59 protein-coding genes, 1 tRNA gene, 1 pseudogene and 1 riboswitch (2 of these 62 cut by a window edge) are annotated in these 57,671 nt (G+C 31.9%); of the genes and pseudogenes, 22 read left to right on the top strand and 39 right to left on the bottom strand.

What is annotated here, in order from left to right:
* The 5 genes in view from OLM52_RS12660 to OLM52_RS12640 are tightly spaced (at most 13 nt apart) and all read left to right on the top strand, a layout consistent with a single transcriptional unit that may run on beyond the window.
* On the top strand, positions 1 to 2,979 hold the 3' portion of the coding sequence (locus OLM52_RS12660) for a TraB/GumN family protein (protein ID WP_264548864.1). Its footprint begins 732 nt before the window's first position; only the last 2,979 of its 3,711 coding nucleotides appear in the window; its start codon lies off the left edge, out of view; it ends in the stop codon at positions 2,977 to 2,979.
* On the top strand, positions 2,979 to 3,638 hold the full coding sequence (locus OLM52_RS12655) for a queuosine precursor transporter (protein ID WP_264548863.1): 660 nt from the start codon (positions 2,979 to 2,981) through the stop codon (positions 3,636 to 3,638). The genes OLM52_RS12660 and OLM52_RS12655 overlap by 1 nt, the downstream gene beginning before the upstream one ends.
* Positions 3,628 to 4,188, top strand: coding sequence for a DNA-3-methyladenine glycosylase I (locus OLM52_RS12650; protein ID WP_264548862.1), 561 nt, complete (start codon positions 3,628 to 3,630; stop codon positions 4,186 to 4,188). The genes OLM52_RS12655 and OLM52_RS12650 overlap by 11 nt, the downstream gene beginning before the upstream one ends.
* 3 nt (positions 4,189 to 4,191) lie before the next feature.
* The gene (locus OLM52_RS12645; protein WP_264548861.1) at positions 4,192 to 4,404 is read left to right on the top strand and encodes a VF530 family protein; all 213 of its coding nucleotides are present in this window, start codon (positions 4,192 to 4,194) and stop codon (positions 4,402 to 4,404) included.
* A gap of 13 nt (positions 4,405 to 4,417) precedes the next feature.
* Positions 4,418 to 4,888 carry a hypothetical protein gene (locus OLM52_RS12640; RefSeq protein ID WP_264548860.1) on the top strand — a complete coding sequence of 157 codons (471 nt, stop codon included), beginning with the start codon at positions 4,418 to 4,420 and terminating at the stop codon, positions 4,886 to 4,888.
* Here OLM52_RS12640 and aat read toward each other — a convergent pair.
* The 3 genes from aat to OLM52_RS12625 all read right to left on the bottom strand — a co-directional run bounded on the left by aat (position 4,885) and on the right by OLM52_RS12625 (position 6,871).
* Positions 4,885 to 5,520 (bottom strand): leucyl/phenylalanyl-tRNA--protein transferase, encoded by a 636-nt coding sequence (gene aat, locus OLM52_RS12635; protein WP_264548859.1) that lies wholly within the window; start codon positions 5,518 to 5,520, stop codon positions 4,885 to 4,887. The genes OLM52_RS12640 and aat overlap by 4 nt on opposite strands.
* 86 nt (positions 5,521 to 5,606) lie before the next feature.
* Positions 5,607 to 5,984 (bottom strand): DUF3127 domain-containing protein, encoded by a 378-nt coding sequence (locus OLM52_RS12630; protein ID WP_264548858.1) that lies wholly within the window; start codon positions 5,982 to 5,984, stop codon positions 5,607 to 5,609.
* 11 nt (positions 5,985 to 5,995) lie between these two features.
* A complete protein-coding gene (locus tag OLM52_RS12625; RefSeq protein WP_264548857.1) occupies positions 5,996 to 6,871 on the bottom strand; it encodes a flavin reductase family protein in 876 nt (291 codons plus the stop codon).
* Between the two features lie 106 nt (positions 6,872 to 6,977).
* On the opposite strand from OLM52_RS12625, the gene OLM52_RS12620 reads away from it, so the two are divergent.
* A complete protein-coding gene (locus tag OLM52_RS12620; protein ID WP_264548856.1) occupies positions 6,978 to 8,135 on the top strand; it encodes a sensor histidine kinase in 1,158 nt (385 codons plus the stop codon).
* Here the strand turns inward: OLM52_RS12620 and OLM52_RS12615 are convergent.
* The 3 genes from OLM52_RS12615 to greA are packed head-to-tail and all read right to left on the bottom strand — an operon-like array spanning position 8,128 to position 10,253.
* Positions 8,128 to 9,297, bottom strand: a complete 1,170-nt coding sequence (locus OLM52_RS12615) for a transglutaminase domain-containing protein (protein WP_264548855.1) — start codon at positions 9,295 to 9,297, stop codon at positions 8,128 to 8,130. The two genes, OLM52_RS12620 and OLM52_RS12615, sit on opposite strands and share 8 nt — an antisense overlap.
* A 43-nt stretch (positions 9,298 to 9,340) precedes the next feature.
* Complete coding sequence (locus OLM52_RS12610) at positions 9,341 to 9,730, bottom strand: HIT family protein (RefSeq protein ID WP_264548854.1); 390 nt, start codon at positions 9,728 to 9,730, stop codon at positions 9,341 to 9,343.
* A 46-nt stretch (positions 9,731 to 9,776) separates the two neighbouring features.
* Positions 9,777 to 10,253, bottom strand: a complete 477-nt coding sequence (gene greA / locus OLM52_RS12605) for a transcription elongation factor GreA (RefSeq protein ID WP_262317016.1) — start codon at positions 10,251 to 10,253, stop codon at positions 9,777 to 9,779.
* Positions 10,254 to 10,408: 155 nt separating this feature from the next.
* Here greA and OLM52_RS12600 point away from each other — a divergent pair, with 155 nt between their 5' ends.
* Complete coding sequence (locus OLM52_RS12600; protein WP_264548853.1) at positions 10,409 to 10,831, top strand: Rieske (2Fe-2S) protein; 423 nt, start codon at positions 10,409 to 10,411, stop codon at positions 10,829 to 10,831.
* A gap of 55 nt (positions 10,832 to 10,886) precedes the next feature.
* Here the strand turns inward: OLM52_RS12600 and OLM52_RS12595 are convergent, their stop codons facing one another.
* The 6 genes from OLM52_RS12595 to OLM52_RS12570 form a co-directional block, all read right to left on the bottom strand.
* Entirely contained in the window at positions 10,887 to 13,076 is a 2,190-nt protein-coding gene (locus OLM52_RS12595; protein ID WP_264548852.1) for a TonB-dependent receptor, read from the bottom strand.
* Positions 13,077 to 13,176: 100 nt separating this feature from the next.
* Positions 13,177 to 13,272, bottom strand: a riboswitch (TPP riboswitch).
* A 43-nt stretch (positions 13,273 to 13,315) separates the two neighbouring features.
* The gene (gene arfB / locus OLM52_RS12590) at positions 13,316 to 13,717 is read right to left on the bottom strand and encodes an alternative ribosome rescue aminoacyl-tRNA hydrolase ArfB (protein WP_264548851.1); all 402 of its coding nucleotides are present in this window, start codon (positions 13,715 to 13,717) and stop codon (positions 13,316 to 13,318) included.
* Positions 13,710 to 15,806 carry a DUF4301 family protein gene (locus OLM52_RS12585; RefSeq protein ID WP_264548850.1) on the bottom strand — a complete coding sequence of 699 codons (2,097 nt, stop codon included), beginning with the start codon at positions 15,804 to 15,806 and terminating at the stop codon, positions 13,710 to 13,712. Before OLM52_RS12585 ends, arfB begins: the two co-directional genes overlap by 8 nt.
* A complete protein-coding gene (gene pnuC / locus OLM52_RS12580) occupies positions 15,782 to 16,390 on the bottom strand; it encodes a nicotinamide riboside transporter PnuC (RefSeq protein WP_264548849.1) in 609 nt (202 codons plus the stop codon). Before pnuC ends, OLM52_RS12585 begins: the two co-directional genes overlap by 25 nt.
* Positions 16,391 to 16,397: 7 nt before the next feature.
* Positions 16,398 to 17,111, bottom strand: a complete 714-nt coding sequence (locus OLM52_RS12575) for a geranylgeranylglyceryl/heptaprenylglyceryl phosphate synthase (RefSeq protein WP_264548848.1) — start codon at positions 17,109 to 17,111, stop codon at positions 16,398 to 16,400.
* Between the two features lie 3 nt (positions 17,112 to 17,114).
* On the bottom strand, positions 17,115 to 17,777 hold the full coding sequence (locus tag OLM52_RS12570; protein WP_264548847.1) for a 4'-phosphopantetheinyl transferase family protein: 663 nt from the start codon (positions 17,775 to 17,777) through the stop codon (positions 17,115 to 17,117).
* 130 nt (positions 17,778 to 17,907) lie between these two features.
* Between OLM52_RS12570 and ahcY the strand changes: the two genes are divergently transcribed.
* Together ahcY and OLM52_RS12560 are read left to right on the top strand one after the other, a co-directional pair.
* Positions 17,908 to 19,224, top strand: coding sequence for an adenosylhomocysteinase (ahcY, locus tag OLM52_RS12565; RefSeq protein WP_264548846.1), 1,317 nt, complete (start codon positions 17,908 to 17,910; stop codon positions 19,222 to 19,224).
* 148 nt (positions 19,225 to 19,372) lie between these two features.
* A complete protein-coding gene (locus tag OLM52_RS12560) occupies positions 19,373 to 20,473 on the top strand; it encodes a DUF4407 domain-containing protein (protein WP_264548845.1) in 1,101 nt (366 codons plus the stop codon).
* 136 nt (positions 20,474 to 20,609) lie between these two features.
* On the opposite strand, the gene OLM52_RS12555 is transcribed toward OLM52_RS12560, so the two are convergent.
* The 7 genes from OLM52_RS12555 to ruvC all read right to left on the bottom strand — a co-directional run bounded on the left by OLM52_RS12555 (position 20,610) and on the right by ruvC (position 25,748).
* On the bottom strand, positions 20,610 to 21,317 hold the full coding sequence (locus tag OLM52_RS12555; RefSeq protein WP_264548844.1) for a PH domain-containing protein: 708 nt from the start codon (positions 21,315 to 21,317) through the stop codon (positions 20,610 to 20,612).
* Positions 21,318 to 21,360: 43 nt separating this feature from the next.
* Positions 21,361 to 21,732, bottom strand: coding sequence for an MmcQ/YjbR family DNA-binding protein (locus OLM52_RS12550; protein WP_264548843.1), 372 nt, complete (start codon positions 21,730 to 21,732; stop codon positions 21,361 to 21,363).
* Positions 21,733 to 21,743: 11 nt separating this feature from the next.
* Entirely contained in the window at positions 21,744 to 22,094 is a 351-nt protein-coding gene (locus OLM52_RS12545; RefSeq protein ID WP_264548842.1) for a bleomycin resistance protein, read from the bottom strand.
* 3 nt (positions 22,095 to 22,097) lie between these two features.
* Positions 22,098 to 22,862, bottom strand: coding sequence for a cyclase family protein (locus tag OLM52_RS12540; protein WP_264548841.1), 765 nt, complete (start codon positions 22,860 to 22,862; stop codon positions 22,098 to 22,100).
* 90 nt (positions 22,863 to 22,952) lie between these two features.
* Positions 22,953 to 24,086, bottom strand: coding sequence for a radical SAM family heme chaperone HemW (hemW, locus tag OLM52_RS12535; protein ID WP_264548840.1), 1,134 nt, complete (start codon positions 24,084 to 24,086; stop codon positions 22,953 to 22,955).
* 3 nt (positions 24,087 to 24,089) lie between these two features.
* Positions 24,090 to 24,989: a hypothetical protein gene (locus OLM52_RS12530; RefSeq protein WP_264548839.1), complete on the bottom strand. Its 900-nt coding sequence runs from the start codon at positions 24,987 to 24,989 to the stop codon at positions 24,090 to 24,092.
* Positions 24,990 to 25,193: 204 nt separating this feature from the next.
* Positions 25,194 to 25,748 carry a crossover junction endodeoxyribonuclease RuvC gene (gene ruvC, locus OLM52_RS12525; protein ID WP_264548838.1) on the bottom strand — a complete coding sequence of 185 codons (555 nt, stop codon included), beginning with the start codon at positions 25,746 to 25,748 and terminating at the stop codon, positions 25,194 to 25,196.
* Between the two features lie 54 nt (positions 25,749 to 25,802).
* On the opposite strand from ruvC, the pseudogene OLM52_RS12520 reads away from it, so the two are divergent.
* Together OLM52_RS12520 and OLM52_RS12515 are read left to right on the top strand one after the other, a co-directional pair.
* Positions 25,803 to 26,731, top strand: a pseudogene (locus OLM52_RS12520) (hypothetical protein).
* Positions 26,732 to 26,901: 170 nt separating this feature from the next.
* Positions 26,902 to 28,005: a glycosyltransferase family 2 protein gene (locus OLM52_RS12515; RefSeq protein WP_264548837.1), complete on the top strand. Its 1,104-nt coding sequence runs from the start codon at positions 26,902 to 26,904 to the stop codon at positions 28,003 to 28,005.
* A 2-nt stretch (positions 28,006 to 28,007) separates the two neighbouring features.
* Here the strand turns inward: OLM52_RS12515 and OLM52_RS12510 are convergent, their stop codons facing one another.
* Entirely contained in the window at positions 28,008 to 28,490 is a 483-nt protein-coding gene (locus OLM52_RS12510; RefSeq protein WP_264548836.1) for a hypothetical protein, read from the bottom strand.
* Position 28,491: 1 nt separating this feature from the next.
* Positions 28,492 to 29,109, bottom strand: a complete 618-nt coding sequence (locus tag OLM52_RS12505; protein ID WP_264548835.1) for an energy transducer TonB — start codon at positions 29,107 to 29,109, stop codon at positions 28,492 to 28,494.
* A 65-nt stretch (positions 29,110 to 29,174) separates the two neighbouring features.
* On the opposite strand from OLM52_RS12505, the gene OLM52_RS12500 reads away from it, so the two are divergent.
* A complete protein-coding gene (locus OLM52_RS12500) occupies positions 29,175 to 29,675 on the top strand; it encodes a DUF456 domain-containing protein (RefSeq protein WP_264548834.1) in 501 nt (166 codons plus the stop codon).
* A 68-nt stretch (positions 29,676 to 29,743) separates the two neighbouring features.
* On the opposite strand, the gene OLM52_RS12495 is transcribed toward OLM52_RS12500, so the two are convergent.
* From OLM52_RS12495 to OLM52_RS12470, 6 genes are all read right to left on the bottom strand, one after another.
* Positions 29,744 to 30,370: a hypothetical protein gene (locus OLM52_RS12495; protein WP_264548833.1), complete on the bottom strand. Its 627-nt coding sequence runs from the start codon at positions 30,368 to 30,370 to the stop codon at positions 29,744 to 29,746.
* A 233-nt stretch (positions 30,371 to 30,603) separates the two neighbouring features.
* A tRNA-Asp gene (locus OLM52_RS12490) sits at positions 30,604 to 30,680 on the bottom strand.
* An 86-nt stretch (positions 30,681 to 30,766) separates the two neighbouring features.
* A complete protein-coding gene (locus OLM52_RS12485) occupies positions 30,767 to 31,693 on the bottom strand; it encodes a DUF58 domain-containing protein (protein ID WP_264548832.1) in 927 nt (308 codons plus the stop codon).
* A gap of 202 nt (positions 31,694 to 31,895) precedes the next feature.
* Positions 31,896 to 32,246: a thioredoxin gene (trxA, locus tag OLM52_RS12480; RefSeq protein ID WP_367224069.1), complete on the bottom strand. Its 351-nt coding sequence runs from the start codon at positions 32,244 to 32,246 to the stop codon at positions 31,896 to 31,898.
* Positions 32,247 to 32,325: 79 nt separating this feature from the next.
* Entirely contained in the window at positions 32,326 to 36,849 is a 4,524-nt protein-coding gene (gene dnaE, locus OLM52_RS12475; protein ID WP_264548831.1) for a DNA polymerase III subunit alpha, read from the bottom strand.
* A 146-nt stretch (positions 36,850 to 36,995) separates the two neighbouring features.
* Positions 36,996 to 37,688: a DUF6252 family protein gene (locus tag OLM52_RS12470; protein ID WP_264548830.1), complete on the bottom strand. Its 693-nt coding sequence runs from the start codon at positions 37,686 to 37,688 to the stop codon at positions 36,996 to 36,998.
* Between the two features lie 170 nt (positions 37,689 to 37,858).
* Here OLM52_RS12470 and OLM52_RS12465 point away from each other — a divergent pair, with 170 nt between their 5' ends.
* The 5 genes from OLM52_RS12465 to OLM52_RS12445 all read left to right on the top strand — a co-directional run bounded on the left by OLM52_RS12465 (position 37,859) and on the right by OLM52_RS12445 (position 41,843).
* Entirely contained in the window at positions 37,859 to 38,425 is a 567-nt protein-coding gene (locus tag OLM52_RS12465; protein ID WP_264548829.1) for a 30S ribosomal protein S16, read from the top strand.
* A 15-nt stretch (positions 38,426 to 38,440) separates the two neighbouring features.
* Positions 38,441 to 38,968, top strand: a complete 528-nt coding sequence (gene rimM, locus OLM52_RS12460; protein ID WP_264548828.1) for a ribosome maturation factor RimM — start codon at positions 38,441 to 38,443, stop codon at positions 38,966 to 38,968.
* A 5-nt stretch (positions 38,969 to 38,973) separates the two neighbouring features.
* Positions 38,974 to 39,681 carry a tRNA1(Val) (adenine(37)-N6)-methyltransferase gene (locus OLM52_RS12455; RefSeq protein WP_264548827.1) on the top strand — a complete coding sequence of 236 codons (708 nt, stop codon included), beginning with the start codon at positions 38,974 to 38,976 and terminating at the stop codon, positions 39,679 to 39,681.
* 75 nt (positions 39,682 to 39,756) lie between these two features.
* On the top strand, positions 39,757 to 40,935 hold the full coding sequence (locus OLM52_RS12450; RefSeq protein ID WP_264548826.1) for an acyl-CoA dehydrogenase family protein: 1,179 nt from the start codon (positions 39,757 to 39,759) through the stop codon (positions 40,933 to 40,935).
* 125 nt (positions 40,936 to 41,060) lie between these two features.
* Positions 41,061 to 41,843, top strand: coding sequence for a DUF3050 domain-containing protein (locus OLM52_RS12445; RefSeq protein WP_264548825.1), 783 nt, complete (start codon positions 41,061 to 41,063; stop codon positions 41,841 to 41,843).
* Positions 41,844 to 41,876: 33 nt separating this feature from the next.
* Here OLM52_RS12445 and OLM52_RS12440 read toward each other — a convergent pair whose 3' ends face one another.
* The 10 genes from OLM52_RS12440 to trmB all read right to left on the bottom strand — a co-directional run bounded on the left by OLM52_RS12440 (position 41,877) and on the right by trmB (position 49,534).
* Entirely contained in the window at positions 41,877 to 42,209 is a 333-nt protein-coding gene (locus OLM52_RS12440) for a 2Fe-2S iron-sulfur cluster-binding protein (RefSeq protein WP_264548824.1), read from the bottom strand.
* A gap of 1 nt (position 42,210) precedes the next feature.
* Positions 42,211 to 43,269 carry an NAD(P)/FAD-dependent oxidoreductase gene (locus tag OLM52_RS12435; RefSeq protein ID WP_264548823.1) on the bottom strand — a complete coding sequence of 353 codons (1,059 nt, stop codon included), beginning with the start codon at positions 43,267 to 43,269 and terminating at the stop codon, positions 42,211 to 42,213.
* A gap of 73 nt (positions 43,270 to 43,342) precedes the next feature.
* On the bottom strand, positions 43,343 to 43,582 hold the full coding sequence (locus OLM52_RS12430; protein ID WP_133608571.1) for a NifU family protein: 240 nt from the start codon (positions 43,580 to 43,582) through the stop codon (positions 43,343 to 43,345).
* Positions 43,583 to 43,661: 79 nt separating this feature from the next.
* On the bottom strand, positions 43,662 to 44,804 hold the full coding sequence (locus tag OLM52_RS12425) for an Mrp/NBP35 family ATP-binding protein (RefSeq protein ID WP_264548822.1): 1,143 nt from the start codon (positions 44,802 to 44,804) through the stop codon (positions 43,662 to 43,664).
* Positions 44,805 to 45,013: 209 nt separating this feature from the next.
* Entirely contained in the window at positions 45,014 to 45,571 is a 558-nt protein-coding gene (locus OLM52_RS12420; RefSeq protein ID WP_264548821.1) for a YceI family protein, read from the bottom strand.
* Between the two features lie 58 nt (positions 45,572 to 45,629).
* Complete coding sequence (locus tag OLM52_RS12415; RefSeq protein ID WP_264548820.1) at positions 45,630 to 47,018, bottom strand: hypothetical protein; 1,389 nt, start codon at positions 47,016 to 47,018, stop codon at positions 45,630 to 45,632.
* 47 nt (positions 47,019 to 47,065) lie between these two features.
* A complete protein-coding gene (locus tag OLM52_RS12410; protein ID WP_264548819.1) occupies positions 47,066 to 47,653 on the bottom strand; it encodes a YceI family protein in 588 nt (195 codons plus the stop codon).
* Positions 47,654 to 47,830: 177 nt separating this feature from the next.
* Positions 47,831 to 48,175: an MGMT family protein gene (locus OLM52_RS12405; RefSeq protein WP_264548818.1), complete on the bottom strand. Its 345-nt coding sequence runs from the start codon at positions 48,173 to 48,175 to the stop codon at positions 47,831 to 47,833.
* Positions 48,176 to 48,179: 4 nt separating this feature from the next.
* Positions 48,180 to 48,806 carry a hypothetical protein gene (locus OLM52_RS12400; RefSeq protein WP_264548817.1) on the bottom strand — a complete coding sequence of 209 codons (627 nt, stop codon included), beginning with the start codon at positions 48,804 to 48,806 and terminating at the stop codon, positions 48,180 to 48,182.
* Between the two features lie 53 nt (positions 48,807 to 48,859).
* Positions 48,860 to 49,534: a tRNA (guanosine(46)-N7)-methyltransferase TrmB gene (gene trmB, locus OLM52_RS12395; protein ID WP_264550550.1), complete on the bottom strand. Its 675-nt coding sequence runs from the start codon at positions 49,532 to 49,534 to the stop codon at positions 48,860 to 48,862.
* Positions 49,535 to 49,652: 118 nt separating this feature from the next.
* Here trmB and OLM52_RS12390 point away from each other — a divergent pair, with 118 nt between their 5' ends.
* Both OLM52_RS12390 and OLM52_RS12385 read left to right on the top strand, forming a co-directional pair.
* On the top strand, positions 49,653 to 50,474 hold the full coding sequence (locus tag OLM52_RS12390) for a UDP-2,3-diacylglucosamine diphosphatase (protein ID WP_264548816.1): 822 nt from the start codon (positions 49,653 to 49,655) through the stop codon (positions 50,472 to 50,474).
* A gap of 38 nt (positions 50,475 to 50,512) precedes the next feature.
* Positions 50,513 to 51,568 carry a glycosyltransferase gene (locus OLM52_RS12385; protein ID WP_264548815.1) on the top strand — a complete coding sequence of 352 codons (1,056 nt, stop codon included), beginning with the start codon at positions 50,513 to 50,515 and terminating at the stop codon, positions 51,566 to 51,568.
* Here OLM52_RS12385 and OLM52_RS12380 read toward each other — a convergent pair.
* Positions 51,542 to 52,585, bottom strand: coding sequence for a sensor histidine kinase (locus OLM52_RS12380; RefSeq protein WP_264548814.1), 1,044 nt, complete (start codon positions 52,583 to 52,585; stop codon positions 51,542 to 51,544). The two genes, OLM52_RS12385 and OLM52_RS12380, sit on opposite strands and share 27 nt — an antisense overlap.
* A complete protein-coding gene (locus OLM52_RS12375; protein ID WP_264548813.1) occupies positions 52,585 to 53,274 on the bottom strand; it encodes a response regulator transcription factor in 690 nt (229 codons plus the stop codon). Before OLM52_RS12375 ends, OLM52_RS12380 begins: the two co-directional genes overlap by 1 nt.
* A 179-nt stretch (positions 53,275 to 53,453) precedes the next feature.
* Between OLM52_RS12375 and OLM52_RS12370 the strand changes: the two genes are divergently transcribed.
* The 3 genes from OLM52_RS12370 to OLM52_RS12360 all read left to right on the top strand — a co-directional run.
* Entirely contained in the window at positions 53,454 to 56,234 is a 2,781-nt protein-coding gene (locus tag OLM52_RS12370; RefSeq protein ID WP_264548812.1) for a TonB-dependent receptor, read from the top strand.
* A gap of 165 nt (positions 56,235 to 56,399) precedes the next feature.
* Positions 56,400 to 57,560: a hypothetical protein gene (locus OLM52_RS12365; protein ID WP_264548811.1), complete on the top strand. Its 1,161-nt coding sequence runs from the start codon at positions 56,400 to 56,402 to the stop codon at positions 57,558 to 57,560.
* A 109-nt stretch (positions 57,561 to 57,669) separates the two neighbouring features.
* A protein-coding gene (locus OLM52_RS12360) for a T9SS type A sorting domain-containing protein (protein ID WP_264548810.1) crosses the window boundary here: on the top strand, positions 57,670 to 57,671 show a 2-nt sliver of it. 340 nt of this gene lie beyond the right edge of the window; only 2 of the gene's 342 nt are visible here; the start codon is cut by the window's right edge — 2 of its three bases fall inside, at positions 57,670 to 57,671; its stop codon lies off the right edge, out of view.

Below are 57,671 nucleotides of genomic sequence, written 5' to 3'. Positions count from 1 at the left end.
ATCATGAAAACCGGGAGTTTGTTTAGTGCAATTGGAGCGGCACATCTGCCAGGTGATAAAGGAGTAATTGAATTGCTTCGCAAAAAAGGATATACCGTAAAACCTATTTTTGATGCGTATACAGACAAAGGAAAATCAGCAAAAAAACAAATTGAAGAATATTTTATCAAACCCGAATTAACAACAAAAACAACAGCTGACGGAGTAATCTCATTACCATTATTTGAAATTGTTTTAGAAAATGGTGAAGATTTAGAATCACCAGATTTAGCAAATGGAGGCTTCATCAATGTAAAACGAAATCTGCTAAAAGATTTTTTAAACAAAAACAATAAACCTTTCAATCCTAAAACGCTTGACAGTTTATTTTATGAAAATATACCGGGTGAAATTTTAGAGAAAAAAGCCTATCAAGAAAAAAATTATTGGGTATACGATATCAAAAATAAAACCAAAACTGGAAATGCTCAACGCTACAGATATTATATCACTCCGCTAGAAATTATTACCGTGATTATGGGTGGTGAAGGCGATTATGTAAGAAAATTTGAGGATGAAATTTTTTCGAAAATAACCTTAAAAGAAAGCACAGAAAATTGGGAAACTATAAAACCTAGAAAAGGGAATTTTGAAATACAATTCCCTAGTTATTTTGCTTATAAGGGTAATAAAGCAAATGAGAAAGACAATACAGATATGGCAATTTTTGGAGTAGCTAATAATCAAAAAACACATTATTTTTTGATTGAAAAAACACTCCAAGAAATTGATGATTTAGAAAATTCAGAATATGAATTAAAACGTATTCATAAAGAATTCTATAACCAACATGATATTGACTCTACACATACAAAATTTGACAAACAGCGCTTTGAATTTACATCACAATCTAAATTTGAAGACAAAGAAATTGCACTTAAATCTGTTTTAAAAGGAAATAAATACTATTTGCTAGGTGCTATTAATGCAACAAAAGATGATACAAAAAAATTCTTTCAATCTTTTCAAATTCAACCTTCAATAAGTAACGAAAAATATAAAACATTTTCAGATTCAATTACAAATTTTAGCATTGAAATTCCTGAAAAACAAAACGAGCATTTAGATTTTGCCGTCGATAAAGATTACACTATTGGTCAAAAAAAGAAAAACCATTTTGTTTCAAAATCAAAAAATTATCAATTTTTAGGCAGTAATGGCTCATTTGTCGAATTGTCATATTACAAATATCATAAATATGAATCGGAGAAAAGTATGGATTCTATTTGGAAAAACTACAAAGCAAGAATCACAAAAAAAGGAAAACAAACCGACTCCGTTGATGAAGAAATTATAGAAATTTCGGACGAAGTATCTGAAGAAATCGAAACTGAATTTGACAACTATCATATATCAAATTGGAATGAACTTTTGTTTGGAATAAAAAAAGACAGTGAACTAACTATTATTTCAGAAAAAACAACCGTTGACAACGGTACAAATTCGCATGTGTATGAAGCTATGGTTTCTAAAGAAAACTCAAATCAAGCCACAAAACACAAATTGGTCTTTAATAATGGGCGAATTTATGAGCTTAAAACATTAGTAGATAAAAATTATAAAAATGATGATGCATTTGTGGAAAAAACGTTCAATTCCTTTCAAGTAACTTCTGAAGCAGGAGAAAATGTTTTCGAAAATAAAGTAGACCTATTTTTAAATGATGTAAGAAGCAAACATGACAGTATTCGCTATTCTGCCTTAAAATCAATTCATTATTTGAAATTAGAAGAAAAAGATTTGCCTAAAATAAAAACCTTTATCAATACCTTCAAATTTAATGATGATGAAACTGAAATTTTAGGGGATTTATATGAAAAAATTGGCCGAATAAAATCTGACAATACGATTGATTATTTAGAGAAAGTTTATAAAAAAGAAAATGTAAATACGGTAATTCAATTTGCAGTTTTAAGAGCTTTGTCTTCTCAAAAAACAAAAAACGGCTACCTTAAAATAAAAGAATTACTTGAATATGATTTGCCAATTTCTGATAATGAATATGAGATTTCGGGCTTGTTTGAATATTTTGAAGACGATTTAGAAAACAGTCAAGTGCTTTTTCCTGAAATTTTTCAATATTACAGCATCAAAGAATATCATGAACCAATTGTGAGTTTTACATACAAATTGGTACAAGCTAATTTAGGCAATTCGAAAAAATTAAAGTCCTACAAAAAAATGATTTTAACGAATGCAAAATTAGAATTTAAACGTTTATCGAGCTGGAAAAACAAACAAAACATCAAAGATAAAGACGAAGAAAATTATTATGAAGAAGACGATTATGCGCCAATTAGTGATTTTATGAGCTATGCTCATATTTTGTATCCGTTTAAAAATGAAAAAGAAATACAACAACTTTTTGAAAAAAGCAGCAACTTAAATATTGATGAATTAGACATCGCTTTAGCCGAACTTGAATTAGAGAAAAGTAAGTCGATTGAAGAAAAAACAATCAATAAAGTGATTACAAATCCAAAATCACAATTTATTGGTTATTTAATGTTAAATCATGCCAAACAAAAAGAACATTTTGAAAAAATAGATGCAAAAGATATTGCTGCATCTGCAATTGTTTATGCAGAGGAAATTGATTCCAAAAAAGATTCACTAGCCTTTTATGAAACTAAAGAAATCAAATTCAATTCAAAAAAAATCATCTATTATTTTTTCAAACGAATAAATATTGAAGAAGATTCTTATCAAACAAATAAATCACAACTCACAGGAATTGCCTTTATAACTGAAGGCTCAACGCCAAACATTAAAGGATATTATAAACTAACTTCTAAAACTTATTTAGAAGAAAAAGATATAAATTCGTTACAAAATGCAATGATTGATGAATCGCTAAACGATAATCATCCAAGAGTTTCCTACGGAAAACTCAAAGATCAAATAAATAGTTATGGAAACGATTATGATGATGAATATTAATGTTTCATAGGAAAAAAGATATAATTTATGTTGTATTAGCTGGAATTTTTATTACCAACGCTTTAGTTGCGGAATTAATTGGCGGAAAATTAATTTACATTGGCGACGTAGTTATGAGCTTAGGAATTCTACCTTGGCCAATTGTTTTTATCACAACTGATTTAATCAACGAATATTTTGGTGAAAAAGGCGTAAAAAAGCTTTCGTTTTTAACCGCCGGATTAATTGCTTACACTTTTTTTCTACTACTAATTGGACTCAATATTCCTGCGGTAAAAGGTGAAGGATTAATTTCAGACGAACAATTTAATGCGGTTTTTGGTCAAAGTATGTGGATTATTGTTGGAAGTATCGTCGCATTTCTAGTTTCGCAATTAATTGATGTTACTATTTTTCATTTTGTAAAAAACAGAACCGGTAAAAAAATGATTTGGCTAAGAAGTACAGGTTCTACTTTGATTTCACAGCTTTTTGACAGTTTTATTGTGCTCGGAATTGCCTTTTGGTTACCCGGAAAAATTGACACAAAAATGTTTATTGCATCTGCTTTTACGGGATATTCGGTTAAATTGCTAATTGCGGTTGGCTTAACCCCTTTAATTTATCTTGGACATTATTTAATTGATACTTATTTAGCAACAGAGAAAAATGACAACTAAACAACGATGCGCTTGGTGCGAAAAAGACGATTTATACCGCAATTATCACGATAACGAATGGGGAAAACCAGTGTATGATGATGCAACTATTTTCGAATTTTTGATTTTAGAAACATTTCAAGCGGGATTGAGTTGGTACACTGTTTTGGCTAAAAGAGAAAACTTCCGAAGAGCATTTGAAAATTTCGATTTGAAAAAAATTGCGAATTACTCGGAAGAAAAAATGGCAGAATTAGCAGAAGATACTGGAATTATAAGAAACAAATTAAAAATCAAAGCAACGGTTTCTAATGCGCAAGCTTTTATAAAAATACAAGAAGAATTTGGAAGTTTTTCAAAATATATTTGGGGATTTGTTGATGGAAAACCAATTGACAACCAACCCAAAACTTTAAGCGAAGTTAAAGCAACCACGCCCATTTCTGATGCCTTAAGTAAAGATTTGAAAAAACGTGGATTCAAATTTGTAGGTTCAACAGTGATGTACGCCCATATGCAAGCCACTGGAATGGTAAATGACCATATTACCGAATGTTTTACACGAAAATAAATTATGAGCAACGACCCACTTCACGGAAAACCTTTAAAGGAAATTGTAGAACAATTAGTAAACTTCTACGGATTTGACACGTTAGCCGAATTAATCAACATCAACTGTTTTAAAGAAAATCCCTCGGTAAATTCAAGCTTAAAATTCTTAAGAAAAACCGATTGGGCTAGAAAAAAAGTAGAAGAATTGTATGTGAGAACGTTGCCTAAGCTTTAATATTAATTGATTTATGAAATCATTAATCTATTTATTTATTTCTCTACTTATTCCATTCATTGTTTTTTCTCAAACAGAAGAATACAGACGTGAATCTGTTTTAAAAAAAGGAATAATTAATAAAACTTTTACTTTTGGGAAATGGGATGAAAAAGGAAATGATGAACTAAATTTAACCTATTTAGGAATCATTAAAAGCAAAACAACTTCTTATAAAGTAATGACATCACTTTGGATTTGGGGATCAGGTAGAGCAACAAGCAGAATTTTATTCTATGATATTAACAATAATTACATCGGCGAATATTATTTAACTATGTCTTATGAATTACCAAAAAACATAAGTAACAATAAACTAAACTTCAGCTTAAATGACGATTGTAAAGGAAAAACAGAAGTTTCCTTTGAAAAAGGAATTCCAAAACATCTCGTATTAAATTGTAATAAATCAAACTATCTAGCAAGTAGTTTTGAAAAAAACTAAACCTTCAACACCACCATAAAATCTTCTCGATCTATTTCTACACAACCTAAACTCGCTAAATGATCGTTGTAGACCTGGCAATCTAACAAATGATAATTGGCCATTTCTAATTGTTTTGCCAACGCTATAAAAGCCAATTTACTAGCATTAGAAACTTTTGAAAACATACTTTCTCCACAAAAAACGTGACCTAAATCAACGCCATACAAACCGCCTACTAATTCTTCATTTTCCCAAACCTCAACACTTTTTGCTATGCCTAATTCGTGAAGTTTGCAGTATGCTTCAACCATATTATCCGTAATCCAAGTGCCGGGCTGATCTTTTCTTGAAATCTTTTTACAGTTTAGAATTACCTCTTTAAAAGCAGTGTTGAAAGTTACTTTGAACTTTTTCTGATTGATAATATTTCGCATGCTTTTCGAAATTTTTAAATCTTCAAAAAACAACACCATTCGTTCCGGTGGGCTCCACCATAAAATAGGCTCATCGTCTTCAAACCAAGGAAATATACCCGAATTATATGCCAAAATGAGTCGTTCTGGAGACAAATCGCCTCCAAAAGCAACAATTCCTTCAGGTGAAGCAGTTTCCACTGGTGGAAAATATAATTCTTTGGTTAAAAAATACATCGTTTTAAATTTAGAATTTAGAAATTAGAAAAAGAAAAAGTCAGAAATTATAAAACTTCTGACTTCTAAATTCTGACTTCTAACTTTTAAAAAGGTAAATCGTCGTGTTCTTCTTCTTTAAAATTGGTAGCTGGTTCAAAAGCTTCAGCAGCAGGCATTGGTGGCATTTGTGGTGCACTTGGCGCTTCTGCTTGTACTTTTTCAATTCTCCAACCTTGGATAGAGTTAAAAAATTTAGTTTCTCCTTGTGGATTTACCCATTCTCTCCCTCTTAAATTGATAGAAACTTTTACTTGTTCTCCAACATTATAATTGTTTAACAAATCTGTTTTGTCTTGTGCAAACTCAATCAAAATGTGTTGAGGATATTGCTCTTCTGTAGTAACTACAAGTTCTCTTTTTTTGAAAGAAGCACTTACTTGTTGTACAGGATTAATTAATTTTACTCTTCCTAAAACTTCCATAATACTTAAATTTATTTTTTTGCTAATAACAATTTCCAAGCATCTATAGCTCTTCCGCTGTCAACATATTCTTTTGCTTTTTGAAATTTTGTATCCATATCATCCGCACTTAAAACGGCTTTGACTTCAAAATTTTCTTTTACAAATATAGCAATTTCTTCTTCGGTTGGAATATTTTCTATGTTACCTAATTTTCCTAAATCATTACCCGAAAAATAACCACTTTCTTTGATGAAATCGGGAATCATATCAACACCAATTCCTAAAGTAGTCAACGGTTTTTCAACTTCAAACATACCCACATTGGAACGACTGTACCAATTGCCTCCCATTCGGGCAACCAAATCAATTTTGTGCTGGTCAATATTACCAGTTGCATCTAAAACGGCTTCGTTGATGTGAATTTTTACCACTTCACAAATCACCAAATTTCCAGCCCCGCCTTGGTCACCTAGAGCAATCACTTCATTGATTTTACATTCAAATTGTACAGGACTTTCTGCAACTCTAAATGGTTTTACTTTGTCTGATTTTAGCATCGTAAATCCGGCTTTTTCAAACTCATTTACACCCTCTGGATATTCGGTACTTGACAACGACATTTGTTGCACAATATCATAATTTACTACATTAATTACAACTTCTCTCGTGTTTTGTGCATTGATTAAAGTGTGTTTTGTAGTATTATCGCGCACGCGTCTTGCTGGCGAAAAAATCAAAATCGGCGGATTTGAACTAAACACATTGAAAAAACTAAAAGGCGATAAATTTGGATTTCCATTACTATCCATAGTACTTGCAAAAGCGATAGGTCTTGGCGCAACTGCACTTTGTAAATATCCTTGTAATTTTGCAGGCGCTATTTCTTTTGGATCGATGCTTAACATACTGAAACTATTTTTTACAAAGATAACAAACAAATACAAGTTCAATTACATGAACAAGTATCAAATTTAAAATGGTTTTTAGTATTTTTACATCAAATCTTGATACATGCAGTTTTCAGAAAGGCGAAATATCACTCGTTGGTTTATCATTATTGCTTCCTTTTTCATTGTAATCTTAATACTTTGGAACACCTATAACTTTTTCCAAATTTTTAAAACCGAAGAACGAGCAAAAATGGAATTTTGGGCAAGTGCTCTTACCACTGTTGCCAATGCAAACGAAAATTCTGATTTAGATTTACCTTTTGAAATCATTAGTAAAAATACTACCATTCCAATTTTTATTGCAGATAGCAATGACCGAATTATTGATTTTAATAATATTGACGAAGAAATTACGAATGATAGTATTGCTTTAAAAAAATATTTCAATTCGATAAAAAATGACAATCAGCCCATTAAAATGGAGCGTTCAAACAATAAATACCAATTGGTTTATTATGGAGATTCTCCTTTATTGAATAAATTGAAATATTATCCGGTTGCTCTACTGTTAATTATTATTTTGTTTGGCGCTGTAGTGTATAATTTTTACAAAGCCACAAAAATGGCCACACAAAACAAACTTTGGGCTGGAATGGCTAAGGAAACGGCACATCAAATTGGAACTCCACTCTCCTCGTTAATTGGTTGGTTGGAAATTTTAAAATTAGAAAATGTAGAAGAAAGTATGGTTGCCGAAATTGAAAAAGACATCAACAGATTGCAAACGATAACGGATAGATTTTCAAAAATAGGAAGTGAGCCTGCATTAGAAAAAAGAAACATTATTGAAGATACTAGAACAACCGTTGAATACTTACAATCGAGAGTTTCTAAGCAAGTAGTTTTTACTTTTTCTGCACCTGAGCACCCTATTTTTGTTGCGATTAATCCAGCGTTACATAGTTGGACCATTGAAAATCTAGTCAAAAATGCAATTGATGCAATGAAAGGCAAAGGAAGCTTAGCTATTGTAATTTCGGAGTTAGAAAATGTGGTAAAAATTAATATTTCCGATAGCGGTAAAGGAATTCCGAAAAATCAATTTCGAAAAGTATTTGAGCCTGGATTTACTACGAAAAAACGCGGTTGGGGACTTGGTCTTTCGTTGACCAAAAGAATAGTTCACGAGTACCATAAAGGAAGAATAAAAGTGGCACATTCTGAAATTGGAAAAGGAACTACCATGCAAATAAGTTTTAAAAAAACTACTTTTATTTAACTGGAATACCAAACCAAGTAACGGTTCTAAACATTTTTTTTCTTTCTTTTTTGCTTTTAGAAATGTATTCTTTTACAAATTCATATTGCTCTTGTGCTTGTTTTACCGTATCAGAAATGGATGCCCTCAACGAATTATAGCTTGATGCATTTTCTTTTCCTATACTTCCTAAAACAAAAAATTCTTTTTGAACATTTTCTAATCGTTCTTTTGGTGTTTTAATCATTTCTAAAAGAATTGCATCAGCATACGATGGTGTAAATTCTTTGTTTCTATATATAATAAAGTCGTTTAACAACACAATTGCTATGTTATATTCTTCTACAATCTCATTAAATTTTTCAACATTTTTATTTAGTCGAGTGGTATTAAAAATATTTTTCTTGTAGTTGTATTCTTCTAGAATTAGATCATTCAAAATTTCATTTTTTTGAATTCTCTCTGAACTTTCAAAAGCTTTATCAATTTCAGATAATTTTAGGTATTTATCGATTTCTATCTGATACTCAAAATTTATTTTTGGTTTTCCATCGTATAGTTTCCCATTATAAAATTCGCGATTGGAAATAGGTTCTTTTGTAAATTGCCATAAATAATCAAAGGGCATGTGCGAAATAATTGCAGCTGAAGGCAACATTTTAAAATGTTTAGAAACTAAGTTGCGAACAAATTTTTCATTTTTCACATAACCCGAATCCCAAGTTGGATCAAATATATACCAATTTTTATCTTGCATTTTAATGGCGCACCATGCATGTGATAAATTGCTAATTTGATTATTTTGTTTTGTATAACCTGTAACTATTTGACATTGATAGCCTAATTTATCTACTATAGCTTTAAACAGTTTAGCATAGTGAATACAAACTCCTTTATTTGTTGCAATGGTTTTTGTAACAAAATCTTCATCGCTACTAAATAATTCTGTAGAAAAATTATAGGTAACATCATAAGAAATAGAGGAAATCACATAAAAGTAAGCCGCTTTTATTTGCAGTTCTTCGCCTTTAAAATTTGCTTGAATATAACTTGCAATTTCCTGAACCGACTTTGTTTGCTGTTCTGGAATTAGACGCATTTGTTTTTCAACGGGAGCGTAAATACTTTTAACTTGTGAAAAAAGAATAGTTTGAAAAAATAAAAGATAAATTATATATTTCATGGCTGTTTTTTAATCAAAAAAAACACCAAAAAGGTGCTTTTTATTATAAATTAGAAGCGATTTGCTTCGCTAATTCTTGAAACTCTTCTGGTGACATACTGGTTTTTCGTTGGAAACGCATATCATCCATATCTTGAAGCGGAATTAAATGTACATGAACATGAGGCACTTCTAATCCAACAACAGCAACACCAATTCGTTTACATTCAACCGATTTTTCAACTGCTTTTGCAATTTTTCTTGAAAACTTCATCAATCCTAAATAATGCGCTTCTTCCATATCAAAGATTTTATTAATCTCTTGTTTTGGAATACAAAGTGTATGTCCTTTTGCATTTGGGTTTACATCTAAAAAAGCCAAATAATTTTCGTCTTCAGCTATTTTATAACAAGGAATTTCTCCGTTTACTATTTTGGTGAAAATTGAACTCATTTTTCAAGTTTATAAGTTTAAAAGTAAAAATGCTTCCTAATAAAGATTAATCTCTAGAAATTTCTAAAATTTCAAATTTCAATACGCCATTTGGCACATTAATTTCGGCAATTTCTCCAACAGATTTTCCAAGTAAACCTTTCCCAATAGGAGAAGTTACAGAAATTTTACCTGTTTTTAAATCTGCTTCACTTTCTGCAACCAAAGTATAGGTCATCTCCATACCGTTGGTTTGGTTTTTAATTTTCACTTTAGACAAAACCAAGGCTTTAGACAAATCTAACTGAGATTCATCTATTAAACGTGCATTTGACACAATCTCTTCCATTTTAGAAATTCTCATTTCTAATAATCCTTGAGCTTCTTTAGCGGCATCATATTCTGCATTTTCAGACAAATCACCTTTGTCTCTTGCTTCTGCAATGGCTTGAGATGCTTTTGGTCTTTCTATACTTTTAAGTTGGTCTAATTCTTCTCTTAATTTTTTTAACCCTTCTGCTGTGTAATAAGATACTGTACTCATAACTTCATTGTTTATAAAATAGAAAGAATCCCACCTACATGGGATTCCTTTTCACAAAGATAGTAATTTATTTTTAATATTAATTTATGACATTGTATAATGTATCTCAAAAGTAATTAATTAAATTTGTTTTACAATTGAAATAAAAAAAACGCATGAAAAAATATATTATTTTACTTATTCTTCCTTTTTTAATGGGTTGCGATAAAGAAAATTTCAGCAATAACAATCCGTATTTACCTAATTATGGTTTTAGTTTAAATATTAATATGTCGTTGCCTCAATACAGTAATTTACAATTTCCAAGCAATGCCGTTTATATTAATAATGGTAGTGCTGGCGTTAGAGGAATTTTTGTTTTCAATACTGGCGGAAGTTATGTTGCTTTTGACGCTGCTTGCCCAAATCAGGCATTAAGTGGTTGTTCGACTATGACTTTAAGCGGCATTAATGCTGTTTGCGGTTGTGATGGTGCTTCTTATAGTTTGTTTACTGGTCAAGCTGCCGGAATGCAATATCCTATGAAACAATATCGTGTAGAACAAATTGATGCAGTTTCGTTACGTGTTTACAACTAATAAAAAAGCCTGAAAGTATATATTTTCAGGCTTTTTTCAACTTAACTACATTTAACTAAAATTTTAAACTCATCCCTAGAAGAAAGTTTATTCCGGCTTGTGGATAATATCCTGTTCCTTCAACTGTGGTAACGTTTCCTGGACTACTCCAATCGTCATCGTAGGTATAGAAATATCCGTTTGATTCATATTCTAAATCGAAAATATTATTCACCAATCCTGAAAAAACAATTGATTTAATGGCTTTATTTAACTTCCATTCGTAATTAACATTCAAATCATTCACAAAGTAAGCGTCTAATTTAGATTGCTCTGAATCAATATTTCCCATGTATTGCTCGCTTACAAATTTGGATAAAACCGAAATTTGAAAATCCTTAATGGGTAAAAAAGTCAGGCGATTTCCTATTACTAAGTTTGGAGAAAACGCAATGTCTGTATTGCCTAAGTTTTGCAAAACACCATCTCGTTGAAAGTAGAAATCTTGGTTTTTGTTTTGGCTCAAAGTTACGTTTGGATTTAAAATTAATTTACTAGTAATTGCAATTGATGACTCCACTTCTAATCCTACTCTATAACTTTTTCCACTATTGGTAAAAATTGGCGAACCCACATCATTCAAAGCTCCAGTTAAAACCAATTGGTCTTTATAATTCATATAAAATGCGTTGGCACTAATTTTTACTTTTTGAGTAGTGTATTTCCAACCCAATTCATAATCAAATAAACGTTCTGGTTTTACACTTCCGTTTTCATAATCATCACGTCTTGGTTCTTTATTTGCGATTCCGAAATACCCATAAAATGAATTTTTAGCATTCAATTGATAGCTCAAACCTGCTTTAGGATTAAAAAATCGAAATGTATCATTTACATCAGAAAACTTAACGCTTGTTGCTTCATAAAACACCATTCGATATTGCAAATCGGTAAATAAATTCAGTTTGTTTGTGATATTATATGATGCTTTAGTATAGAAATTTACATCATCTTTGTTTCCGAAATCATCATAATATCGGTTTTGATTTGGGATGTAATTTTGCGTCCAAACTACTTCTCCAAAATGCTTTCCTAAATAACGATTGGCTGCTCCGCCTATTAAAAAATCCGTTTTTGGAGATCTATAATTTAAGGAAAAGGTGGCACCAAAGAAATCATTTTCTAACCAACGTTTTCTAACTAAATCTGAAGTCGAATTTCCATTGAAATCAGGTAAATTATAGTCGGCTAAATTTTCATCTTCTCTGTATTGCTCAAAATAACCTTTACCGATGGTATAATGTAGTGCTGCATTTGAAATCCACTTTTCAGACCACTTTTCAGACCAATGCAATTGAAAATGATTTTGCCAATAATTATCGGTTTCATTATCGTAGAATTGTGTGTTTCCAAATTCATCTGTATACATTCCTGCTGGATTGAATGTTCGGTCGTTTTTTAATTTATCAACATCTTCAATGCCATACCAAGCTTGATAGGTTTTTTCTTTCCCACCAAAAGCTAAAAATTTTACTTGCGATTTTTCGGTGATGTAATTGGCATTAAAAAAGTAGCCAAACATATTAGAAGAAGCTCTATCAATAAATCCGTCAGAGGCAATATTTGAAATTCGAGCATTCATTTCAAAATTATTGTGCAAGCCCGTTCCAAAAGCTAAAGTGTGTTTTCGAGTTGCAAAACTTCCCGCTGAATTTGAAACCTCAGCATAGGCTTTTTCTTGAAACGATTTGGTTTGCATGTTTAAACTCGCGCCAAAAGCTCCGGCTCCATTAGTTGAAGTTCCTACACCACGTTGCAACTGAACGCTTTCTAATGAAGAAGCAAAATCGGGTAAATTCACAAAAAATGTTCCTTGACTTTCACTATCGTTAAATGGAACTCCGTTTAAAGTTACATTGATTCGAGAACCATCGGAACCACGAACTCTCATGTAGGTATAACCTACACCATTTCCAGCATCGGTTGTAGTAACTACAGAAGGCAAATAATTTAATAAAACAGGAATGTCTTGTCCTAAATTGCGTGGGGCAATTTCTGCGGCAGTAACATTAGTGTAAGTGATTGGATTTTTGTCCTTTGCTCTAACCGAAGATACTATAACTTCTTTTAGCTGTGTGACTTTTGTAGTGTCTTTCTGCGCTTCTTGAGAGAAAGAAAATAGAGAAAAGAAAATAGAAAATAGACTTAAATAAGTCTTTGTACATCGTACTTTGTACCTTGTACTTTTTTTGGGTAAAGTTTTCATTCGTAAAATAGATACGAATAAAAGGGGCAATTACTCTTGGTTAAAAATTAAATTTGATACTCTAAAAATAAAGATTAGATTCTGAAACAAGTTCAGAATGACAAAAATTATTTTCAATTCCCTAAACAGCATTACCTGTTCTAGGTTCTATGGGTATGATCTCAGCTCGATATTTTGAGCACCCCTTTGAGACATGGCAAAGATATAACTCTTTAGTTTAAAGTTGCAAGTTTAAAAGTTTAAAAGTTTGGCTTTTTTCGATTTTGTTTTAGAAGCCCGATTACTTTTTTGGTACTGAGTCGTTTTTCTTTAACCGCTCTTGGGATTCTCGTTTCTTTACGTTCTTTTGGTATTTTTAAGCCGTTTTCAATAACTTTTAAGAATTTTTTGACAACAACTTCTTTGTTTTTAAGTTGACTTCTATCTTCTTCGGATGTGAGAATAAGAATGTTTTCTTGTGTTAATTTAGTTGCAATTTTAGTTAGCAAAAGTTCTTTTTCATCATGGGTTAAACCCAAAGAATTACCTAAATCAAAGCTCAAAACCACTTTTGAAGACACTTTATTAACATTTTGACCTCCAGCACCACTACTTCTAACCGCTTTAAATTTTAATTCGGAAAGTAAAACTTTTTTATCCATTATTTTCGGGTTGATGCGCTGGTTTTAATAAATCATTTACGGTTTTTACTGGATTAAAAGTAACCAATGGTACTTCCACAAAAAGTGTGAGCCAATTTGCCATAGCACCATTCCATAATCCAGGTAATTCATAGGCTTTGTATGGTTTTCCGTTTTTATTTTTTGAAACGATAAAGCCTGTATTTTCATCCACGAAATGGGTTAAATCAAATTTTTCACCTTTGTAATTCTTAACGCCACAAACTAAATCTACAGGATTAAAATGAGTAGCTTCATTTACAATCTGAACTTGCTTTTCGTTAGTTAAATCAATTTGTGATGTTTCAATAATTTGCAAAGATATTTTTCCACTTTCATCTTTTATCCAAAACGGGCCACCGCCAGGTTCTCCTTCATTTTTAACCATTCCACAAACACGAATTGGACGATTTAATTCGTTGAATAAGTAATGAATTTGAAACGATTTTTTATACATTTCAAAATCATTTGGAACGATAACATGCAACTGCTTTTGTGCAAAGTCTTTTATTTCATTTATTTTTTCTACCGAAACGATGTCGCTTTCTAATTCATTTAAAAAGGCAAAAATTTGTTGTTGCAATTTGAATAAAATTCCACCTAAAAGCTTTTTATACTTAACAATATCAACAATGTGATTCTGAGATACATTATCAATATTTTTAATAAAAATAACATCAGAAACCAATTGATTCAAGTTCTCAATTAAAGCACCATGACCCCCTGGACGAAAAACCAATTCTCCGTTATCATTTCTAAAAGGCGTATTATCTGTATTAACAGCTAAAGTATCAGTGGTTTCATGTTGAAAAGAAAAAGTAACTTCAACATTTTGATGTTTGTTTGTTATTTCTTCAAAAGCTACTTGGTGTTCTGGAGAAACCGTAAAATGAATTTTTGATTTTTTGTTAGGTATTTCATAAAAAATCGATTCCTTAATATGCTCTTCAATGGGCGAAACGATTGCATCTTCTTTTTGATGAAAAGGCAAAATTCCTTTTGGTTTACTAGCAAAATCAAAATGTTCTTTTGAAAGTAATGTTTTAATCAAGAGATAATTTCGTTCATCACGCTCTTTTTCAAAATAGTTTGGATAAATTTCAATAGTTTTAAGTTTTAAATCCTGATAAAAAGGAAAACTTTTCAATCCTACTAAAAAGACTGATAATTCAGCACATTTATTATGATTAATATATGAATTAATCGTGTCATTTTCGATATCAAATTCGTTGATAAATTCAGATAAAAACTTAAACATTCGGCTAGCAGCACCCGAAGCTGGAACAAATTTTTGAATATCTAAATTTTGTTTGTTTTCGTCAAATAGCTCAATATAATTGTTAATCTCTTCCTCAGTAAAAATTGAAATTCCGTCGTTTTTAACTGCCGATCGCACCAAATTAACTTTAGCAATTCCGTCTATAAAAAACTGTATTTGCTTTTGAATGGTTGCAATAGATATGTTCTTATTGTAAATGGTAACAAAATCTTCTGATGTAAATCCCATTTGCTTAGCAAGAACTAATTCGTCTATTATTCGTACCGCTTTTTCAAATCTTGAGGCAACATCACCTTTAAGTTTTATGTATGGATTTCCGTTTGCAATAATTGCTTTTTTAAAGGTTCCGAAAGTAATTTCTCGATCATCTGGGCTATCGCGCAAATCGTCAGCTTCCCAAGGCACATCAATATTGGTAAGAAAAATCAAGTCATACTTATGTTCTTTGGCAGCTTGTTCTAAATTAGCTTCACATCGGTTATAATAAATATCCGAAAAAACTTTTGTAACTAATAAATTCGTATCACAAAACAAGAATTTTTTGGCTTTTAAAACCGCCTCATTTTCTAATTTTACTTGACCAATTGCAATTGGAATCAAATCTTCTTCTGTACAAATTTCTTTGTTTTTATCCCATTTTTCTTGTAAGAAATCGCGAGCAAACTCAGGAATCCACTCGTCATTATAATGTGCGGCCAATTGTTTTGAAAGCGTAGTTTTACCTGTGCTTTCTGGTCCATACATAGCTATTTTTATAATGTTTGTTCTTACTTGTTTAAATTTTTCTTCCATTCCCTATAACCATAAAACGCAATTATTGTAAATATTGCATATTGAATACTTGTAAAAGTGTATCCTTTGTAAAAATACAAAGGTATTGAAACTAAATCCCCTATTATCCATAAGATCCAGTTTTCTAATTTTCGTTTTGCCATTAACCACATTCCAACAAAGAATATCCCAGTAGAAAGCGTGTCAATATATGCCGTCCAATGTGTGAATTTATCAAAATATTTATAAACTATAAGAACAAAACCAATTGTTAGTAAAAATAAAACTATACCATAGTAGCTTTCTTTTAATGTAATTCTTGAAATTGGAAATTCTGGTTTATTATCTCTTTTTCGAGACCAAATATACCAACCATAAATACTCATCGTTGTATAATAAATGTTAATCATCATATCACCGACTAATCCCCATTTATTTAACAAATAAACAAAAATAATTGTACTAATAATTCCCGTAGGATATACCCAAATATTGTTTTTCTTGGCAAAAAGCACACTGGCTAATCCAAATAAAACGGCAACTATTTCTAATACAATATCAATTGTATCATAGCCATTATATTGAGAAAATAACAAATCGAACATATCCGTTTTATAAATTAAAAAAGTTGGAATTGTTTTCAAAAGCTGTTCCAATAACTACTAAATCAGCTCCTGCATTATAGATATCCCGAACTGTTTGCATGGAACAAATTCCTCCACCAACAATTAAAGGAACTTCGATATTTTGAGCTATATATCGAATCATTTCTAACGAAACGTGTTGTTTAGCGCCGCTTCCTGCTTCTAAATATATTAATTTCTTACCTAAAAATTCACCTGCTTTTGCGGTTTTATAAGCTAATTCAATGTTAGCATGTTCAATGGGTTGCGTTTGACTAACACGCTGAACGGCAGTTTCTTTTCCTCCATCAATTAATAAATATCCTGTTGGAATAATTTCTAAATTTGATTTTGCCAATATATCTACCGAATTAATATGATGCTCAATTAGATATTCTGGATTACGGCCTGATAGTAAACTTAAAAATAAAATTCCGTCAGCACTATTTGAAATCTGTGAAGGATGACCTGGAAAAATTAAAACTGGCAAATTTGTAGTTGTTTTTAAAACCGCTGTCAACTCGTCTAAATGAGTTCCATTATAAGAACTTCCTCCTACAAAAATATGTGTTACTGGAGAATTAATAAGTATCTTAGATAAATCAAAACCTTGAGTAACTGTTACCTTTTCGGGATCAATTAAAATAGCCAATAATTTTCTATGGTTTTTTTTGGCTATGAGTATATCTTGATAGATTGTCATTTTTCAATTAGGGATTGCGCAGACAAAGATATAATCTTCTACGTTATAAAATTTAATTTTGAACTTTTCTATTAAGTTATTAAATCGTAATTCAGCTGAACACTCTCTTTCATTTAGGTTAAAATCATTTTCATAAATATGTTTTGGAAAACTAATTCCTTTTTCGTTCTTAATTTTAAAAATCGATTCTTTGACTCCCCAAACAACCGTAGCTTTTTGAAGCTGTTCTTCTTTAGAAAGTGTTTGTAAGTGTCTAACATCCATAAATCTTGGGGCTATTTTGAGTGTTTTTTCTTTTAAAATTTCTAAATCAATCCCCATTAATTCATCGCTAATGCAAATACAGGAAAATTCATGTGAATGCGAAATAGAAATATGTTGGGTATTGGATGTTGAGTTCACTTTTGCATTTTGCACTTTCACTTCTAAATGTGGTTTTCCAGCCTCATCATACGTTAAATCATAATCGGTATAGCCCAAATGTTGTAATAACATTCGAACGGCTAAAAACCCCTTCTGATGTTCTTCTGATTTCATTCCTTCCAATCGAAAAAGCGAAGTATCTTTTAATGAAACAGCTCTAAATAACGAAGTTACGTCTTCGGTAATATGCCAAAAGTACGCTGTTGTGGTTTCGTTGATATGTATAATTTTATGTAGTGGCATTTATATTTTGTTGTTTTTCAAACCATTAGAAAGCTAAACAATTCACAAATTAATAGAAATCTTTGAAAAAATAAAAAGTTATTTTGTAATTTTGCACTCTAATTTTAGAATATACAAATATACATAATAGATGAGTACACAAACATTACCTTATGTAGCTTATAAAGTGAAAGATATTTCGCTTGCAGCTTGGGGAAGAAAAGAGATTGAATTAGCTGAAGCAGAAATGCCAGGTTTAATGGCATTAAGAGCAGAATACGGAGCAACTCAACCTTTAAAAGGAGCTAGAATTGCTGGATGTCTTCACATGACAATTCAAACTGCTGTTTTAATTGAAACTTTAATTGCTTTGGGTGCAGAAGTTACTTGGTCATCTTGTAACATTTTTTCAACTCAAGATCAAGCTGCTGCTGCTATTGCTGCTGCTGGAATTCAAGTATATGCTTGGAAAGGTTTGAATGAAGAAGATTTTGATTGGTGTATTGAACAAACTTTATTCTTTGGTGAAGATAGAAAGCCATTGAACATGATTTTAGATGATGGTGGTGATTTAACTAACATGGTTATTGATCGTTACCCAGAATTAGTTGCTGGAATCAAAGGTTTATCTGAAGAAACTACAACAGGAGTTCACCGTTTATACGAAAGAGTAAAAGCTGGAACGTTACCAATGCCTGCAATTAACGTAAATGATTCTGTTACTAAATCTAAATTTGATAACAAATACGGATGTAAAGAATCTGCTGTTGATGCAGTAAGAAGAGCTACAGATATTATGTTAGCTGGAAAAAGAGTTATCGTTTGTGGATATGGTGATGTTGGAAAAGGAACTGCGGCTTCTTTCCGTGGCGCTGGTTCTATTGTAACTGTTACAGAAATTGATCCAATTTGTGCTTTACAAGCGGCTATGGATGGTTTTGAAGTAAAAAAATTAGATACCGTTATCAAAACGGCTGATATCATTATTACTACAACAGGAAATAAAGACATCGTTTTAGGATCTCACTTTGAGCAAATGAAAGATAAAACTATCGTTTGTAACATTGGACACTTCGATAACGAAATTGATATGGCTTGGTTAAACAAAAACCACGGTGCTTCTAAAATTGAAATTAAACCACAAGTTGATAAATATACAATTGCTGGAAATGATATCATCATTTTAGCTGAAGGTCGTTTAGTAAACTTAGGTTGTGCTACAGGTCACCCAAGTTTTGTAATGAGTAATTCATTTACAAACCAAACGTTAGCGCAAATTGAATTATGGAATAACAGTGCAGCTTATAACAACGACGTTTATATGTTACCAAAACATTTAGATGAAAAAGTAGCCATGTTACACCTTGCTAAATTAGGAGTTGAATTAGAAACGTTACGTCCAGACCAAGCGGAATATATTGGTGTAGAAGTACAAGGTCCTTTCAAACCTGAGTATTATAGATACTAGTATTAAGACAGAAGAATTAAGACTATAGAAACCCTTGCAGCAATGTGAGGGTTTTTCTTTTACCCAACTATTTTTCAACAAATTAGCAACAACTTGAAACTTTTGGCGTTAAATTTGTACTAATCATCATCAATCAAAATCAATCATCATGTTAAAACGTTTTTTTATGTTATGTTCGGGCGTAGATTCCGACATAATTAATGGCTGTTCCAATGGCGAGCAAAACAAATATGCCGGAATTGGAGCTACCGTTTTCTTCACTGCCGTAATGGCTTTTATTGCTAGTGCTTATGCGCTTTTTACCGTTTTTGATAATGCATTTATTGCCATAGCTTTCGGGTTAGTTTGGGGTTTGCTTATTTTTAATTTAGACCGATTTATTGTTTCTACCATTAAAAAAAGAGATCGTTTTTTAGATGAATTCATTCAAGCCACTCCACGAATTGCGTTAGCGATTATTATTGCTATTGTAATTTCAAAACCTTTGGAAATTAAAATCTTTGAAAAAGAAATCAATACCGTTTTACTGAAAGAAAAAAACGAAATGATGTTGGCCAATAAAAAACAAGTTGCCAATTATTTTCAATCGGATTTAGATAAAAACAAAGCTCAAATTGATAGTTTAAAATCGGATATTCTTAAAAAAGAGAAAGAAGTAAACGATTTGTATTCGGTTTACATCACCGAAGCGGAAGGAACTGCCGGAACTAAAAAATTAGGCAAAGGCCCAGTTTATAAAGAAAAACGTGAAAAACACGATGCTTCATTGCAAGATTTAGCGACTTTAAAAGCAGCGAACCAAGCAAAAATCACCGATTTAGAAGCGAAAGCCAAAACTTTACAAACCGATTTAGACAAAAAAGTCACCGAAACCCAACCTATTATTGAAGGTTTCGACGGTTTAATGGCTCGAATAAATGCTTTGAATAAATTACCTTGGTTACCATCGTTTTTTATTATGCTCTTGTTTTTAGCGATTGAAACTTCGCCCATTATTGCTAAATTATTATCCTCAAAAAGCGAATACGACTTTAAACAAGAAGACAACGAAATGGGCATCAAAAATATGTTGGCTCAAAACCATTACCAAAGCGAATTGCAAAAGAAAACCGATGCCGAAATTTACGATAAGGTTTATGCCGACATCAAAGAAGATAAAGAATTATACAACTACAAAAAGAAAAGCGCATTGGAATTGCTAAAACTCCAAGCTGATGGATTTGTGGAGAAACAGAAAAAGTCAATGTAATTTTGGCATAAAAAAATAACCGCAAAGTGCGCAAAGATTTACGCAAGGTTCGCAAAGATTAAAAACAAAATTCCCGATAAGTTTAAAATTTATCGGGAATTTTCTATATTTTTTTTAGCGTACTTTGGGGTAAAAATTACAAAAACTTCAAAATTTCTGACTTTAATCGGTCGTATTCACCTTGAAGAATTAATCCATTGTCTAGTAATTTTTTATAATTCTGAAGTTTGGCAAACAATTCGTCTTGCGATAAATGGGCCAATCCTTTTTCTTCTGAAATAGGCGCTTCTACTTCCGTATCGCGAATAATATCGTTTGGTGTTGGCATCAATTCTGCAAAATGAGTTACCTCTTCTGCTTGAATTTCCTCAACTTCTGCTTCTTGAATTGGAGTTTCAATTGGAGCTTCTGCCTTAATTTCTTCGACAATTGGAGTGGCTACTTTCGGATTTTTCAATACATCCAATTGCTCTTTCGCGTAAGTATATAATTTTCGTGCTTGATTTTTTGGCAAATAATCAACCGTGTGGGTTAAATCTGAATTAGTTGTAAAGGTAAAATCAGCACCTAAAATTCCTTCTTTTACAAATGAACCTGCAATATCATCCCAATCATAATCAATGAATTCCATCGACAACCCTAAGTTTTTAGGCTTGCATAAAATGATTCTTTTATTGGTCACTACAATGCTATCAGGAAAAATAGTTACGGCTGGTTTTTTTTGAACCGCAATGTATCCAATTTCCTCGTTAGACATTAAAAGATTCTCCAATTTTGCAGTAATTTTTTCAATTGCTTTTGGATCTTGATCTTCGTTTAATATTTTTTTTAAGTTGTCTATCATGATAGTTACTTTGAAATTTCGTTTAATAACACAAAAGTAATGCCTAATTTTCTATTTCTTGAATTTCTTGTTGGACTTTTTTCGTTAAACTTTTGAAAACAAGCTCATAAGAATGATTGATCAATTCGCGCATCATTTTATCGGAAACATCGCCATGGAATCGAACGGTATTCCAATGCACTTTACTCATATGATAACCCGGCTCGATGGCTTCATATTCGGCTCGAAGTTCTAAAGCGCGTTCTGGATCACATTTTAAATTTAACGACGGTGTTCCTTTTTCCCATTCGGATAAAGAAGTTAGGCAAAACATTTTTCCGCCTACTTTAAACACCAAAGTATCTTCATCAAATGGAAAATGTTCGGTAACGCCTTTTTTAGATTGACAGAATTCGTAGAGTTGTTGAATGTTCATGGGTATTGCAATTAAACGAATTGACCAAAAGTTAAAAGTGTTCCATTCGGATCAATAATAGAAAATTCCATTTGATTCCATGGTTTTTTTTCTAATTGACCATTTGGATGGATTGAAATAGCTTTTTCAATTAATTTATTATATAATATTTCAATTTCAGCATTGACTCTTAAATAAATCATGAAATCAGATTGTTTTGGATCTAGATTATCATGAGAAAAAAAATGAAGCTCAGTTTGTTCTAAACTAAAAATTAGATACGGACCATAATCGGCGTCCAATTGAAATCCAATAGTATTATAGAAATCAATTGTTTCATCTTTATTAATAAAAGGTAACTTTGGAATTACTGCTGAAATCATTTTTTACTCAATTTTATATAATATTGGCTTACTTGGACTTGCATCATTTTCAAAAGAAGCGAATTGTAAATTCAGTATATAACTTCCGTCTTGAACATCTTTGTTGACGTAAATCATTTCGGTAATTGTACAACCAAATCGTGCGTCTTTGTTGACATCATTGACATCTTTTACATTCCAAAACGCTTTGTGCGCTAACAATTTTCCTTCATCGTGCTCTTTATCCACACTTGGTAAATCGATTAGCAAATGTTGAATTCCTTTTTCTCTGATATAAATTGCGGCCGCTTCTTCCAAATAAGGCGGATTTGTATTGGAATAATTTAAATGTTTTTTGCTTTCTGGATTTGGCAATGTTCTGATGATAATAGCTTCAATTGAATCGTTATTTGTCTTATCGAGCGCAGTCGAGACATGTTCTTTCGTAATGACTAAATCTTCGCCAACTGCTTTTGGTTCCACCGAAATCAATTCAGCTGAAAAGAAAAATTGTTTCAAACATTGATTTATTGAATAAAAATCGCGTGTAATATGTCCTAAACATTCCGTATGCGTGCCATGTGCGTGCGGATTGAAGAAAATATTATTAAAATTAGTAGACGATTTCCCTTCCGAAACTTTACCAATCCAATCACCGATTGTTACGGGTTCAATTGCAGGAGCATTTTGATACCAAGCAATCGGGTTTTGCTCGTTGTTTGATAATGGAATCGAGATATCTAATGGTTTAGATAAGTCGATTTGTATGTTGTTGATTGTTGCTTTCATAATTTAACCACAATGGTCACATGGTTTTTCATTAAGTTCACAAAGCGTAGTGTTTTATTGTGCTTTCTTTGTGTTCTTAGTGGTTAATAATCAATCCAAATTTAGTAAAAATAAGTCGGAAGCTATTCCATCACTCAAAAACTTTCCTTTTTTAGTCGTGCGTAAAATGTGATCATCCACAAACAACAAATGGTCTTCGATAAATTTTGCGGCTTGTTGGTTTAAATAATGTAGATATGTTTCTCCAAATTCTTGTTCGATTTTATTTAATGAAACACCCCAAATGGTTCTCAAGCCAGTCATAACATATTCGTTGTATCGGTCGGTTTTGGTTAATGTTTCGATTTCAATTGGTAATTTATTTTCTTGTATTGATTTGATATAAAGTGAATTATTTGACACATTCCATCCTCTATTTTTTCCATCATAACTGTGAGCTGACGGACCAATTCCGATGTATTTTTTTCCCAACCAATAACTCGAATTGTTTTTAGAAAAATAATTTTCTTTACCAAAATTCGATAATTCGTAATGAATGAATTCGTTTTCTGAAAGTTTGTCTACCAAAATTTGAAAATGTTCTTGAGCCACTTCATCATCAGGTTGCGGAATGATTCCTTTTTGAATAAACGAATGCAAAGCGGTTTTGGGTTCAACTGTTAAAGCATAACTCGAAATGTGTGGTACTTTAAAAGACAAAGCCGTTTCAATGTTTTGCAACCATTTTTCATTACTCATTTCGGGAATTCCGTAAATCAAATCAATAGAAATATTATCAAAATATTGTGTTGCAATTTTCAAACAGCTCTTTGCTTCTTCAACGTTGTGCGCACGATTCATTAACTTTAAATCATCTTCAAAAAACGATTGAATTCCGATAGATAATCGGTTGACTTTGTTTTTTGATAGCTCAATTATTCGATTCTCTGTTAAATCATCTGGATTGGCTTCTACCGTAATTTCTGGATTTTCAACCACTTTGAAATTTCGATATACTGCATCAATTAAAAATTTTAAATCAGAAATTTCTAAAATGCTTGGAGTACCACCACCAAAATAAATCGTTTCAACAATCTCCTCTTGAAACTCACTTTTACGCATTTCAATTTCTTTAGCCAATGCCAAAACCATCTCATCCTTCTTCTTCAACGAAGTAGAAAAATGAAAATCGCAATAGTGACACGCCTGCTTGCAGAATGGTATGTGGATGTAGATGCCTGACATTAATTAATTTCCACTAAACGCAAAAGTAAAATTTCCATCTGAGATATTAATTGTTTCACCACTAATTTGATGATTTGCAGTTAAATCAAATTTTATCGTATATTTAAAACCAGGAGGCCATAAAAGATCTCTACTAATTATTTCAATACTTCCATCAACATCATACTCATCATAATTTAAAGTATTTATATTATACTTATAGAATTTAATGTAATTTCCTGTGTATGTAGAAGTATCAAAATTGTATAAACCAGTTTCTGAATTATATACGTCTATACCAATTTTAAACTTTGAATCATCATTACTTATAAATTCAATTTCTCTTTGAGCTTGAAATGGTGGGTATGAAAAATGATTTTCATCAAAACAAAACCAATCTGTTTCATTTAATTTTGTATTGCAAGGTCTAATTAATTCCTGATTGCTAGAATATTGTTCATTGTCATAAGATAAATAAAAGTCTCCTTCAACAATATCATAATCTGAATCTAAATCATTTTTATCAGTGTATAATTTTTGATAAAAATTTCCTGAAATCGTTTTAGTAGTTTCATTAATTGAAATATTATCAAAATAAAAATAATGAGATCTGTAATGAAAATAATTTTCCTTGTTAACAAATGTTGGAATTTGACCTAAACTATAAACTTTTGATTCGATTAATTTTCCGTTTTTATCAAAAATTATATGAAAATACTTTCCGTCATCTGAATTAATACCAATTTTGAAATATTTATCTCCTCCTTGAGCATAAAAATTATTTGGATAGGTAATTTGCGTAAAAGGAATGCTATTCAACTTAAAATTAAAGTAATAAGGATTGCTATTATTATCCTCATCACTTGAGCAAGACATAAAAATAACAGTAAATATAAGTGTAAAAAAGTTTATTAATCTTTTCATTTTGTCTTTTATTATTCTAAAAAGTTTTTTGTACAAATAGCTTTTTAGTTTATTTAACTTTCTTGAATAAAAAGTTTAAATTATGTTGTTGAGTTTTTAACTTTACTTAATTAAACTCTGAAAATTTTAAAGCAATATTAATATTATTTCATAGGTAAGTTCTTTCCTCATTATCAAAGATAATATTTTTTACTTAAGTTAAATTTATCTTTTAACTCTATTTTCATTTTGCTTTACAAAAGCATCCCATCCCGTATAATTTTTTCCCACTTCAACTCTTCCCGAATTGAAAAAATGACAAACTGCAGCCGCCAAACCATCTGTGGAATCGAGATTTTTAGGAAGCTCCTTTAATCCTAATAATTGTTGAAGCATTTTGGCTACTTGTTCCTTACTGGCATTTCCATTTCCAGTAATAGCCATTTTTATTTTTTTTGGTTCATATTCGGTAATCGGAATATCTCTCGAAAGTCCTGCAGCCATAGCAACACCTTGTGCTCTTCCTAGTTTTAGCATTGATTGTACATTTTTACCAAAAAAAGGTGCTTCAATGGCAATTTCATCTGGATTGTGGGTATCAATTAACTCAATTGTTCTTTCAAAAATGATTTTTAATTTCTGATAATGGTTATCGTACTTGGACAAAATGAGTTCGTTCAACTGCAGAAATTCCATTTTCTTGTTGACTACTTTGATTAATCCAAACCCCATAATTGTGGTTCCTGGATCAATTCCTAATATGATGCGTTCGTTTGCCAAAATTTTGTTTCAAGTTTCAAGTTTCAAGTTCAAAGTTTTCGTTTCTTTGTACCAATGATTTCAATTCCTCACAAAGCTAAACAATTCCTTGTTTTTTCCATCAAACTTTTGATTGTAATTGGTGCGTTTTATTTTATTTACGACCAAATTGCTGGAAATTCAAAATTAGAATGGAGCAAATTCCAGACTTTAGTTTTGGAAAAAACCTCGGTAACGACCATCATTTTCATTTTATTGTTTAGTGTTGCCAATCGTTATTTTGAGATTTTAAAGTGGCAGAATTTGGTAACATTCATCAAACCGATTTCAATTGGCGAGGCAAGTAAACAAGTTCTTGGTGCCTTAACTGCTGGAATTTTTACACCAAATGGTTTAGGAGAATATGCTGGAAAAGCGATGTTTTTCAAAAAGAACAAACCAAAAAAATAGTGTTTTTAAATCTGATTTGCAACGGAATCCAGATGATTTTGACCATTATTTTTGGAACTATTGGATTGATTTTAATTGGTTATTGGAAATGGGCTTTAGCCATAATTGGAATTGCAATTCTATTGTTTTTTGCTTCAATTCTCTCGAAAAATATCACCATAAAAGGGTATTCGATTCAAAAATTATTACACAAAATCAACGAAATTCCAAAGAAGATTCACCGAAAAAATATTTTTCTTGGCGTTTGTCGTTACTTGGTTTTTTCGCATCAATATTATATTTTGTTTTTAGTTTTTGATGTAGATTTACCTTACCTAACTTTGATTAGTTCGATTGCTGCGGTTTACTTTTTAGCTTCTTCATTACCGAGTTTTCAATTTTTAGATTTTGCTGTAAAAGGAAGTGTGGCGATGTTTTTCTTTGGAAAATATGGTGTTAACGAATGGATTGTGATTTTCATTAGTACATTGATGTGGTTTTTAAACGTAGTTTTACCCGTAGTAATTGGAAGTTATTACGTGATGCGATTTAAGTTGAATGACAAAAAAGCATAATCCATTTTCTTTGTGTAAAAACGAAGTTTTCTTTGTCTTCTCAATAATTTTTTTCACTTTTACTATGTTTCTATGTGTTTTAAAATTTAACACATAGCCACAATAGATTTTGATTGTGTTGATTTTAGACGTTTCACTCAACATAACCCAAATAGAAATATTTTTAAATTATGTTGGAATTAATTCTCGGAACCGTTTTTCTCATTTACATCCTATTCATTGGACAACTGATTTATGGATTTAATCGAATGAAACGCTTTTCGAAAACAGAATTCACTCCAAAAACATCCTTTTCAATTGTAGTTCCGTTTCGAAATGAAAAAGAGAATCTTCCGAATTTGTTGCATTCGATTTCATTGTTGAATTATCCGAAGGATTTGATGGAAGTGATTTTAGTGGATGATGATTCAGAAGAAGTGTTCAGTGTTCAGTATTCAGTGTTCAGTTTGAAAGTAATTAAGAACGAAAGAAAATCAAATTCACCAAAGAAAGATGCTATTGAAACCGCAATTCAAATAGCAAAAAACGATTGGATTATTACTACCGATGCCGATTGTTTAGTTCAAAAAGATTGGTTGACAATTTATGACCAATATATTCAGGAAAATGAAGTTGACATGATAGCTTCTGGCGTTTGCTATCTTCCAAAAAATGGTTTCATATCGGCTTTTCAGAATTTAGATTTTTTGAGTTTACAAGGCGCTACGATTGGAAGCTTTGGAATTGGGAAACCTTTTATGTGTAACGGTGCTAATTTTGCCTATTCCAAACATTTTTTCAAAGAATTAAATGGTTTTCAAGGAAATGATTCGATTGCTAGTGGAGATGATGTTTTTTTATTACAAAAAGCGATTTTAGTTGCTCAAAAGAAAGTTGGTTTTTTATTGGCTAAAGAAAGTATTGTCGCAACAAAATCAGTAGAAACCTGGTTTGAATTATTTCAGCAACGTGTACGCTGGGCTTCAAAAAGCACAGGATATTCTTCAGTTTATGGAAAGATGTTAGCGCTTGTGGTTTTGGTTGGAAATTTGGCTTGGATTGTAACTTTCTTATTTTGGTTATTTCAATTAATTAATCCTAATATTTTTGTGCTTTTTATCGCATCAAAATTCCTAATCGATTTTATTTTACTTTATAAAACGGCAAATTTCTTTGAATCGAAATTGCAGTATGTATTAGCAAGTAGTTTGTTGTATCCGTTTTTTAGTGTTTCTGTGGCTGTGTATTCATTGTTTGGAGACTACAGTTGGAAAGGGAGAAATTTTAGAAAATAAAATTACTTTTCGACTTTAATAATAACCGGAAGTACAAATTGTGTTTTTACTTTAATTCCTCTTTTAATTGCAGGTTCAACTTTTGGAAAATCAGATAAACGAGCAGTTAAAATACTATCAATTTTAGTTTTATCGTACGCAACACTATCTTTTGAAAATTGTGGTTCAAATTGCAAACTCGCATCGGGGTTTATGGTCACTTTTACTTCAATGGTGTCCATTTCTGGATACAACATTTGCAACGTATCAATTCCTATTCGTTCCTGAATAGTTTGTGCTAAGTAATCAAAAAAACATTGTTTTTTTATTTCGGCATCTTTAATTGTATCGCATTGCAAAACAGATGGAAATTCATCCACTTCGTCCCAATTGATTTTTTTTAATTCTTGTTCTAATAATTCTTTCTCATCAGGTACTTGTTTTTCGAAGTACTGGCAAGATTGTAATGCTAAAAGCAAAAAAAACAGTTGAATTATCTTTTTCATATTATTCTTCCATCTGAAACATTATAGGTATTGCATAGGAAATATTAATCGGTTTTCCATCACATTTAGCAGGAATGGCTGTTGGTAACGATTTAATAATGCGAATAGCTTCTTCTTCTAAAATCAATCCGTTTTTTGGACCAATAGCTTCTTTAATTTGAAGATTTCCTTCCTTGTCAATAATAAAATAAACCATAACTCTTCCTTGTAATTCGTGTTTAATGGCAAATTCGGGATATCTAAACTTATTATAAATATGAATTTTAATGTAATTATCCAATGACTTTAACTCTTCTAGTTTAGTAATATAATTTTTTACTTTAAAGTAAGGTAATTCTTGAACTGAGCATTTTGTAAAATCATCAATATCATTTTTTACATTATCAGTTAGTTTAGATTTTTCAATAGAATCTGCTACTTTTTTCTGTTTTTTTGCCAATTTATCTGCCTCGACACGAACTAAATAAGCATCCCATTCTTTTTTCTTTTGGTTCTCATATTTTTCATTTTGAATTCTTGACAATTCTTTCAATTGTTCCTGTGTTGGTGCTTTTTTATCTTGAGCAACCGCTGCATTAACAAATAGAAAAGAAATAAAAAGTAAAAAAATAAATCGCATAGAATCAATAAATTAAAATTTTATGAAACAAAGTTATAAATTTGTTAGACAATAACTAAAATCTTATGGAATACTTTTTATTGATTCTGGGTCTCATCTTAATGTTAGTTGGTATTATTGGTAGTATTCTTCCTGCTTTACCTGGACCACCTGTGAGTTGGGTTGGTATTTTACTCCTTTATTTCTGTCAAGGAATTGAAACCAATTATTGGTTACTTGGTATTACTTTAATAATTGCCATTGTAATTGGGATTTTAGATTATATAATTCCAGCAAAAGGCACAAAATACTTCGGCGGAAGTAAATACGGCATTTGGGGAACAAATATTGGTTTAGTAATTGGAATTTTTGCGCCTATTCCTTTTGGGTTTTTAATTGGTCCATTTGTTGGAGCACTCGTGGGAGAACTTATTTATAACTCTCAAGAAAAAGGAAGAGCATTTAAAGCAGCAACTGGATCATTTATTGGATTTTTAGCTGGAACTTTTATGAAAGTATTAGTAAGCTTGCTATTTTTTGGATTATTTTTAGTTCTTGTTTGGCAAAATAGAGCGGTTTGGTTTTAAACTAAAAAAGCGCTGAAAAATTCAACGCTTTTAAAGAGGCCTAACCACTAAACCTAAAACAAAATTAATTAAAAATTTAAGATGTAAGAAAACTTAACCAAATTAGTACTTATCAACTTTTGATTGATATCATCTTTTTTGATTCGAGTAATATCTGACATGGCTTCATAAAAAATACCGAAATTCATGTACTTTGAAAAGGTAAAATCTAATCCCATTTCAAATGAAGAACCAAAATTCCATCCTAAATTCTTATCAGAACTAGTCGACAATGTTGTTTCAACTTCTGACTTGTATAAATGATTTGCATTTATTCCTATTCCAAACAACATATTAATTTTCGAATTATTTAGTGCATTATTTGAAAGTGAAGTTGCGTAAAAATATTTTAAAGGGATTTGCAAGTATGTGTTTTTTAGACTCGCTGTTTCTCCTAATGAAGTAAAATTAGAATTAAATTCTGCAAGAGTTACTCCAGATTTAAGCGTCGATTTTTCATTTAATCTATAAACAAATAAAAAATCACCCGCACTAAAGCTACCATTTAAATCAACCGCATCCTTTAAATCCAATTTTGATGAACCAAATTTAGCTGTTACTTCAAATCCATATTTATTTTGTTTCTCTTCAACCACATCCTGAGAGAACATCAATGTAAATGATAGCATGAATAATGCTGTAAATATATTTTTCATATTTTTTTGTTTAATTATTTTATAAATATATGCAACAAAAAAATAAAAACAAAAAAACAGCTGTTAAAAAAATCTATCCCTATTTAAAATCAAAAAAGCTCTGCATAAATGCAAAGCTTTCCATTGGTCTAACTACTAAACCTTTTGGTACTTTCGTACCTAAACAACACAACTATTTTAAATATTTTAAGAGGGCAAAAAAGCCTTTCTTAAAAGAAAGGCTTCCTCTTTACTGGCGGTCTGGACGGGACTCGAACCCGCGACCCCATGCGTGACAGGCATGTATTCTAACCAACTGAACTACCAAACCAGTGCTTGATTGCGAGTGCAAATATACTACGCTTTTTCATTCCTGCAAATATTTTTTAAAAAAATATTAAACTTTTTTTATCCATTTTACCCAAACTTTTGTTTTTCAACTAAATACGCCGTCATAATTTTTTCGAATTTTTCATCTACAGAAACCGGAACATACTTAATTTGGTACTGCATACAAGTTGTTTCAATTGTTTTGAAAAATGCTTCAACCTTTTTTTGATACATTTCTTGTGTGTTTTCGGCAAATAAATTAATCTCTTCTCCTGTTTCAACATCAATAAATTTTCGAGGTGTGTTATCAAAACTGAAATTTAATTCTGTTTTTTTATCATACACATGAAAAACAACCACTTTATGTTTATTATGTTTTAAATGTTGGAGCGCTTTAAAAATTTTCTCACTGTCTTCGTTTTGAAACATATCGGTAAACAAAACCACCATTGAACGACGGTGAATATTTTCGGCAATTTGATGTAAAAAAGTGACTGTATCTGTTTTTTTAGTTTGACCATTATGTGCCAAAACACCTTCCAGCTTGCTTAAAATCATGCGATGATGACGATCACTTCCCTTTTCTGAAGCATAGAATTCGTAGGTATCTGAATAAACACTCAATCCAACAGCATCGCGTTGTTTTTTAAGTAAATTCATTAAAACTGCAGAAGCCAGTACTGAAAAACCTATTTTATTTTCATAAAATTGCTGGTTATCTTTCAATTGAGGATAATGCATCGAAGACGAATTATCGATAATCAAATGGCAACGCAAATTGGTTTCTTCTTCGTAGCGTTTGGTATATAATCTATCGGTTTTAGCAAACAACTTCCAATCAATATGTTTGGTGCTTTCTCCTGGATTATAGATTTTATGTTCGGCAAACTCTGCTGAAAATCCATGAAAAGGCGATTTGTGCATCCCTGAAATAAAGCCTTCTACAATTTGGTTGGCCAATAGTTCCAAGTGCTCAAAACTCGATATTTTTTGTATTTGAGATTCTAAATTCATATCGTAAAGATAGAAAAAGATTTTAGAAATTGGAACGCGGATAAAACGGATTCGCTCAGGCGAAACACAGATTAAAACGGATTTTTATTGCATGAACTCTTCAGAGCAAAAAAATTATACTAAAACCCTATGTAACTATGTGTTTTGAAAACAAAAAAGGCTCAACTTTCGCTGAACCTTTCCTTTATCTTTTTTCTATTGATTATAGTAATGCGTCGATTGCATCAGTATAAGTTTTCTTAGGCGCAACACCAACTTGTCTACCCACTACTTCTCCGTTTTGGAAAATTAATACTGTTGGGATGTTTCTAACACCGTATTTTGCTGCAAATTCTTGATTTGCATCTACATCAACTTTTCCTACAACTGCTTTTCCTTCATACTCGCTGTGGATTTCGTCGATAACTGGTCCAACCATTCTACATGGTCCACACCAAGCTGCCCAAAAATCTACTACTACTGGTTTGTCTGATTTTAATACTACCTCATCAAAAGTAGCATCTGTTATTGCTAATGCCATATTTTTCTTTTTAGTTTTATACTTATTATGAATGCAAATTTAGGAATTAATTACGAATGAAAGTGTGTTTTAAGATTAGTTTTGATTATGCAGTCATTTGAAGAACTTATACTTAATTCAATTTAAAATTTACTTGCATTTTTTCTAATTCTTGAAGTAATTCGGATGAAATCTTTACTTTCAATTTTCGGCTTGGCATTGAAAGCTTTGTTTTTACAATGATTTCTTCTTTTTCGACAGGAACTTCAATATTCATTTCGACTTCTTCACCTGCTTCGTCAACTACCTCTTCTTCAACATCAATTGGCGTTATTACTGAAACATCTGCTGCTGCAGTTTTAATTTTTTCCAATTCCATAACTTCAAAAGTCACCGAATTATCACCCATATTTGCTGCAAAAAGCTCATTCAATTCAGCAACAAAATTGGAATGCAGATCTTTAATATCTAAGTGAATAAATAGTTTTTTAGCAAACGTTGGCAACACATCAGCTAACATTTTGGCATCTAAAAATTGAATTCTTGGGTCTGATTTTTTACCTGTTTCACGATTTACCCAACCTTCTTTCACGTTAATCTTAAAATACACAAACTGATTTTGCAACAAGAAATGACGGTATTTTAAATATTCTTCGTCAAAAATTCGGAATTCATAACTTTCATCATACCCTTCTAACACAAAAGTTGCCCAACCCTTTCCGTTTTTGGCTGTTCTGTGTTGTACATTAGTTACAATTCCACCAAAAGAAAGGTTTTTGCCCAAATGTTGTTCTAAATTTTTAAGCGATTCTAATTTAGCCGTGCAGAAATATTTCATTTCAAACTTGTAATCATCTAACGGATGTCCAGAAATATATATTCCAACAACTTCTTTTTCTTTGGCTAATTTTTCCATCGTACTCCAATCCTCACAAGGAGGCACAATCGGTTCAGCAATTTGCACTTCCGACGCATCGCCAAACAAACTTACTTGTGATGAATTTTCGTTTTCTTGAAATTTCGAACCATAACGAATCGCTTTTTCTAAAAACGTAATTCCATCGCCGTCATGATGAAAATATTGGGCACGATGTGTTTCTATAAAACCATCAAAACCACCTGCTAATGCTAAGTTTTCAAACGCTTTTTTATTGGCTGCACGCAAATCAATACGTTTGGCTAAATCAAAAATAGATTTGTAATTTCCATCTTTTCTATTCTCAACAATGGTTTGAACTGCTCCTGCTCCAACACCTTTTACAGCTCCCATTCCGAAACGAACAGCATAGTTTTCGTTTACCGTAAATTTATAATACGATTCATTCACATCTGGACCCAAAACGGCTAATCCCATGCGTTTACATTCTTCCATAAAAAACGAAACTTGCTTGATATCGTTCATGTTATTCGATAGTACAGCAGCCATATATTCCGCTGGATAATGCGCTTTTAAATAAGCCGTTTGATAAGCAATCCAAGCATAGCAAGTAGAGTGCGATTTGTTAAACGCATAACTTGCAAACGCTTCCCAGTCTTTCCAAATTTTCTCTAAAATAACAGGGTCGTGACCTTTTTCTGCGGCTTGATTGATAAATTGAGGTTTCATTTTGTTCAAAACTTCAATTTGTTTTTTACCCATAGCCTTACGCAAAACGTCGGCATCACCTTTTGAAAATCCAGCTAATTTTTGTGACAAAAGCATTACCTGCTCTTGATAAACTGTAATTCCGTAGGTTTCTGCTAAGTATTCTTCACACGCTTCTAAATCGTATTTGATTTCTTCTTCGCCGTTTTTTCTACGAACGAAAGAAGGAATATATTCCAATGGTCCTGGACGATATAATGCGTTCATGGCAATTAAATCGGCAAAAACCGTTGGTTTTAAGTCCTTCATGTATTTTTGCATTCCAGGCGATTCATATTGGAAAACCCCAACCGTTTCACCTCTTTGGAATAACTCATATGTTTTTTGGTCATCAATTGGAAAATTATCAGGATCTAAATCGATTCCTAAACGATATTTTACCAATTTAACGGTGTCTTTAATTAAGGTTAGGGTTTTTAATCCCAAAAAGTCCATCTTCAACAAACCTGCGCTTTCCGCTACCGAGTTGTCAAATTGCGTTACATACAAATCGGAATCTTTCGCCGTAGTGACTGGAACGAAATTGGTAATATCGCTTGGCGTGATGATTACTCCACAAGCGTGAATTCCGGTGTTTCGCATGGAACCTTCTAACACTTTTGCTTGCTGAATAGTTTCTCCTGCTAAATCTTCTGAATTGGCAATCCCAATTAATTCTTTGACTTTATCAAATTCTTCCGAACGCAATGCTTTTTTGAGTTCGCTTTCGTCTTCGGCTAAAAATCGTGCTAAATTCCATTTGGAAGGCATCATTCCTGGAATCAATTTGGCAATTCTATCCGCTTCAAATAATGGCAAATCTAATACACGAGCGGTATCTCGAATCGCAGACTTTGTAGCCATCTTACCATAGGTAATAATTTGCGCCACTTGATTAGAACCATATTTATTGATTACATAATCCATGACACGACCACGACCTTCATCATCGAAGTCGATATCGATATCGGGCATGGAAACACGGTCGGGATTTAGGAAGCGCTCAAAAAGCAAATCGTACTTAATGGGGTCGATATTTGTAATTCCTAAACAATACGCAACTGCAGAACCCGCAGCAGAACCACGACCTGGACCAACGGAAACATCCATTTTTCGGGCTTCTGCAATGAAATCTTGTACAATTAAGAAATAACCCGGATAACCCGAATTTGAAATCGTGAGCAATTCAAAATCCAAACGTTCTTTGATGTCATCTGTTAATTCTGGATAGCGTTTTTCAGCTCCTAAATAGGTTAAATGCCTTAAATAATTATTTTCACCACGCACGCCGCCATCTTCGGCATCTTCAGGAACTTCAAATTCATCAGGAATTTTAAATTTTGGAAGTAATACATCTCTATATAAAGAATACGCTTCCACTTTATCGATAATTTCCTGAATATTGATAATTGCTTCGGGTAAATCAGCAAAAAGCTGCTTCATTTCGTCACCCGATTTAAAATAATATTCCTGATTAGGCATCCCATATCGATAACCACGTCCGCGACCAATTGGTGTTGCTTGTTTTTCACCATCTTTTACACATAATAAAATATCGTGTGCATTGGCATCTTCTTTATTAACGTAATAGGTATTATTGGTCGCAACCAACTTCACATGGTGCTTTTTTGCGAAAGCTATTAAGGTTTGATTAACCCGATTTTCGTCTTCTTGCTTGTGTCGCATTAATTCCAGATAGAAATCTGAACCAAATTGCTCCTTCCACCAAATTAAAGCTTCTTCGGCTTGACTTTCCCCTACATTTAAAATTTTACTCGGAATTTCTCCGTATAAATTCCCCGATAAAACAATGATATCTTCTTTATACTGCTCCACAATTTTTCTATCGATACGAGGCACATAATAAAACCCGGCCGTGTATGCGATGGATGACATTTTGGCTAAATTGTGATAGCCTTTTTTATTTTTTGCCAATAAAACAACCTGATAGCCGTTGTCTTTTTTGGTCTTATCCTTATGATCGTCGCAGATATTGAATTCGCATCCAACTATCGGTTTGATTTCTGTTTCTGTAGCTTCTTCTCCTGCTTCAATTGCGGCTTCAATTTTTGCTTTTGCGGCTTTATTATGATTCATAACTGCACTTACAAAATGGAAAGCCCCCATCATGTTACCAGTATCTGTCATGGCAACCGCTGGCATTTTGAATTTTGCTGAAGCTTTTACTAAATCATTAATTGCAATGGTAGATTGTAAAACCGAAAACTGTGTGTGATTGTGCAAATGTGCAAAAGCTGCGTCTTTTAAATCTGATTTTACTTCATCTGAAATCGTAGTTTGAACTTCCTCTTGTTCAATTTTTTTCAAACGCGCTCTAATTTCTTCAGAGGCTTGTTTCAGATTGATATGTTTTAATCCGATTAATTGGATTTCGCCCAGATTTTTTTCTCGGAAACTTCTGAAATATTCAGGTGTTACATCTAATTCTTCTTTAGTAAAAACTTCTCTTTTAATTAGTTCAAGAAAACAACGAGTTGTTGCTTCCACATCGGCAGTTGCGTTGTGTGCTTCTGCGAAAGGTTGGTTGAAAAGATATTGATGTAATTCTGTTAATGTTGGTAGTTTAAATCTTCCACCGCGACCACCCGGCAATTTTAATAAGTTGGCGGTGATTTCTGTACAGGTATCTAAAACCGGCATTTTTGACAAATCTGAACCAATGTTCATACGATGGAATTCGCACCCCATAATATTAACATCAAATCCTACATTTTGTCCTACAATGAATTTTGTTTTGGAAAGCGCAATGTTGAATTTTTCTAAAACTTCAGAAAGCAAAATTCCTTGCTCAATTGCTAATTCTGTAGAAATACCATGAATTCTTTCGGCATCATACGGGATATTAAACCCTTCAGGCTTTACCAAATAATCTTGATGCTCAATTAAGTTTCCCATTTCGTCGTGCAACTGCCAAGCAATTTGTATACAACGAGGCCAGTTGTCGGTATCCGTTATGGGAGCCGACCAACTGCGGGGTAATCCAGTGGTTTCTGTATCGAAAATTAAGTACATCTATCTGATAATTAAGCTAAAGGCAAAAGCAAGAGCTGATTTTGAATAAAAACAAAAATACATTTTCTGTTATTGAATGCCAATTTTAGTTATTAACAAAAAAGCCATCTAAAAAGATGGCTTCAAATATATTTATTTATAAACTTCTATAAACCTAGTGGTAATTTGTAGAATACACCTTCAGAAAAAGTTACAACTTCTCCAGAAGCATTAACAGCATTAAATTTAAATTTACCTGTATATAAGCCGTTTTCAACTTCTTCAATAGTGATTTCTCCATTGCTTGATTGTACGTTAACAATACTAAATGTTGCATCATTATTTCCACCTACTATTGTTATAACATCTCCAGCTTCATAACCATTTCCTCTTGCAACTACGGTTACTCCCGTAACAACTCCAGCATTTGTTTGTGTAGCCACTCTTAAACCAACACCAGAACCACCAGTTGTCTGCGCGCCAGGTACATTCATGTAGCCAGTTCCTCCGGTAATCATTCCAGACAATTTAAATGCAGGTCCTTCAACAGGTGCTGTATTATAGAAATCTTGAAAATTTTGCACATCGTTAGCATAAGAAGCATGATTACCAAAATAATCTTGTGTTCCCAACGTATACGTTCCAACATTTGATGCGTTTGATTTTAATACCACAGTTTCATAAGCAGTATATGCAGTAATTGTCATTCCTCCATCGCCATCAATAGAAACTATTGCATCATTTGCTCTCCATTGCACGTTATTTAGTTTTGCCTGAAAACCTGGCGTATTGGTTTGAAGATCTTGCTGACAAGAATTAAATAATACCGCAATAGCTATTAAAGAAAGAAATTTTTTCATTGTTTTAGGTTCTAATTATATGTAGGAAACAAAAATAACTTTTTTATCTAAATAAATTCATATTCACTCTAAAAATATTTTTCAACAGTTAATATGATTGTATTACAAAGTTTTATATATTTGCACCCTTAAATAACCGAGGTCGAGAACCTCAAATTAATCACAAGATTATGTCAGTAAAAATTAGATTACAAAGACACGGAAAAAAAGGGAAACCTTTTTATTGGGTTGTTGCAGCAGATGCAAGATCAAAAAGAGATGGTAAATTCTTAGAGAAAATCGGAACTTACAATCCAAACACAAATCCAGCAACTATTGATTTAAACTTGGACAAAGCTGTTCAATGGTTACACAATGGAGCTCAACCAACTGATACAGCTAGAGCAATTCTTTCTTACAAAGGTGCTTTATTAAAACACCATTTAGATGGAGGTATCAGAAAAGGTGCTTTAACTCAAGAGCAAGCAGATGCTAAATTAGCAGCTTGGTTAGATGAAAAAGCAGGAAAAGTTGACGCTAAAAAAACTGGTTTATCAAAAGCTGAAGCAGATGCTAAAGCAAAAGCTTTAAAAGCTGAAAAAGAAGCAAACGAAAAACGTATTGCTGCTCAAGCTGAAGCTGCAAAAGTTGAAGAAGTAGCTGAAGAAGCTGCAGTTGAAGTAACTGAAGAGGTAGTTGAGGCTGCAACGGAAGAAGCTCCAGCTGTTGAAGAAAACAACGAAGAGACAGAAGCTTAATCATAAGGCGATTCCATGCGTAAACAAGATTGTTTCTATTTAGGTAAAATCGCGAAAAAATTTAGTTTCAAAGGGGAAGTATTGGTGTATTTAGATACCGACGAACCCGAATTGTATCAAAATTTGGAATCAGTTTTTGTTGAAATCAACAAAACACTGGTTCCATTTTTTATTGAAAGTAGTTCGCTTCACAAAGAAAAATTTCTACGTGTTCGTTTTGAAGACATTCAAACAGAAGCAGAAGCAGACGAAATTATGGGAAGCGAAATTTATCTTCCACTTTCTATGTTACCTAAATTAGAAGGCACTCAGTTTTATTACCACGAAGTAATAGGATTTGACGTAATCGACTTAATGAGAGGAAACATAGGGAAAATTATTGCTATTAATGATAGTGGCGCACAACCGCTTTTTGAAATCGATAAAAATGGAACTGAAATTTTGATTCCGCTTATTGATGATTTCATTATTTCTCTCGACAGAGAAAATAAAACCATTACTTTAGAAACTCCTGAAGGTTTGGTTGACCTTTATCTTGGATAATTCCAATGACTTTTACATTCAAACAATTTTCGGTTAATCAAGATCATTGTGCAATGAAAATTGGCACTGATGGTGTGCTACTTGGTGCTTGGACTCCGCTAATCAATAATCCTTACAATATATTAGATATTGGAGCTGGAACTGGAATTTTGTCTTTAATGTTAGCCCAAAGAAGCAACGCCGAACAAATTGATGCTATTGAAATTGACGAAGATGCTTATGAACAATGCGTTGAAAATTTTGAAGCTTCCTCGTGGGGCGATAAGTTATTTTGTTTTCACGCAGGTTTAGATGAATTTGTTGACGAACCCGAAGACGAATACGATTTAATCATTTCCAATCCGCCTTTTTATACTGATGATTTTAAATCAGATAACACTTCGAGAGATTTAGCACGCTTTGAAGATGCTTTACCTTTTGAAGAATTAATTGAGGCAGCTGCATTATTACTTTCGGATAACGGTATTTTTTCTGTGATTATTCCTTACAAAGAAGAAGAGCAATTTGTTTCTTTATGCAAGGAATTAGACTTATTTCCTCTAAAAATTACTCGAGTAAAAGGCACACCGACATCAGAAATTAAAAGAAGTTTATTGGCTTTTTGCCGAATAGAGCAAACTCCATTAATTGATGAACTAACTATTGAAATTTCTCGTCATGAATATACTCCTGAATACATTGAACTGACTAAAGATTTTTATTTGAAGATGTGATTTAAAAATTATAACATTTGTTAATTGATTTGTTAAAAATCTTTACTTACTTTTGTGACTTTCAAATCAAAAACTATGAGACCAGACTTATTTCAATCTCCAGATTATTATTTATTAGACGAATTATTATCTGACGAACATAAAATGGTGCGTGATGCTGCACGTGCTTGGGTAAAAAAAGAAGTATCTCCAATTATTGAAGAATACGCACAAAGAGCAGAATTTCCACATCAAATCGTAAAAGGTTTGGGCGAAATTGGTGGATTTGGCCCTTATATTCCTGTAGAATATGGAGGTGCTGGATTAGACCAAATTTCTTATGGATTAATCATGCAAGAAATTGAAAGAGGAGATTCGGGCGTACGTTCAACCTCTTCCGTTCAATCTTCATTGGTTATGTATCCTATTTGGAAATATGGAAACGAAGAACAAAGAATGAAATATTTACCAAAATTAGCCACTGGAGAATTCATTGGATGTTTTGGTTTAACTGAACCAGATTATGGTTCAAATCCAGCAGGAATGGTAACTAATTATAAAGATATGGGTGATCATTATCTTTTAAATGGTGCTAAAATGTGGATTTCAAATGCGCCTTTCGCTGACATTGCAGTAGTTTGGGCTAAAAATGAAGAAGGAAGAATTCACGGATTAATCGTGGAACGCGGCATGGAAGGTTTTTCAACTCCAGAAACACATAATAAATGGTCGTTAAGAGCTTCAGCTACTGGAGAACTTATTTTTGACAACGTAAAAGTTCCAAAAGAAAACTTATTACCAAACAAATCTGGATTAGGAGCACCACTTGGCTGTTTAGATTCGGCTCGTTATGGAATTGCTTGGGGAGCGATTGGAGCAGCAATGGATTGTTATGACACTGCTTTACGCTATTCAAAAGAAAGAATTCAGTTTGACAAACCAATTGGAGCAACACAATTACAACAAAAGAAATTAGCTGAAATGATTACCGAAATCACGAAAGCGCAATTATTAACTTGGAGATTGGGTGTTTTAAGAAACGAAGGAAAAGCTACAACAGCTCAAATTTCGATGGCAAAAAGAAACAACGTTGATATGGCATTAACAATTGCTCGTGATGCACGTCAAATGCTTGGTGGAATGGGAATTACAGGAGAATATTCTATCATGCGACATATGATGAATTTAGAATCTGTAGTAACTTATGAAGGGACACACGACATTCACTTGTTAATTACAGGAATGGATGTAACGGGTTTCCCTGCATTTAAGTAATTAAACAATAGATAAAATTGATACAAAATGCTTCTCTTTTTAGGGAAGCATTTTTACATTTGTATTGTTAGGAAGTAAAAAACCATTTACCAATACTATTTCGTAAATAAAAATAAAATTGCCTCATGGATATTCAAACAATAAACCAATCGATACAAAATCAGAAAGAACAATTGTTAAATCATTCGTTGTACAACAAAGTTAAAACCATTGAAGATTTACATTGTTTTTTAGAAAATCACATATATGCTGTGTGGGATTTTATGTCTTTATTAAAAGCCTTACAAAACAAATTAACTTGCACAACAACACCTTGGTTACCCATAGGAAATCCAGAAATTCGCTATTTAATTAACGAAATTGTTGTAGCCGAAGAAACCGATTTAACAATTGAGGGAACTAGACAAAGTCATTTTGAAATGTACTTAGATGCGATGAAACAATGTGGTGCTTCGACAACCCAAATTACTAGTTTTTTACAGAATGTAGAAGAGACAAAAAACATTTTTGTATCTATTAAACAAAGTGATTTACATCCAAATGTTAAAGCTTTTTTAGATTTTACATTTCGAGTAATTGAACAAGGAAAACCACATGAAATTGCAGCTGCTTTTACTTTTGGAAGAGAAGATTTGATTCCGAATATGTTTACCGAAATTTTAAAAAGTTTTCAGCAAAATTTCCCTGAAACCAATTTATCAAAACTAATTTATTACTTTGAAAGACATATTGAATTAGACGCCGATGAACATGGACCTATGGCAATGCAGATGATTAATGAACTATGCGGAACATCGGAACAAAAATGGAATGAAGTGCAAGAAATTTCTATTTTAGCGTTGGAAAAAAGAATCGGACTTTGGGATGCAATTGAAGAACAAATGGAACATAAACATGAATTAGTATAATAAAAAAAGCGAGAAAAATTCTCGCTTTTTTTATTATTGTTCTGGGGCTATTTCAATTGCTAAACCTTCTAAATCTTCTGTAATTGGAATTTGGCAACCTAATCTGGAATTATCCTTTACATGATACGCTTCCCAAAGCATTGCTTCTTCATCTGGATTTCGTTCCAATGAGATTACATCGTTTAAAATATAACATTGGCAGGAAGCACACATAGCCATTCCTCCGCAAACACCAACTGTACCTTCTTCAGCTAATTCATAGGAACGAATTAACTCCATGATGTTCATGTTCATATCAGTTGGCGCTAACACTTCGTGTTTAATACCGTTTCTGTCTGTTATAAAAATGGTTACGTCTTGTGGCATGTTAATCAATCGATTTTACTACGGCTTTTTCAGCTTCTTTTCTGGTTCCGTCAAAACCATCTACTCCAGAAACGGTGGTGTATTTTAACACATAACGTTTTCCTGGATTAATTCTATTATAAACACTTTGACACATTAAAGTAGCTTCGTGAAAACCACATAAAATTAGTTTTAATTTCCCTGGATAAATGTTGACATCACCAATAGCATAAATTCCGTCGATATTCGTTTGATAATCTAATGCGTTATTTACTTTGATGGCGTTTTTTTCAATTTCTAATCCCCAATTTGCAATTGGACCTAACTTTGGTGTTAATCCAAACAGTGGAATAAAATAATCGGTAGGAACATTCATTCGCGCACCATTCATTTCAATATCTAACGATTCTATTCGTTCACTTCCTTTGAAACCAACCACTTCTGCAGGTGTAATCAATTTAATTTTTCCTGCCGATTTTAATTCTTGTACTTTTTCAACCGAATCTAAAGCACCTCGAAATTCGTTTCTTCTATGTACCAATGTCACTGAATTCGAAACATTAGACAAGAAAATACTCCAATCTAAAGCAGAATCTCCTCCACCAGCAATTACAATATTTTTTCCACGATATTTTTCTGGATCTTTTACGAAGTAATCTACTCCGCGATCTTCTTTTTCGTAAAATTCGATGTCTTTTAAAAGGGGTTTTCTTGGTTCAAAAGTACCTAAACCACCCGCAATTGCAATTGCTTTTGCGTGATGTTGTGTACCTTCGTTTGTGGTTACAATAAAAGTTCCATCTTCTAATTTTTCTATGGTTTCCGCAGTTTCTCCTAGTGTAAATCCTGGTTGAAACTGTTTTATTTGTTCCATTAAGTTAGTAACCAAATCTCCTGCTAATACTGAAGGATAACCTGGAATATCAAAAATGGGTTTTTTAGGATATAATTCAGCTAATTGTCCACCGGGCTGAGGTAAGGCATCAATGATATGACATTTTAATTGCAATAATCCGGCTTCGAAAACGGCAAAAAGACCCGTAGGACCTGCGCCAATTATAAGAATATCTGTTTTAATCATTTTTTAAAATTTGTGATAGCAAAGTAACAAACTAGTAAAATGTATAAATATGATTTATATCATACTTTGTCTACTAGGCAATATTTTCTACTGTTTCAATTTGAGGAACATACTTTTTTATTGTAGTTTCTACTCCTGCTTTCATTGTACTAATACTTAAACTGCAATTTGTACAAGCACCTTCTAATCGTACTTTTACATGTTTGTCATCAATAATTTCTACTAATGAAATGTTTCCACCATCAGAATTTAAAAACGGACGAATTTCTTCTAATGCTTTTTCAACATTATCTTTTATTTCTATTGTAGTCATAATTTTTAGTTTTCAGTTTTCAGTCGCAGTCTCAGTTACAAAAACAGTGTTCAAACTGCCAACTGAGAGTGTAAACTGTTTACTTTTTTTTTACAGCAGAACATCCTGCCATTGTTGTTATTTTGATAGCTTCTGTAGGAGGTAAGGTTTCATTACGATTTACCGTTTCTTGCACTACATTTCTTGTAATTGTTTCAAAAACACTTTCTAATATTGATGCGGTTTGCAATGCTGCTGGGCGACCGTAATCTCCTGCTTCGCGAATGCTTTGCACTAATGGCACTTCTCCTAAAAGTGGTACTTGTAAATCAGCTGCTAAATTTTTTGCACCTTCTTTACCAAAGATATAATATTTATTTTCTGGAAGTTCTTCGGGTGTGAAATAAGCCATATTTTCAATAATTCCTAGAACAGGGACATTAATTGATTCTGACATAAACATGGAAACTCCTTTTTTAGCATCGGCCAACGCAACTGCTTGAGGTGTACTTACTACAACTGCTCCCGTAATTGGCAACGATTGCATGATTGATAAATGAATATCGCCTGTTCCTGGTGGTAAATCAATTAGCATGAAATCTAATTCACCCCAGTTGGCATCAAAAATCATTTGGTTTAATGCTTTAGCAGCCATTGGACCTCTCCAAATAACCGCTTGATCTGGTTTTGTGAAAAATCCTATTGATAAGATTTCTACACCATAACTTGAAACAGGTTGCATTTTAGATTTTCCGTCCACTTCAACCGAGATTGGTTTTGCGTTTTCTACATCAAACATAATTGGCATTGATGGTCCGTAAATATCGGCATCTAAAACCCCCACTTTAAATCCCATTTTTGCTAATGTTACCGCAAGATTTGCGGTAATAGTAGACTTTCCTACTCCTCCTTTACCAGAAGCTACAGCAATAATATTTGAAATTCCAGGAATTTGTTTACCTCTAATCAAATTAGGGTTTTCTGGTTTTTCTGGCGCTTCAACTTTAATATTTACTTTTACTTTGGCTTTTTCGTATACTTTTTCGTGTATTACTTTAATAATATCAACTTCTGCACGTTTTTTAATATGTAGAGCTGGTGTTGATAAAAGTAAATCAACAACAACTTCATCTCCGAAAGTGATTACATTTTGAACCGCACCACTTTCTACCATGTTTTTTCCTTCTCCAGCCACCGAAATAGTTTCTAATGCACTTAAAATTTCTTTTCTATCTAGTTTCATCTGTTTGATTTTTTTCGTAATCAGGCTAATTGTAATTAAAAATCCATTTTTATTCAGACTGATTTTAGATTGCAAAGATAATAAGAAGTTTAGGAGTTTAAAAGTTTAGAAGTTTAAAGTTTTTATAATTTGATAGTTAGAATCTATCGTATAAAGAAAAAGCAACCTTTTATCAAGATTGCTTTCTAAACTAACTGAAAAATAAATTTTTAATATTGTAAAAACAAATTGAAATTTATCTCAACATTGTCATTAACCACGACCATTCCAAGTAATTTCTTAGGCGATTTTAATTTAAAATCTTTGATGTTTAATTTCAATTGCCCTTTAACATTATTTGTTGCTTGATTGTATGTTACTGGAACTGTGTATTCTTTTTCAATTCCTGCAATCTTTACATTTAATTTTGCGGTTATGTTCTCTTTTGTGTTATTGATTTCTTTAACATTAATTACAATATGCGGATTTTCATCTGCTTTTAGAATAGATTTAAAATCTCTTGTTATCATTTTGTGAGCGCAATCAAAACCATTGCTTTTTATTGCAATTTTAGCACCATCTAAAAGTATTTTTGAATTACTTTTTGTGACAGAAACATGAATTTCGTCTTCAATATAATCTGAATTGTATTTGCATTCAAATGTATTAACGTTTGATTTCCCTTTAATAGTCACTTCACTTTTATTCGTGATTTTAACTTTGGTTTGATTTTTTGTAAAACCAAAACTTAAAAGAATAAAGACGATTATTATACCTATTGCTTTCATAACCTTAAAGTAAAGCGAAAAGAGCTAACCCTTTTCGCTTTTAAATTTACTATTTTTTTTAGAAACTAATGATTGCTTCAAACATTACTCCATTGAATTTTCCTCCGTATAGATCATTTGGATTCACTCCTGTAAACTCGCTATAACCTTGATAGTTTTGTTGAACGTAAGCTAATTTTGCTAATACATTTTTAGTCATAAACCAACCTGCACTGGCTTCAAATCTGTTTACATTTACTTTTTCAGCATCTGCGTTTCTTAATTTACCTGATACAGTATTTAATTTACCACCTACATAATATCTTTCGTTTTGACCAAATCTGTAAACGATATCACCTGCATATTGATTTACTGTACGTTTATCATCAGTTCCTTTAAAATCTCCACCAGATGCAAATTCTAATGTTCCGAAGAATTCAAATCCTCTAAATTTGATGAATGGGTTAAACATGTATGAAGTAGCCCAGTTTCCGAATGCAGGATTAAATCTACCTGTTGTATAATTAGCAGTTGGATCAAAATTATCAGCAACAGCTGTTCCAGCACCTCCTGTATAAGCAGCGTGAGACATTACTCCATAGAAACGGCTACCTGCTCTGTCAGAACTGTATAAGTTACCACTTGAATTAGCTACATGATATAAAGACCCCGTTACTCTAATTCTTAAATCATCATTGATTTGTTTGTCATACCCTAATTTAGCTAGAATTGTTGGACTAATTGTTGTGTTTGGATCTGGTGCAATTGCTGTTGGAGCAGCAGGTACAATTTCTTTAACATTTTGGTTCAATTTAGAGTTAGTTACTCCAATCATACTAACAAAACCACCTCTATTATAGTATACTTCGGCTCCCATTTCTGTGGTAAAAGCGTCCATAATATTATTCCCAATAAATGGATTAAAGATGGCTTGACCATTATCTGATCTTCTAAAGTGTGCATCACCATAATTGTTTTCCATTTGTCCAATTTTAATGGTAGTATATTTCATGAAATCTGCCATAAAATCTTTTTTAATGAAATCTAATTTATCGATTTGCAAATATCCACCTTTAACCCAAGTTTCATTATGGTGTCTTGCTGCTAAATAAAGGTCTAAATTTACTCTTACTCCATCATACAATTGGGCTCCAATTGTCATATTTGCCATTGGTAAATTGAAATTATTTTCTAAGTTATTCAATTTATAACCTGCAATTGGTGCTGGTAAACTTCCATGATCGTTAAACGAATTCACAGCTTGATATTGTAATGCAAATGCTGCACCTAAATCAACACTTAATCCTTTAAATTCTACGCTATCTTTTTTTACATCAAATACATTCATTCCTGACTGATCTCTAGGAATCATGTTTTGCATTTGCCCAAAAGAAGGGGCTTGAGCCTGTATAGCGCTTGTAAAGCTTAAGGCTGCTACTATGACTGATAATTTAATAAATGTTCTCATGATTTTTAAAATTTAATATATGTAATTTAGTTATAAGTATTATTTCTTTAGTTGTAGGTTACTTTGAAGTCTACGACAACATCTTTTCCTGTTTTTATAGTACCCATTAATGCTTTTGGTGGTTCTACACCATATAAAGTCATATCAATTTTTTGCTTTCCAGAAAAAATCATTTTTTTACCGATAAGTTTAACTGTAAAAGTTTGATTGACTCTTTTTGTAGCACCTGCAATAGTTAAATCGCCTTGTGTTTCGATTGTATAATTATTATCAGAAACTGTAGTAATTTTAATCACTTTCACTAATTTGAAACTGATGTTTTTATTTGTAGCACTTTTTAAAGCTTTAAAAGTGTTTTTATCCATTCCACTTTTACCACTTTTTAGTTGTTCAACCTCAACGGAAAAATCTAAACTTTTTAGTGCTTTTAAATCGCCTGCTTCTAAAGTTGCCGAAGCTTTCCCACTCATTGCTTTTGCTTCAATTGTCCAATCATGCACATTTGAAGTTCCGTCAACAACTAATTTACTTTCTGCTAAAACTACCTTTGCATCTTGTGCAAAAACAGTATAAATTGGAGCAACAACTATAAATAGTAAAAACCAATTTTTGAAGTTTATTTTTAAAGTGTTCATTTGTATTATGTTTTAAATTATGGTACAAATTTCCACCGAATAAAACACTATTTATATGATATATGTCACATTTATTACAAAAAGAATGTAATACATTAGAAAAAATAAAACGAAAACGATATAGTATATATAAGGATAATGTTGCTATAGAAAAAATAAAGTAAACGGTAACATTTGTTACACATCACCAATGTTTGGTTCCCAAAAATGCTTTTCGAAATCGATAATTTGATTGTCTACAACTTTAATTCCTTCGTTTTCTAGAAGTTGTTGCATTAAATTAGTTCCTTCAAAGTGATGTTTCCCAGAAAGCAATCCTTTTCTATTGACTACTCTGTGTGCTGGAACATCTTCTAAATTATGAGAGGCATTCATCGCCCAGCCAACCATTCGTGCAGAACGAGCTGTTCCTAATGCTTTTGCGATAGCACCGTATGAAGTAACTTTTCCTTGAGGAATTTGACGAACGATTGCATATACTCGTTCAAAAAAGTTATCGCTATTTGAAGTTGATTTAGCCAAAAAATTAAAAATACATTTTATATATAGAAGAAATTGCTATAATTCCCGTTATGGCAGCAATTAAAAAATTAATGTTTTTTACAATAAAAGTAAGTTTATGCTCAATTTTCTTAAAGAATTTTGCATACAAATAGAACACAAAATAAGTACCTAATGCCGCTGAAAATGAAAATAAAATAATTGACACGATATCATAAACAAACAAATCTTTGGAAGACATCATTAAACTACTTAATGCATACCAAGGGATAGCAAACATATTAAAGGAAGACATCGCCATACCATAAAAAAAACGATTTCTTTTGTTCTCAATTTTTACTTTAATATCTTTTTTCTTTTTTGCATTAAAACCCATTATTGTAAAAGCAATGGTTAATCCAATAAAAATAAAAGTCCCTATTTTTTTTAAACCTTCACTAAAAACAGGATTTGAGTCTAAAAATTTGGCGAAATACGTTCCTAAAAAACTTTGAATAAAAACGACTACGACTGCTCCTAAAGCAAAATTTAGAGCTTGTTTTTGATTTTCTTTTATACTGATTTTAGCAATCGTCATATTCAACATACCTGGAATAATGATGCCGCCAATAGAAATGATTAAACCTAAAAAAATTGCTAAAACAAATGTCATAAATTGATTTTTATCAAAAGTAAGGAACAATATTGAAATGAATGTAACAAAAATTACTTAATTCTAAACTGAATATACGTAATTGGTTTATTCACTTCTAAATATTGACTTTCATAAAACGTCTGAATTCCAGTTACTTCTGCTGGCGCACCTTCGTTTTTATAAATATTATGATTGGCATAAATTACTTCATGACCTTCACCATGTAACAATCCTAACGTATAACCGTGCATAAACTCTGAATCGGTTTTTAAATGCATTAATCCGTTTGGCTTCAGAATTTTTTTATAATTATTCAAAAACTCAGAATTAGTCATTCTGTGCTTGGTTCTTTTGTATTTGATTTGTGGATCTGGAAAAGTAATCCAAATTTCAGAAACTTCGTTTTCGGCAAAAATATGATTGATTAATTCGATTTGAGTTCTCACAAAAGCAACATTATTCATGCCCGATTCAACTGCTGTTTTAGCACCACGCCAAAATCTTGCGCCTTTAATATCAATTCCAATAAAGTTTTTTTCAGGACTTCTTTCCGCCAAACCAACTGAGTATTCGCCTTTTCCACAACCTAATTCTAATACAATTGGATTATCGTTCTTAAAGAACTCACGATTCCACTTTCCTCTCAATGGAAATTCGTTTCCTACAACTTCTTCTCTTGTTGGCTGAAAAACGTTAGTAAACGTTTCGTTTTCGCTGAATCTTTTTAATTTATTTTTACTTCCCACTATTTCTCTAAATTTCGGCAAAATTAAGGAAATAATTAGCACTACAAATAAACTTTTAATAATGTTTAAGTAACCTTAACAATAGATTTGTTTTATTGCTTTGTTAAAAAGTTTTATTTTGAAGAAAAGAAAGGTAGAAGTTGTTGTAATTTCAGATGTTCATTTAGGAACTTATGGTTGTCATGCAAAAGAATTGTTAGCTTATTTATCTTCCATAAAACCAAAAACTTTAATTCTAAATGGCGATATTATTGATATTTGGCAGTTTAGAAAGTCCTATTTCCCGGCAAGTCATTTGAATGTGATTAAAAAAATAATTTCGTTAAGTTCAAAAGGAACGAAAGTGCATTATTTAACTGGAAATCACGATGAATTCTTGCGAAAATTTACCGATTTACATCTTGGAAATTTAAGTCTTGAAAATAAATTAGTTTTAGAATTAGACGGAAAAAAAGCATGGATTTTTCATGGTGATGTTTTTGATGCTTCAATAACTCATGCAAAATGGTTAGCAAAATTAGGCGGTTGGGGGTATGATACACTAATTTTAATCAATCGTTTTTTAAACTGGATTTTGGCTAAATTTAAAAAAGAACCTTACTCCTTATCTAAAAAAATAAAGAGCAATGTAAAATCGGCTGTAAAATTTATATCTAACTTTGAATCCGTTTGTACAGAATTAGCCATTGAAAATAAGTATGATTATGTAATTTGCGGTCACATTCACGAACCAAAAATGGAAACCATAAAAACCGAAAAAGGCTCAACATTATATTTGAATTCGGGCGATTGGATTGAAAATTTAACTGCGTTAGAATACAACAAGAAAAAGTGGAAATTGTATAAACACGAAATTAATAAAATGATGGAAGATGAAGAATACAATTTTGAACGCGAAAATAAATTAGCCGAACAATTCATTTCAGTATTAAAAAAATAGTTCATTTAAAAAGTTGATGCTTAAATTTGTAGTAACAAATGAATAAAAACATACTCATAGCACCATTAAATTGGGGATTAGGCCACGCCACAAGATGCATTCCAATTATAAAAGCACTTGAACAACATGGCTTTACACCTATTATTGCTTCAGACGGAGCGGCACTAGCTTTATTAAAAAAAGAATTTCCTCATTTAATTACAGTTGAGTTACCCGCTTATAATATTTCGTATGCCGAAAACGGCAAAAACTTCAAATGGAAATTAATTGCCCAAATGCCAAAAATGTTTCGAGCCATTCGAAAAGAAAAGGCATTGGTTCGAAAAATTATTTCAAATTATGAAATTGAAGGCCTTATTTCAGATAATCGATTGGGCGTTTATTCCAAAAACGTTCCTTCTGTTTTTATAACGCATCAATTAAATGTTCTTTCAGGAAAAACATCTTGGTTTACCACAAAAGTACATTCAAATTACATTTCAAAATTTGATGTGTGTTGGGTTCCCGATACCAACAAATTTCCGAATCTTTCTGGTAAATTAGGCCATTTAGAAAAGCCTTTAAATAACACCATTTATATTGGCCCTTTAAGTAGATTTGAAAAAGAATCATTACCCATAAAATATGATTTAATGGTGATTTTATCTGGTCCCGAACCACAACGAACACTTTTAGAAGAAAAACTGATTGAAGAATTACAGAGGTATAAAAAAGAAATTTTGTTTGTAAAAGGTATTGTTCAAAACGAACAAAAAACATGGAAAGAAGACCAAATTACCTATTATAATTTCATGAATTCTGAAGAATTAAATACTGCTTTTAATGAAAGTGAAATGGTGTTGTGTCGTTCGGGTTACACAACAGTTATGGATTTAGCAAAATTAGATAAAAAAGCTTTTTTTATTCCTACTCCAGGACAATATGAACAAGAATATTTAGCAAAAAAATATAAAACCGAAGGCATTGCACCATGCTGTAAACAAGAAAAATTTAAATTGGAAAAACTATCAAAAATAGATGTTTACAAAGGATTGCAAAATTATACTACAGTAATTAATTGGGAGAATTTATTTAGCCTTTTCCATAGTAAATGAGAATTCTGAACCAACTCCAAATTGGCTTTCAATATAGATTTTTTCGTTGTGTCCTTCAATAATGTGTTTTACAATTGCTAACCCTAAACCTGAACCCCCTTCGCTTCTTGCACCACTTTTATCCACACGGTAAAAACGTTCAAATAATCGCGGAATATGTTGTTTTTCGATGCCTTCACCATTGTCGGTTACACGGATAATTACTTTATTGTTTACTAAATCTTCAATACTAACTTCAGTTGTGCCACCTTCTTTTCCATATTTAATAGAATTGACTACTAAATTTGTTACTACTTGTTGCACTTTTTCTTGATCACCATTAATCCAAATGGGTTTTGCATATTTTGTATCAAATGTTAATGTAATATGTTTTTTTGAAGCGCGCATTTCCAGCAGATCAAAAACATTTTGAATTACTTCAATAATATTAAACTTTGTCACATCTAAATTAATATCTCCAGTTTCTAATTTGGTAATCATATCTAAATCTTTTACGATATAGATCAACCGTTCAACACCTTTTTCGGCACGTTGTAAATATTTTTTTCGAATGTTTTTGTCATCCATCGCACCGTCTAAAAGCGTAAGTAAATAACCTTGAACAGTAAAAAGCGGTGTTTTTAATTCGTGAGAAACATTTCCAAGAAATTCTCTTCTGTATTCTTCTCTAATTTTTAAAGTTTCGATTTCAAGCTTTTTATCACGGGCAAATTTTTGAACTTCTTTTGTCAAAGTTGCCATATCTGTCGTAATAGGTTGATTTCTAAACGAAGTATTTTCAAGTAAAGAAACATCGTCATATATCTTTTTTACGCGTTTATAAATAAACGTTTCAACCCTATATTGAATTAAAAGAAATGAAAAAATAAACAAGCAAAATGCAAAACTTATAACAAAAAACAACTGTAAGGGTGCTATAAAAAAATGATACAATAAAAACACCCCTAAGAAAAAAAGAGTAATGTATGCAGATGACTTTATGGCGAATTTATAAGATTTTTTAAAATTTAATTGCATTAAAATTCGATTTTATAACCCACACCTTTAATAGTTTTGAAAAAATCGTCTCCTATTTTCTCTCTTAGTTTTCTGATGTGAACGTCGATGGTTCTTCCTCCAACAACCACTTCGTTACCCCAAACACGGTCTAATATTTCTTCACGAGTAAATACTTTTCCGGGTTTTGTTGCCAAAAGATAGAATAACTCAAATTCTTTTCGAGGTAAAATAATTTCTACTCCGTCTTTGATAATTTTATATTCTTCTCGATTAATTTCAATATTACCAACTTTCAATGTTGTACTTGAAGAGGCACTTTCACTGTTTTTTAATCTTCTCAATAACGCTTTAACCTTGCTTACTAATACTTTTGGTTTAATTGGCTTTGCAATGTAATCATCTGCCCCTGCATCAAAACCCGCAACTTGTGAATAATCCTCAGAACGAGCTGTTAAGAAAGTGATTATTGTATCTTGAAGTTCAGGAATTCTTCTGATATTTTCACAAGCTTCCATACCGTCCATTTCAGGCATCATAACATCCATAATTATTAATTGTGGAAGTTCTTTTTTTGCTTTAGCAATTGCTTCTCTACCATTAGTAGCTGTTACAATTTGATAGCCTTCTTGAGATAAATTATAGCCTACAATCTCTAAGATATCTTGCTCATCATCAACTAATAAGATTTTAATCTCTTTTTTTTTCATAATTAATTTATGTGTCTTTTGGATTGTAAAGGTAAAGATAAAATAAAATGTTTTTAAGTGTTAACAATTATTTAATCTATTAACATTAATGTAACGCATTAGCAACTAATTCATAATAAACCAGTAACCTTATTGTAATACGCTAGCAGTTTCTTTGCACCAAAATTAACAATACAACAATGAAACTACGTTTTTTATTATTATCACTTTTATTCAGCGCATTTGCAATTGCACAAAACGCAACTGTTTCTGGGGTTATTCTTGACAAAGAAATGGATAACGAACCTTTATCTTTTGCAAACGTAATGATTAAAGGTACAAAAATGGGAACTACAACTGACGAAAACGGTAAATATTCCTTAACACTTAAACCAGGAAGTTATACTTTAGTGATTGGCTTTTTAGGTTATGACACTAAAGAAATTCCTTTTACGGTCAAAGCTAATGAGAAAAAGAAAATTGATTACACATTAGAATCAAATGGTGTTCAACTAGATGATGTTGTCGTAATTCAAACCGTTTCAAAAGAAAAAGAAAGCGCTTTGTTACAAGAGCAACAAAAAGCTGTTGAAATTAAGCAGAGTATTGGTGCGCAAGAAATGTCAAGAAAAGGGATTAGCAATGTAGAAACTGGATTAACGAAAGTTACAGGAATTACAAAAGTTGAATCAAGAGGCCTTTTTATTAGAGGTTTGGAAGATCGTTATAATAATTTATTGATTAACAATTTAGCTGTTCCTTCTAATAGTCCATTTAAAAAAATCATTCCTTTAGATTTGTTTCCAACAGACATTGTTGGTTACATGGATATTTTCAAAACATTTAACCCAAATATCTATGGTGATTTTGCTGGAGCAACAATAGATATCAATACTACTCAACCAACAGAAAGTTATACCAAAATTAGCTATGGCGTTGGATATGTTTCTAACAACAACATGCGTGACTTCTTAATCTCATCTGATGCAGACAATACAAAAAGTTTCTTTGGATTTGGTGGTCAAGAAAGAAAACTACCAGGTGGATTTGGTTCTACCCCAAACGGACAAATTAACAATGATTTTGAATCATCTTGGGATGTAAATAAAATTAGCTCACCACTAAATACAAGTTTTGGTGTTACACATGCTAACAAATTTGACGTAGGAAATAAACCTTACAGAATGTATTACTTTATTTCGGCTAATTTTGATAATAAATATCAATTCAGAGAAGGAATTCAGAGAACTTTCCAAACTGGTCAAGGTATTTATGACAATAATTTTAAAACGTCACAATACAAATTTGGTACTCAAGCCTCAGCTTTGTTTTCATTAAACTTCAAATCTGATCGATTAAAAGTGACTACAAACTCTTTGTTTATAAAAGCTACACAAAGCGAAATACAAGATCAATTAGGTTACACCAGAAATAATGTTCAAAATCCAAATGAGATTATTCGTTTAAATCAATACGATGAATCGAATTACTTTGCTAATCAAATTCAATCAGAGTATAAAATTACTAAGGATGGAAAACATCTATTAAAAGGAGGTTTGTCATACACTAGAACACAATTTTCACAACCGGACAGAAAATTCATCAACGGAACAAAAGTTAATGAAGATGAAATTGAAGTACGTTTTGGAAGTAATAACTTAATTCGTCAGTTTTTAGATGTTGAAAATAATTTTCACATGTCAGGATTAATGGAATACAACTATAAATTTGGCAAAAACGAAGACAAACAAAACAAAATTGCTTTAGGATATAATGGTTATGCAGAATATATGAAAACTTCATATCGCTTTATCGCTGGATTACCAAATAATGCTAACTTACCAGCAAGTATTGTTAACCTAAATAACATAGATTCATTTATTCAAACCGCAATTGCTAATAATGATATTTCTTTTAGAGAAGAAACAGGTGGAGAATATAAAACTAAAATTTTTAGTAGAGTAGATGGCTTTTATGGAAACGTAACTTATAACATTACACCTAAACTAGAATTAAATGCTGGTTTAAGAGCAGAAAACACTATCAGAGATCTTAAATATCGTACTATTAGCGACCCAATTGGATCAGTTTATAGAAAAATTGAAACTAATGAACTTGATATTTTACCTTCATTAAACTTAAAATACGCCATTAACGAAAATAAAAATATTCGCTTTGCTGCGAGTAGAACAATTACAAGACCTGTTTTATTTGAATCATTACCTATTACATACATTAATGCTGATGGAACGTCTGAAAAAGGAAATGCATTATTAGTAAATAGTACAAATAATAATGTTGATTTAAAATTTGAAGTATTTCCAACAAAAGATGAATTATTTGCAGTAACTGCTTTTGGAAAATATATTGAAAATCCAATTGAGCGTTCATTCGACAACTTTGGTGGAGGTAGCGGTCAACAAGTTTCATATTACAACAACAAATCAGCAACTCTTTTAGGTTTAGAATTTGAAAGCATCATCCAATTAAGTAGATTACACGAAAATTTAAAAGGAGCTTCATTTGGTTTCAATACCTCTATAATGCATACAGAAGCTACCGCTGAAAAAGATCGTTCAAGTCAAAACGGAACTTATTTTGATACATTTGACAAACGTCAGTTACAAGGTGCATCAAATTGGTTAGTAAATGCGGATTTAAAATATGATTTTAAATTCAGCGAAAAATGGACTAACACTGCCACTTTTGTATATGGAGTTTACGGGGAACGTATCTACGCTGTAGGTATTGCTGGATTAGATCACGTTTATGAAAAACCGTTTCATAAATTAGATTTTATTTGGAGTCAAAATATTAACAAGGCATGGGATGTAAAATTATCAGTTGATAATATTTTAAATCCTTCCTACGAAAGAGTCATGGGAGATAAAAGTCAAATACCAGTAAGTGAAAACTCATTAATAGTACAAAGTTTTAAACGAGGAACTGGATTCTCACTTGGAGCATCATATAAATTCTAACACAAGAGCAGCGCAAGCTGCTCTTCTTGTTTACATTAAATCAACATTGCTTTTACTTTTTTCTGATATTATGATAATTATTAAATAATGCAATCGAAACGTTCAGAAAACAAAGCTACTGTAAGTTTGTATCAAATATTAAAAACAACAAAAACTACATTAATCATGAAAAAAATTTTATTAAGCTTATCAATTTTAGCTACAATATTCACTAGTTGTTCTACTAGCGATGATGAAGGAACAGTTCAACCAGTAGAAGGAGAGCTTTCGGGTTCGGCAACTACAAACAGAACAATTGCTTTTGGAAACTATACCTTAAATGGAATATACACTATTGAAAGTGGTGTAACTGTAACTTTTGATGCTGGCTCAACAATCACAGCTAACGGAGCTAATGGTGTTGATGCAATTTTAGTAAAAAACGGTGGTAAACTAATTATGAATGGTACTGCATCACAACCAATAGTTTTAACTGAATCTACAGCAACTCCAGGTTCATGGGGTGGAATCATTATGTATGGTGATGCTCCAATTAACGGTGCAGGTGGTACTACAACAAAAACATCAGAAGACGGTTTGAACTTAACATATGGTGGAACAAATGCGGCACATAATGGTGGGACTTTGCGTTATGTAAGAGTAGAATATGCTGGTAAAAAAATTACTGATGGAACAAGTGAAATGAACGGATTTTCTTTTTACTCTGTGGGTTCAGGAACAATTTTAGAAAATTTAGTTTCATATAAAGGGGCTGATGATGGTTTCGAATTTTATGGTGGAACTGTAAGTGCTTCTAATTTAATTTCTTACGGAAATTATGATGATTCATTTGACTGGCAAGATGGATGGAAAGGACAAAACAATTCAAACTGGTATGCTTACCAAATGGGAACAGGAAATTTTGGAATGGAAATCGAAGCTTCTAACAACAATAACAGTTTCTATCCAGTAATTGCAAACATTACTTTAAAAAGAGCAGCTGGAACAAACACTGAAGGTGGTTCTTCTGCAGCAGAATATGATGCAATCCAATTTAAAAAACAAGGAAATGGTGATTTTACTAACATCGTGATTTCGGGCTATACAACAGCTGGAGCTACTGCAGTAAGAATTCAAGATGCAGTAACTAATACAGACCAAGTTAATGCTAGTAAAATAAAATTAACTTCAGTTAAAATAAATGATGGAACATCTGAATATGCAGGTGCAGGAAGTTTAAGTGTTACTTTCCCATCTGGTCAATATACTACAAATTCTGGAGCTACAGGAGCAAACTTAGCAACTGGAGTTTGGTCAACTGTAGGAGGAACATCTTTAATTCAATAACATTCAATCCTCATAAATGTTAAAAATCCCTCAAAATTGAGGGATTTTTTATTTGGCATTGTATTTGTACTTATTTTTTTAATACCTTTACACTTTAGTTATGTCGCGAAT

The organism is Flavobacterium sp. N2820 (genome assembly GCF_025947285.1).
In the GTDB taxonomy this organism is placed as follows: domain Bacteria; phylum Bacteroidota; class Bacteroidia; order Flavobacteriales; family Flavobacteriaceae; genus Flavobacterium.
This window is presented reverse-complemented; position numbering and strand designations above follow the sequence as displayed.

Coding starts and splice junctions, on each gene's coding strand:
- dnaE (WP_264548831.1), bottom strand. CDS start 36,849: ATGTACTTAATTTTCGATACAGAAACCACTGGATTACCCCGCAGTTGG.
- OLM52_RS12385 (WP_264548815.1), top strand. CDS start 50,513: ATGAATAAAAACATACTCATAGCACCATTAAATTGGGGATTAGGCCAC.
- OLM52_RS12440 (WP_264548824.1), bottom strand. CDS start 42,209: ATGCCACAAGACGTAACCATTTTTATAACAGACAGAAACGGTATTAAA.
- OLM52_RS12470 (WP_264548830.1), bottom strand. CDS start 37,688: ATGAAAAAATTTCTTTCTTTAATAGCTATTGCGGTATTATTTAATTCT.
- OLM52_RS12595 (WP_264548852.1), bottom strand. CDS start 13,076: ATGAAAACTTTACCCAAAAAAAGTACAAGGTACAAAGTACGATGTACA.
- OLM52_RS12610 (WP_264548854.1), bottom strand. CDS start 9,730: ATGAGTTCAATTTTCACCAAAATAGTAAACGGAGAAATTCCTTGTTAT.
- OLM52_RS12495 (WP_264548833.1), bottom strand. CDS start 30,370: ATGAAAAATATATTTACAGCATTATTCATGCTATCATTTACATTGATG.
- OLM52_RS12645 (WP_264548861.1), top strand. CDS start 4,192: ATGAGCAACGACCCACTTCACGGAAAACCTTTAAAGGAAATTGTAGAA.
- OLM52_RS12585 (WP_264548850.1), bottom strand. CDS start 15,806: ATGGAAGAAAAATTTAAACAAGTAAGAACAAACATTATAAAAATAGCT.
- OLM52_RS12365 (WP_264548811.1), top strand. CDS start 56,400: ATGAAAAAAATTTTATTAAGCTTATCAATTTTAGCTACAATATTCACT.
- OLM52_RS12625 (WP_264548857.1), bottom strand. CDS start 6,871: ATGTTAAGCATCGATCCAAAAGAAATAGCGCCTGCAAAATTACAAGGA.
- OLM52_RS12375 (WP_264548813.1), bottom strand. CDS start 53,274: ATGAAAAAAAAAGAGATTAAAATCTTATTAGTTGATGATGAGCAAGAT.
- OLM52_RS12445 (WP_264548825.1), top strand. CDS start 41,061: ATGGATATTCAAACAATAAACCAATCGATACAAAATCAGAAAGAACAA.
- OLM52_RS12615 (WP_264548855.1), bottom strand. CDS start 9,297: ATGAAATATATAATTTATCTTTTATTTTTTCAAACTATTCTTTTTTCA.
- OLM52_RS12540 (WP_264548841.1), bottom strand. CDS start 22,862: ATGAAAGCAACAATCAACAACATACAAATCGACTTATCTAAACCATTA.
- OLM52_RS12500 (WP_264548834.1), top strand. CDS start 29,175: ATGGAATACTTTTTATTGATTCTGGGTCTCATCTTAATGTTAGTTGGT.
- OLM52_RS12450 (WP_264548826.1), top strand. CDS start 39,757: ATGAGACCAGACTTATTTCAATCTCCAGATTATTATTTATTAGACGAA.
- OLM52_RS12550 (WP_264548843.1), bottom strand. CDS start 21,732: ATGAACATTCAACAACTCTACGAATTCTGTCAATCTAAAAAAGGCGTT.
- OLM52_RS12370 (WP_264548812.1), top strand. CDS start 53,454: ATGAAACTACGTTTTTTATTATTATCACTTTTATTCAGCGCATTTGCA.
- OLM52_RS12380 (WP_264548814.1), bottom strand. CDS start 52,585: ATGCAATTAAATTTTAAAAAATCTTATAAATTCGCCATAAAGTCATCT.
- OLM52_RS12600 (WP_264548853.1), top strand. CDS start 10,409: ATGAAAAAATATATTATTTTACTTATTCTTCCTTTTTTAATGGGTTGC.
- OLM52_RS12555 (WP_264548844.1), bottom strand. CDS start 21,317: ATGATAGACAACTTAAAAAAAATATTAAACGAAGATCAAGATCCAAAA.
- greA (WP_262317016.1), bottom strand. CDS start 10,253: ATGAGTACAGTATCTTATTACACAGCAGAAGGGTTAAAAAAATTAAGA.
- OLM52_RS12655 (WP_264548863.1), top strand. CDS start 2,979: ATGTTTCATAGGAAAAAAGATATAATTTATGTTGTATTAGCTGGAATT.
- OLM52_RS12400 (WP_264548817.1), bottom strand. CDS start 48,806: ATGACATTTGTTTTAGCAATTTTTTTAGGTTTAATCATTTCTATTGGC.
- hemW (WP_264548840.1), bottom strand. CDS start 24,086: ATGTCAGGCATCTACATCCACATACCATTCTGCAAGCAGGCGTGTCAC.
- OLM52_RS12630 (WP_264548858.1), bottom strand. CDS start 5,984: ATGGAAGTTTTAGGAAGAGTAAAATTAATTAATCCTGTACAACAAGTA.
- OLM52_RS12575 (WP_264548848.1), bottom strand. CDS start 17,111: ATGACAATCTATCAAGATATACTCATAGCCAAAAAAAACCATAGAAAA.
- OLM52_RS12410 (WP_264548819.1), bottom strand. CDS start 47,653: ATGAACACTTTAAAAATAAACTTCAAAAATTGGTTTTTACTATTTATA.
- OLM52_RS12420 (WP_264548821.1), bottom strand. CDS start 45,571: ATGAAAGCAATAGGTATAATAATCGTCTTTATTCTTTTAAGTTTTGGT.
- pnuC (WP_264548849.1), bottom strand. CDS start 16,390: ATGTTCGATTTGTTATTTTCTCAATATAATGGCTATGATACAATTGAT.
- OLM52_RS12530 (WP_264548839.1), bottom strand. CDS start 24,989: ATGAAAAGATTAATAAACTTTTTTACACTTATATTTACTGTTATTTTT.
- OLM52_RS12515 (WP_264548837.1), top strand. CDS start 26,902: ATGTTGGAATTAATTCTCGGAACCGTTTTTCTCATTTACATCCTATTC.
- OLM52_RS12430 (WP_133608571.1), bottom strand. CDS start 43,582: ATGACTACAATAGAAATAAAAGATAATGTTGAAAAAGCATTAGAAGAA.
- OLM52_RS12435 (WP_264548823.1), bottom strand. CDS start 43,269: ATGATTAAAACAGATATTCTTATAATTGGCGCAGGTCCTACGGGTCTT.
- OLM52_RS12415 (WP_264548820.1), bottom strand. CDS start 47,018: ATGAGAACATTTATTAAATTATCAGTCATAGTAGCAGCCTTAAGCTTT.
- aat (WP_264548859.1), bottom strand. CDS start 5,520: ATGTATTTTTTAACCAAAGAATTATATTTTCCACCAGTGGAAACTGCT.
- OLM52_RS12620 (WP_264548856.1), top strand. CDS start 6,978: ATGCAGTTTTCAGAAAGGCGAAATATCACTCGTTGGTTTATCATTATT.
- OLM52_RS12560 (WP_264548845.1), top strand. CDS start 19,373: ATGTTAAAACGTTTTTTTATGTTATGTTCGGGCGTAGATTCCGACATA.
- rimM (WP_264548828.1), top strand. CDS start 38,441: ATGCGTAAACAAGATTGTTTCTATTTAGGTAAAATCGCGAAAAAATTT.
- OLM52_RS12485 (WP_264548832.1), bottom strand. CDS start 31,693: ATGAATTTAGAATCTCAAATACAAAAAATATCGAGTTTTGAGCACTTG.
- OLM52_RS12505 (WP_264548835.1), bottom strand. CDS start 29,109: ATGCGATTTATTTTTTTACTTTTTATTTCTTTTCTATTTGTTAATGCA.
- arfB (WP_264548851.1), bottom strand. CDS start 13,717: ATGGATAAAAAAGTTTTACTTTCCGAATTAAAATTTAAAGCGGTTAGA.
- OLM52_RS12425 (WP_264548822.1), bottom strand. CDS start 44,804: ATGAAACTAGATAGAAAAGAAATTTTAAGTGCATTAGAAACTATTTCG.
- OLM52_RS12640 (WP_264548860.1), top strand. CDS start 4,418: ATGAAATCATTAATCTATTTATTTATTTCTCTACTTATTCCATTCATT.
- OLM52_RS12650 (WP_264548862.1), top strand. CDS start 3,628: ATGACAACTAAACAACGATGCGCTTGGTGCGAAAAAGACGATTTATAC.
- OLM52_RS12465 (WP_264548829.1), top strand. CDS start 37,859: ATGTCAGTAAAAATTAGATTACAAAGACACGGAAAAAAAGGGAAACCT.
- OLM52_RS12455 (WP_264548827.1), top strand. CDS start 38,974: ATGACTTTTACATTCAAACAATTTTCGGTTAATCAAGATCATTGTGCA.
- OLM52_RS12570 (WP_264548847.1), bottom strand. CDS start 17,777: ATGCCACTACATAAAATTATACATATCAACGAAACCACAACAGCGTAC.
- ahcY (WP_264548846.1), top strand. CDS start 17,908: ATGAGTACACAAACATTACCTTATGTAGCTTATAAAGTGAAAGATATT.
- OLM52_RS12510 (WP_264548836.1), bottom strand. CDS start 28,490: ATGAAAAAGATAATTCAACTGTTTTTTTTGCTTTTAGCATTACAATCT.
- OLM52_RS12545 (WP_264548842.1), bottom strand. CDS start 22,094: ATGATTTCAGCAGTAATTCCAAAGTTACCTTTTATTAATAAAGATGAA.